Below are 56600 nucleotides of genomic sequence, written 5' to 3'. Positions count from 1 at the left end.
AGAAAGAATCGATAAGCAGCATGAAAAGGGCAAACTTACGGCAAGGGAAAGAATTGAACTTCTAGTTGATCCAGGTACTTTCATCGAGCTTAATCCTTTTATCAAACACCGTAATACCAATTTCGGCATGGAAAAGGAAGAAGGGCCGGGAGAAGGGGTTGTCACCGGTTATGGAAAGGTCAACGGCCGCGACATTTATCTGTTTTCACAGGATTTCACTGTTTTTGGCGGTGCACTTGGTGAAATGCATGCCCTGAAAATTGCCAATGTTATGGATTTGGCAGCGGAAAATGGAGCCCCTTTCATCGGTTTAAACGATTCTGGCGGGGCGCGAATTCAAGAAGGCGTAGTTTCGCTTGACGGATATGGCCAAATATTTTACCGGAATTCCATATATTCAGGGGTCATTCCACAGATTTCGGTTATTATGGGACCTTGTGCAGGCGGAGCCGTATATTCCCCAGCCATTACCGACTTTGTTTTCATGGTTGAAAAAACGAGCCAAATGTTCATAACAGGTCCTAAAGTCATTGAAACGGTTACAGGTGAAAAGATTTCATCCGAAGGATTGGGCGGAGCGGCTGTACATAATACCATAAGCGGTAATGCCCATTTCAAAGGAGCATCTGAGGAGCAAGTTTTGGCTGACGTTAGACGGCTCCTGAGCTATCTTCCACAAAATAATGAAGAGAAGCCGCCGGTTTTGGAAGCGGATGAGGGAGATGACTACCGGCCGGACTTAACGGATGTAGTCCCTTATGAAGGGATCCGGCCATATGATGTTCGGAAAGTATTGGAGCAGGTTGTCGATGAGGATTCCTTTATGGAAGTGCAAGAGGGCTTTGCGAAAAACATAGTGGTCGGCTTGGCACGGATCAAAGGGAAATCAGTGGGGCTTGTCTGTAACCAGCCAAAGGTATTGGCAGGGGGACTTGATATAGATTCATCAGATAAAGCTGCCCGTTTTATTCGTTTTTGTGACTCGTTTAACATTCCGCTTATTACGTTTGAAGACGTTTCAGGGTTTTTCCCCGGCGTTAAACAAGAACATGGCGGAATCATTCGCCACGGTGCAAAGCTGCTATATGCTTATTCGGAAGCAACAGTACCTAAATTGACGATCATTCTGCGAAAAGCATACGGAGGAGCTTATGTGGCTCTTAATAGTAAATCCATCGGTGCGGATCTTACGTTTGCATGGCCGAATGCTGAAATCGCTGTAATGGGTTCTGCTGGAGCGGCAAATATCATTTTTGCGCGTGAAATTCAAAATAGCCAAGATCCGGAAGCGACACGAGCAGCTAAAATTGAAGAATACCGTGAGAAGTTCGCCAATCCATATGTCGCCGCAAGTCTTGGGATGGTGGATGATGTTATCGATCCCCGTGAAACCAGGATTAAGATCATTCAATCTCTTGATATGCTACGCAACAAAAAAGAAACTCGACCATGGAAAAAACACGGTAATATCCCGTTGTGATCAATCTTTGCAAGGAGCCCTAACGATCTGTTTTGGGCTCTTTTCCATACGGGGGAAGATACCATTTTGAAATAAGTCATCATTCACTTTTTAAAATGGTCTTAGGACCAGCATGCCACATTATTTGCCGGGGCGCCGCTTTTAGAAGTATAATTGAAGAGGAAAACTTTTTTGGAGGTTTTATTTTATGATTAATGAAGAACGTTTAGTTAATGAATTTATGGAATTGGTGCAGATCGATTCCGAAACGAAAAATGAAGCAGCCATCGCCAAAGTGCTGAAAGAAAAATTCGGGGCACTGGGTGTAGAAGTTTTTGAAGATGATACAACAGCAGTCACCGGTCATGGTGCAGGGAATTTAGTATGTACTTTAAAAGGAACGAAAGAAGGCGTAGATACCATTTATTTCACCTCCCATATGGATACGGTTGTACCGGGTAATGGAATCAAGCCTTCCATCAAAGATGGATACATAGTGTCAGACGGAACGACCATATTAGGGGCGGATGACAAAGCTGGATTGGCAGTCATGTTAGAAACGCTTAAAGTGTTGAAAGAACAGAATATCGAACATGGTACAATTGAATTCATCATTACAGTCGGTGAAGAATCTGGCTTGGTAGGGGCAAAGGCATTGGATCGCTCCCTTGTAACGGCTAAATTCGGTTTTGCGCTTGATAGTGATGGAAAAGTGGGCAATGTGGTTGTTGCTGCACCTACTCAGGCGAAAGTGTCCGCAACCATTTTAGGCAAGACTGCTCACGCTGGTGTCGCTCCAGAGAAAGGCGTTTCGGCCATTACGATCGCAGCCAAAGCAATCTCTAGAATGCCATTAGGCAGAATCGACGAAGAAACGACAGCCAATATCGGACGTTTCCAGGGGGGACAGCAAACCAATATTGTTTGTGACCATGTTGAAATCCTTGCAGAAGCAAGATCCTTGATCCCTGAAAAAATGGAAATACAGGTAGCGAAAATGAAAGAGGCTTTCGAGACTGCAGCCATTGAAATGGGCGGACGTGCTGAAGTTGAAGTTACCGTCATGTATCCTGGTTTTAAATATGGTGCTGGTGACCATGTTGTCGAAATCGCAAGAAAGGCAGCAGAGAAAATCGGCCGTCCATGCGAGCTGGTTAAAAGCGGCGGTGGAAGCGATGCAAATGTCATTGCAGGCTTTGGCATCCCTACTGTCAATCTCGCAGTGGGCTATGAAGATATCCATACTACGAATGAAAGAATTCCAGTTGAGGAATTAACGAAACTAGCTGAAATGGTCATCACCATCATCAAAGAAGTTTCAGGGGAATAATCACCCATAATAGGTCAAGATGTTCAAAGTATTGAAGGATATATGTACAGTCATCAATGATATGATGGCTGTTTTTCTTGGAGTGGAAGCATCTTTCAGCGTGGTTACCAAAGATAAATAGGGATACTTTAATAGAAATGTTTTTTATTTTTACAAGGATGTGACGGTCAAACATGAAGGACATGTATCCCAAAAATGGCAGGGTCATTCTCCATGTAGACATGAATAGTTTCTATGCTTCAGTGGAAATGTCATATGATGTTTCATTGAAAGGCAAACCGCTTGCCATTGCAGGCAATGTTGAAGAGAGAAGGGGCATAATCGTCACCTGCAGCTATGAGGCGAGGAAGTTCGGGGTTAAAACGACCATGCCGATTTGGCAGGCGAAAAAATTATGTCCTCAATTAGTCATTCAGAAACCGAATTTCGAGCGCTATCGAAAGGCATCACTGGCTATTTTCGATGTTTTGAGGCAATATACAGAGATGGTTGAACCGGTTTCGATTGATGAGGGGTATCTGGATATCAGTGAATGCGCCGAATTGGGTTCGCCTTTAGATATAGCCAATAGCATTCAGGAAAGAATTTTTAATACGATGGATCTCCCTTGCAGTATCGGGATTGCCCCTAATAAATTTTTGGCCAAAACGGCTTCTGATATGAAGAAACCTATGGGGATCACCGTGTTAAGGAAACGGGACATTCCGGAAAAGCTCTGGCCTTTACAAGTGGGCGAAATGCATGGCATCGGGGATAAGACATCGGAAAAGCTTCAAGCTATCGGGATCATGACGATCAGGGACCTTGCACACGCCAATGATAGACAACTTAAACAGCTTCTTGGGATCAATGGCATCCGTTTGAAAGATAGGGCTAATGGAATTGACCCAAGGGTAGTGGATCCCGAAGCGATTTTTGAGCATAAGAGCATCGGGAACTCGACAACTCTTCCGCATGACTCCGCCAATCAAAAAGAATTGATCGGTGTATTGGAAAAGCTTTCCGGGAAAGTTGCCGTCCGCTTGAGAAATAAACGCCTCCTTGGTCAAAAAATAGGTGTTACGATCCGTTACAAAGACCGCCGGACAATTACGAGAAGCAGGACGGTTCCTAATCCAGTTTTTGAAAAAAAGGATATTTTGGATGAAGCTATCGATCTCTTCATGAAAAATTGGAATGGGGAAGGAATCAGGCTTCTTGGTGTCACAGCCTATGATGTCATCGAAAAAGAGTCGGCCTTCAAGCAACTGGATATTTTCTCCTTTCAAGAGGATGCAGAAAAAGAACCTCTGTATGATGCGATGGAACACTTGCAAAATAAGTACGGAGAAAATATTATTAAAAAGGGATTACCCTTGAAAAAACGTTCAATAGGAACAGACACTAGCTTCAGCAAAGATTTCTTTGAGCAATCCAGGAGGAATGATCCTTCTTTTGACAAAGAATAGCGTACAAGCTGTGTAAAGATAGAGAGAAGGGAAGATGAATCATGACAAAACAGCAGATTGGCGTTATCGGACTAGCCGTAATGGGCAAGAACCTTGCATTTAATATTGAAAGCAGGGGATATTCAATTTCCGTATATAATCGCTCAGGATCAAAAACGGACGAGATGATGAAGGAAGCGGAAGGCAAAAACGTAACAGCCGCTTATACGCTTGAAGAATTCGTCAATTCTTTGGAAACACCACGCAAAATTTTATTGATGGTTAAAGCCGGAGCTGCAACGGATGCAACAATCGAGCATTTAAAACCGTTGCTTGAAAAAGGTGATATCGTTATTGATGGAGGGAATACCTTCTTCAAGGACACTCAGCGCCGCAATGAGGAGTTAAGCAAGCTTGGCATCCATTTCATCGGTACTGGCGTGTCAGGTGGGGAAGAAGGAGCTCTAACAGGTCCTTCCATCATGCCTGGAGGTCAAAAAGAAGCATATGAACTTGTTGCACCGATTTTGAAGGATATTTCAGCTAAGGTCGATGGTGATGCTTGCTGCACGTATATCGGACCGGATGGGGCAGGTCATTATGTTAAAATGGTACATAATGGTATTGAATACGGGGACATGCAATTGATTTCCGAATCTTATTTCCTTCTGAAAAATCTCCTTGGACTATCTGCTGAAGAATTCCATGAAGTCTTTACTGAATGGAATGAAGGGGAACTTGATAGCTATTTAATTGAAATTACTGCTGATATTTTCAAAAAATATGATGAAGAAACCGGCAAGCCGATGGTCGATGTCATTTTAGATAAAGCTGGCCAAAAAGGTACAGGTAAATGGACAAGTCAAAGTGCGCTTGATCTTGGTGTTCCGCTTCCAATCATTACGGAATCCGTGTTTGCCCGGTTTATTTCAGCAATCAAGGACGAGCGTGTCGAAGCGAGTAAAATCCTTCGCGGTCCAAAAACCGATTCATTTACAGGCGACAAAAAGGCTTTGATTGAAAGTATCCGAAAAGCACTTTATATGAGCAAAATCTGTTCATATGCACAAGGATTTGCACAAATGAAAGCAGCATCAGAAGAAAATGGCTGGAACTTGCAATATGGGGAAATCGCGATGATTTTCCGTGGCGGCTGTATCATTCGAGCACAATTCCTCCAAAAAATCAAGGAAGCGTACGATCGTGAAGCGAACTTGAACAATCTTCTTCTAGATCCTTACTTCCAAGGGATCGTCGAAAGCTATCAAGGAGCTTTACGTGAAGTAGTATCAACGGCTGTGATGAACGGAATCCCGGTTCCTTGCTTGTCATCGGCACTTGCCTATTTCGACAGCTATCGTACAGAAACACTGCCAGCCAACCTGATTCAAGCTCAGCGTGACTATTTTGGAGCTCATACTTACCAACGCATTGATAAAGAAGGAACGTTCCATACCGAATGGATGGAAAAATAAAAAGTTCAAGCCAGGCTTAAAGGAGATCCCCTTTAAGCCGGCTTTTTTGTTTCATGTAAAAAGGGGGCGCTTGGCGCCCCCTTTTATTACTATCTCCGATGCTCTACAAGATCAATGACCCCTAATACAACATGTGCCAAACCGAAACCAAAAACCGTATTAGCTACCATTTTGTTTGAACCCCGGGTCTGCTTCATTGCATAACCCGCAGCTGTCACGGCTGTGCCCAACGCTGTTGGAATTAACCCTTCACGAATGTCCATCGTTTAATCCCTCCACATCGAAGTTAGCGGTACTGTCACTAAGCACCTTTTTTAGTGTATCCTCAGCAAAGGCTTACCATTCTTTATAGATAAGGGTAAAAATGGTAAAAACGAACTAGTTGTAAATAGTTCCAATTAATTTACCTTTTTTAGGGAAAACATAGTATGATGTATGACATTCATCCTTGCTTTTTTTAGGTTTAAACACCTGTGGAAAAAGGAATATAAACATTGAAAGAGATGGGCGGGCCGTAGAATACAGTAGGCAGAAAGAGAGAGAAGGAGCGGAGGACTTTATGTTCATCATCTGGTGGGCTGTAGCCATTTTTTTATTTTTCATTGCCTTAGAATCCGGTGTTTCATTTTGGCTCAATTCAGAAAAAGGGGAAGAAATGTCCAAGTCCAAGCAAATGTTTCATATTATCCGGAATAAATTGCTGAGGAAGAGTGTTTCATGAAGAAGAAGGGATGCAGATTCAAATCTGCATCCCTTTTTCATTTCAATTATTATTTTCGTTTTTCTTGACTTGCCACCAAATATGTCCATCTTCCGCCAGGAGTTCATCGGATGCAAGTGGACCTGTTGATCCCGCTTCATAGTTAGGGAAAGACTCTTCTTTAGTATTTTCCCATGCATTGGAAATGGTATCGACGAACTTCCATGAGAGGGCAACCTCGTCCCAGTGCGTAAAGTTTGTAGCATCCCCGCGCATGCTGTCAAACAATAGCTTTTCATATGCCTCGGGAGAATTGATGTGTTCGATCCCTTTGTTCGAGACGGTCAGCTTCATTGGCTTTGTATTGGATGTCGTCCCGGATTTTTTGACATTTAAGTACAATGTGATACCCTCGTCAGGCTGGATATTGATGACGAGAAGATTCGGATTCAGCGTTTCTTCCGTTTTATAATACAGATTCATTGGAATATCTTTGAATTGAACAACGATATTCGTTGATTTGACATCCATTCTCTTACCGGTACGGATATAAAAAGGAACACCGGCCCAACGGAAATTATCAATCATCAATTTACCCGCAACATAGGTCTCTGTGTTGGATTCGGGATTTACATTATGTTCATTTCGGTAGGCCGGAAGCATTTGACCGTCTATCGTTCCTTCACCATACTGGCCACGAACGAAGTATTGGTTGACTTCGTCGACCTTCATTGGTCGAAGTGAACGCAATGCCCGTACTTTTTCGCTTCGAATCTCTTCAGTCGTCAAAGCGATCGGGGGTTCCATTGCAAGCAGGGCCACCATTTGCAGCAGGTGGTTTTGGACCATATCCCTTAGGGCACCGCTGGTTTCATAATAACGCCCGCGTTCTTCAACGCCGAGTGTTTCGCTTGAAGTAACCTGGATATTGGATATATATCTGTTATTCCATAGCGGCTCGAAAAGGGCATTGGAAAAACGGATTACCTCGATATTTTGTACCATTTCTTTACCTAAATAATGATCGATGCGGTAAATTTCATCTTCAGCGAATGCAGTCCGAATCTGCTCATTCAATTGTTGTGCTGTTTCAAAACTGTGTCCAAATGGCTTCTCGATGACCAGGCGTTTATATCCATCCGTGTCACTCAGGCCTTGAGCTTTAATCTGTTCGGCAATCGTTCCGAAAAACTCAGGTGCCATCGCCAAATAGAAGATCCTGTTTCCTTCTAATTGATATTGTCCGTCTAATTGTTCGGCAATGTCTTTTAATTGCAAGTATGATTCCGAACTTGAGACGTCATGGGAGTGATAATGGAAATGGGAAATGAATTCATCGACCTTTTCTTCCGCATGTCCGAACGTAAGAATCGAGTCCTTGACACTTGTTTGGAACTCCTCGTTCGTCAATGGCCTCCTTGCCACACCGACGACCGCGAACTTATTGATTTTCTCTTTTTGAAATAGTCGATATATGGAAGGAAATAATTTCCTTTTCGCTAAATCTCCGGTAGCACCAAAAATCATGATCAATGCTGTGGGTTTATTGTTTTCTGTCATGTTAAAACCTCAACTTTCCGTTAAATCTGTCTATAAAGTTGGAATTCCCGTATGTGTACCAATTTCTAATTTTACGTTTAGCTTTCCCTCAAAGCAATCAATTTGCGCATTTTTTCTCAGATTTCATTAAAAGTTTAATTTGGTTTCGGTTTTAATGGGTCATAAATGAAAGAGCACCTTGGTTATGCTATAGTTAAGGCATAAAGTATTTGCAACGGAGGTAGTATGAGTGGATTTCGTTTTATTGGGTACAGGCGCTGGCGTTCCGGCCAAAGCGCGGAATGTGACATCAATCGCCCTTCAATTATTGGAAGAACGAGGGACTATTTGGTTATTCGATTGTGGGGAAGCAACACAGCATCAAATATTAAAAACGGCGGTCAAACCGCGAAAGGTTGAAAAGATCTTCATCACCCATTTACATGGTGACCACATCTTCGGACTGCCTGGTTTTTTAAGCAGCAGATCTTTTCAGGGCGGAGTGGATAAATTGACCGTATATGGTCCACAAGGCATAGATTCATTCATTAAGACGAGCTTACAGGTGAGTGGGACTCATTTAAAATATCCCTTGGAAATCATCGAAATAGAAGAAGGCACAGTGTTTGAGGACGAACAATTCACAGTGACGGCCAAGTCGCTTGACCATGGCATTTACAGCATCGGTTATCGGATTGTGGAAAAAGATCGTCCGGGTAGCCTGCTGGTCGACCGGCTGCGTTCCGAAGGTGTGAAGCCGGGGCCTCTTTTTAAAGCATTGAAAAATGGACAAACGGTCTGTCTCGATGATGGCCGTGTCATAAATGGGAAGGACTATATCAGTACTCCGAAAAAAGGCCGGATCATCACGATTCTTGGTGATACAAGAATGTGCAGCAATGCGCTCATTCTTGCTGAATCGGCGGATTACCTTGTTCATGAAGCTACATTTTCAGCGGAAGAAGCTGAAATGGCATCAGCCTATTATCATTCGACCACCGTTCAGGCTGCAGAAACGGCCTTGAAAGCGGGAGCTAAGCATCTAATCCTTACGCATATCAGCTCACGGTATACTCCAGAGGATGCTGGGAGGCTAAAAGAGGAAAGCAAATCAATCTTTGCAAATACGATCATGGGTGAAGATCTGATGGCGATTAAAGTTCCTTTGTATTCAGAGGAATCGGACAGCTGAAATCAAAGCCAATGTTTGATATAATTAATCAATTGTTCATTGGATATTTAAAGGAGTGTAAATATGACTGACAAAAGTGACCTACATACTAAAGCAATGGATTTTCTCCTAAAAACAAGCCGGACTTTTTTCATTCCAATCAGTTATCTCCCAAAGGGATTGCAAGAGGGTATTGGAGCTGCATACCTTTGCATGCGCGCCATCGATGAGATCGAGGACCACCCAAGTCTTCCTGCAGATAGTAAGGTTTCTTTGTTACAGGCCCTTAGTGAGCTGCCGGATGCGGATTTCAAGGAAGAGAATCTACAAAAGTTATTTGAACCATATAAGGATGAACTGCCCGAGGTGACCCTGTTTCTTTCGGACTGGGTTGAATTTTGTCCACCCGGTGCAAAAGATAAAGTCTTGGAGTCAACAAAGGAAATGGCCGAAGGCATGGCAAAATGGGTTATTAAGGACTGGCAAATCCATAATGAAGAGGAACTCGATGATTACACTTATTATGTTGCAGGTTTAGTCGGGGTCATGCTGTCTGATATGTGGAACTGGTACGATGGAACCGAAACGGACCGTGAACTTGCCATCGCATTTGGCCGTGGACTCCAAACGGTCAATATCCTGCGTAACCGCGAGGAAGATGCAGAACGTGGTGTGAACTTTTATCCGGATGGCTGGGGTTTCGACGAGATGCTTGCCCATACGGAGCGTAATCTTGCATTAGCCGATGCGTACATTGAAGAGATTGAAACGAAGGACATCATCCAATTCTGTAAAATACCTTTGGAATTGGCAAAAGCTACATTGAAAGCCCTAAAAGAAGGTAAAGAAAAAATTGATCGGGCTACCGTTACCGAAATTGTCAGCCAGGTTGTCGAACATTGATTTTTCAAAAAGCTGCTGTGAAAGTTACCATACCTTTCACAGCAGCTTTTTTCATGTTTTACATGCAGAACTCAAAAAATTCTAAAAAGTTAAAAAATATATTGGAATAATTGGGACTAAACGATTATAATTTAGGAAATAAAAGCGAAAAAAGCTGGCGTCGTTAGAAAAACATTATTTTAAATAAGGAAAAAGCGGGGGGAAAATATGAAAAAGAAATTATATTCAACTGCAGCCATGACATTGGTCGCAGGTTTATTATTGGCTGGGTGTGGAAATGAAAAGGAAAAAGATGCGGCAAAGGATGAAAGCGGAAAGGATACCTTTAACATTGGGGTAACACAAATCGTTCAGCATGATTCCTTGGATCAAGCATATGAAGGCTTCCAGGCGGCATTGAAGGATAGTGACATCAATGCTAAATATGATCTTCAAATTGCTCAGGGTGACCAAAACAACAGCCAAACGATTGCCAATAACTTCGTTGGGGATAAAGTGGATCTGATATTTGCGAATTCGACTCCTAGTGCTCTAAGTGCTTTAAATGCGACCAAGGATATTCCGATCGTCTTTACATCGGTTACCGATCCTGTAGCGGGGGAGCTTGTCACTTCTTTGGAAAAACCAGGCGGAAATGTGACGGGTACGACGGATTCCCATCCTGAAGCCATTGCCAAGTCAATGAAATTTCTAGCGGAAGAGCTTGGCGCCAAAACGATTGGAACGGTTTATAACACAGGAGAGCAAAATTCAGTCGTCCAAATAAAGAATGTTAAGGCGGAAGCGAAAAAAGCTGGATTGAAAGTCGTGGAAGCGTCCGTCTCGACTTCAGCGGATGTTAAACAGGCAACGGAATCATTAATCGGAAAAGCGGATGCTTTCTATATCATTACTGATAATACAGTTGTCTCTGCACTGGAATCGGTCATTTCCGTGGCAAATGATCAAGATATCCCCTTATTTGTCGGCGAGCTTGATTCCGTGAATGCTGGCGGTTTTGCAGCATATGGCTTCAGTTACTATGATATTGGTTATGAAGCGGGGCAAAAAGCGGTTGAAATCCTGAAGGATGGTAAAAAACCTGGAGATATCCCGGTTCAATATCCACAAAAACTGAAATTGGTCATCAATGAAAAAGCAGCAAAAGATATGGGTGTTGAAATAAAAGAAGAATGGAAAGCAGATGCTGAGTTTGTAAAATAAACTCTGCTTTTGTTCGGGGAAGGAAGAAAAACATGTTCTCAGCCTTATTCAACTCTTTTGAGTCGGGAATGATTTATGCAATCATGGCACTTGGTGTCTATTTAACATTCAGGATTCTCGATTTCCCGGATATGACTGTGGAAGGCAGTTTTGTGACAGGGGCCTCTGTTGCCGCGATTATGATCGTTAACGGTTACTCGCCGATCGTAGCCACGTTGTGTGCCATGGTGGCAGGGTTCATCGCTGGGACGATAACGGGGTTCCTTCATACAAAAGGGAAAATCAATCCTCTCTTGGCAGGTATCTTAATGATGATTGCGCTCTATTCGATCAATTTGCGGATCATGGGTGCATCCAACATTCCGTTGCTTTCCCAAACAACCATTATCACGAATATCCAGGATGCCTGGGCTGGCACTGGGCTGGACAATTTGTTGAATGGTCTTTTATCATTCGTGGGTCTCGGTGACAGCCTGCCAAAAACGTGGGCCATATTAATCGTTATGCTGGTTGTGGCTGTAGTCATCCAAGCGGGAATGTCAGCGTTTTTAAAAACGGAAATTGGTCTTGCCTTACGGGCGACTGGTGATAATGAAGCAATGGTCAAAAGTTTTTCCGCCCATACCGGCAACATGAAGATCTTAGGACTTGCAATCGGAAATGCACTTGTGGCTTTTTCGGGGTCCCTGGTTGCCCAATATAACGGTTTTAGCGATATAGGCATGGGGATTGGAATCATTGTCATCGGATTGGCATCCGTCATAATCGGTGAAGCTCTATTCGGGGCAAAAACGATTGCACGTGCTACGCTGGCTGTCATTGGAGGGGCGATCATTTACCGGATCGTCGTAACCTTGGCACTTCGCGTTGAATTCCTTGAAACGGGAGATGTTAAATTAATTACGGCACTTATTGTGGTCGGGGCACTTGTTATTCCAAAAATTTCCGATAAACAAAAGGAAAAAACCCGGAAGAAAAGGCGGCTTAAAGAAATACAGATGCGTCATGATGGCACTTTACCGAAAGGGAGGGGAGAATATGCTTCGGTTAAATCAGATTTATAAAGTGTTCAATGAGGGAACACCAGATGAAAAGCTAGCCCTTGGAAATCTGGAACTGCAGATGACAAAAGGTGAATTTGTAACAGTCATCGGTAGTAATGGAGCAGGTAAATCGACTTTGATGAATATGATTTCCGGTAAGATTCTCCCTGATGCCGGTGAAGTCATCATCGATGGTGAAAACGTATCGGCCATTGAAGAACATGCCCGTGCAAAAATGATTGGACGCGTTTTTCAGGATCCCATGCTGGGTACGGCACCGCATATGACGATTGAAGAAAATATGGCAATTGCTTATGGCAGAACCAATAGAAGAGGTTTAGGCTTTGGGGTGACAAAAAAACGGAAAGACCTTTTTAAAGAATGTTTGGGCACCCTTCATTTAGGCTTGGAAAATCGGATGACTGCAAAAGTGGGATTATTGTCAGGAGGGGAGCGTCAGGCACTATCATTGCTGATGGCGACCTTCACCGATCCTAAAATCCTGCTTCTTGATGAACATACTGCAGCGCTTGATCCTTCGCGGGCAGAACTTGTTACAAACCTGACAAAGGAAATCGTCGAAAAGAACCAATTAACGACGTTGATGGTGACTCATAATATGCAGCAGGCAATCGATCTTGGAAATTCCCTGATCATGATGGATAAGGGACAGATCATTTTTGAAGCCAGAGGCGCTGCAAAGCAGAAGTTAACCGTCGAAAAACTGCTTAACGAATTCCAACGCATCAAAGGCGAAAAAATGATCAATGACCGTGCAGTGTTGATTTAAAATGATGAAAAGGCCCGACCCAGGTGAGTTTAATCTTGGGTCAGGGCCTTTTTATTTTGGGGTAATTAATAAGATCGGGTCCTATTTTTGAAGAGATGCTTTGCCTAACAAAAATGGTTATTCGTGGGGTGCTCATGAAAGATCTTGATAATAGATGTCAATCGCTGTCGGCTGTGCTCCATGATGAACTATCATTCTTTCTGTTTCCGAAAATCATTTTTATAAATGGCCTTTTCTTCGTCTTTTTAGTGGCAGCAGCCTCTTCAGCCGCGAGGAAATAATCAAAGTGCTGGCCCGTTGGTGTTTCTAACGCTTCGATACGGGCTTCAAGCTTTTTAACGAGTTTGTGCATTTCTTCCATTTCACTTCTGTGCTGTAAAAGCTGATAGGATACAACATCGTCCGCTTTTGTTTTCAGGCCATTTTCCAGCCTGATGACCCGTTCAAGCAGTTGATCATGTTCTTTATTCGGTTCGGAGTGTTTTTGGAGGGTTGCTTTTCTAATCTTTTTCTCTGAGATGCTGACCTTTTGGAGAATGATGCCCTCGTTCAGCTGATCTTGGATTGTTCTCAATAATGCAATGTCTTCATCCGAAAACTGGTAGTGGCCAAGCTGATTCCGTTCTACTTCCATGTTCAATTGGGTGACCCAGCGTTGAATCGTACTATGGGAAACATTCAGTAACCGGGCAACTGCGCTTGTATTCATCGAGATTCCCCCTTTTGCTTGTTGAATTCGATAAGTATGGGGGAATTCCTTTACAGATGACAAAACATGTATTCATTCGGCAAAGAAAGTGGAATTCCTACGTAATTTGCATGAGGGGCAATCCAAGGTGGAATTCCCCGTTGAGCTGTTTTTTGCAAAGTGGTCTTTAAGAAGCATTTGCTATGGTGTGGGTGCTGGTCAATCAAGCTAAAAAGGGAAAAGTGATCCAGATGTCGAATTTACCCTTAAAACATGGAAAAGGAGGACTAGCATGAACAGGATCAACATTATAACTTTAGGTGTCAGGGATATTACTCAATCATTAAGGTTTTACCGGGACGGGTTGGGATTCCGTACATTGATTAAAGAGGACGATCCCGCAATCGTTTTTTTTATAATGCCGGTACGAAACTTGCTTTGTATCCTTTAGAGGAGCTAGCAAAAGACATTAATGAGATGGAACCGCCTAAGAAAAATGGTTTCCCGGGTCTTACACTCGCTTATAATGCTAAATCAATTGAAGAAGTGGATGAAATGATCAACAGGGCTGAAAATGCTGGGGGAACAATCGAGAAATCACCTCAGCATGTTTTTTGGGGAGGATACAGCGGATATTTTTCAGATCCCGATGGTTACTGTTGGGAGGTTGCTTATTCGAAGGACTGGAGTTTCGATGAAAATGATATGCTGATTATAAAGTAACGCTCACTTCAGAAGATTTACCCCTTTATAAGGCGTATGGATCATAAAAAGGGCTGTTGCCTGCCACTGCTGCAGGAGTGGCCAGGCAACAGCCGATCATCATGAGGCTTACTGCGAAACTACATATTTGGCCAGTTCTTTACTTATTTGATTGCCCATTCGCTTCGATTGCTCTGTCGCTTCTTGTACACAGGCAATGAATGCATCTTCCACTTGGTGTGCTTGTAGTGCTTTCAGACCTGCTTCAGTCGTTCCTCCTGGTGAAGTTACTTCCTTTCTTAGTACGGCAGGCGTTTTAGGTGATTTCTGTAACATGTCGGCTGCGCCCATCAATGTCTGGAGAATCAATTGCTTAGCGGTTTCGGAATCGAGCCCTATTTTTTCCGCTGATTTTTCCAATGCCTCGACCAAGTAATAAATATAAGCAGGACCGCTGCCTGATAAGCCTGTTACCGCATCTAGCTGGGATTCTTCGACCACTGCCACCGTACCCACCGTTTCAAAAAGGGTAATCGCCGTTTGTAATTGCGAGTCTTCCGTATGACAGTTAGCCGCAAGGGCCGTTGCTGATTTTCCTACAGCTGCCGATGTATTAGGCATGGCACGGACGATCGAAAACCGCTTGTTGGCGATTCCTTCCAAGCTTGTTGTATGAACCCCGGCAACAACGGAAATGAACAGCATTTCTTCACGAATGTATTCTTTTATTGATTGCATCGTTTCTAAAATATCTTTCGGTTTCACCGCCAGTACGACAAGGTCCGCATCCTGTACTAATAACTGCAGTGATCGTGTTGCAGTTACACCATATTGGTCCTTTAAATAAACGAACCGATCATCATTTGATTTATTTGTTACAAAAATATTTTCTGGTTCAATTACCTGTTGGGTCACCAGCCCCGAAATGATTGCTTCTGCCATCGATCCAGCTCCGATAAACGCGATTTTTTTCATATTTCCCGCTCCTTTTTCTTTTGAATTTTCGGCCATTTTATGAAGGCTGTTTTCACATACTTTGTTGCTATTTACCAGGTAGTGAGTTGTGGTTGATTTCCCTTCCAGATGCTCGCTTTCCGCGGGGCGGGCGGTGAGCCCCCTCGGCGTAAACGCCTGTGGGGTCTCACCTGTCCCGCTGCTCCCGCAGGAGTCTCGCACTTCCGCTCCAATCAACCTTAAATAGTTTCGTTTAAAAACAACAATCTTAACGAAAAGAGCCTTTATGAAAAACAAAAAGACCCCTCATCCAATAAAGGACGAAAGGTCTAGCTTCCGTGGTACCACCTTTGTTCAACTTTTCCATAATAAATACAGAAAAGCTGCACTTGATTCCTCTAACGCGGGAATTACGTCAGGTTTTCCTGAAGGCTCATAAGGTAGGTTCAATAATGAGGGGGCGATGAAGCCTTTCAGCACATTCCGAGCTTCACTCTCTTTACGCCATCATAAATTTACTTGGCCTTAATCAATGCCACGCCGTCTTTAATTACTTGTGATTATGAAGGATATATCAGTACTCTGTCAATGATAATATATGCATGGACGATAAAAAGTAGACATGAATTATGTGAAAATAATGACAGTGATTTAAAATACATGTAAAATGTTAATTATACATGATAGCTATACTTAGAATCCTGTTTAGCGTATAGAAAGATTTATATAAATATAATTTTCTAAGGTGGAAAAGATTATGGCGAATTGGAATGGAGATATTGCGAAAATTGCTTTGCCCACGCCGTTTGCAGTGGGTGATGTGAATGTTTATGTCGTTAAAGGGGATGCTTTAACATTAATCGATACTGGTGTGAAAACCAAACGTTCAAAGGAAGCCTTGACTAACGGTCTTGGGGATTTAGGTCTGAAACTGACTGATATCGAACAAATCATTTTAACCCATCATCATCCCGATCATGCTGGTGCACTCGATTTCTTTGAAAAGGATATCCCGGTTTATGGACACAAAAATAATCAGCGCTGGCTGACTATCAGTGATGAATTCCTTGAAACCCATAATCGTTTTTTCCTTGATTATGCCTCAAAGTTCGGAGTGGCAGAAGAGCTGAAAAATAAACTGATCCATAACCGCGACGAAATCCGTTTCCTTAGTGAACGGAAGCTGCATGGATATTTAGCTGAGGGGGATGAGCTCCCTGGTCTTCCAGGCTGGAAAGTGATCGAGACTCCAGGGCATGCGCAAAGCCATTTATCTTTTTACCGGGAAAGTGACGGGGTCATGATCGCTGGCGATCACTTGCTTGCCAAGATTTCACCTAACCCATTAATGGAACCACCTTTACTCCCTGGAGGCATGAGGCCTCGTCCGTTACTGCAATATAATGCATCACTTCAAAAATTATTGGATTTCCCCATATCCACTGTTTACTCAGGACATGGATCTGAAGTGGCAGGAGATGCAGTTGCAGACTTGATTCAATATAGATTCGATCGGCAGCATAACCGTGCCATGCAGGTGAAAAGCATGCTTCAAGATAAGCCTTTATCTGTCTTTGAAGTGTGTCAGCAGTTGTTTCCGAAAGTATACCTTCAGGAAGTGGGCCTGACACTTTCGGAAACGGTCGGTCAGCTGGACTATTTAGAAGACTTGGGTGAAGTCCAAACAGAAATCCAATCAGGGGTCATTCTGTATTCAATCGCTTAATGTTCGAAGGAGGCCGCTTTTTTTGAATAAGTTACAAGGTAAAGTTATTGTTATTACCGGTGCTTCCGGAGGGATTGGCAAGGAAGTTGCCATTCAAAGTGCAAAACAGGGAGGCCGTCTCGTCCTCTTGGCCAGAAGCATGGATAAATTACTGCTGCTAAAGAATGAACTGATCGCCCAATATGGGATTGATGCATATGCCTATAAGCTTGATGTTGCAGACACTGATCAGGTGACGAATGTTTTTAATGACATCCATGAGCAAATAGGTGAAGTGGATGTGTTGGTCAACAATGCTGGTTTCGGCACGTTTAAAGAAGCGCAGGATACGGAATTAAATGAAACGAAAGCAATGTTTGCTGTCAACGTCATTGGCTTAATGGCCTGCACAAAGCTGGTTCTGCCGTATATGAAGCAGAGAAAATCCGGGCATATCATCAATATCGCTTCACAGGCCGGTAAAATCGCCACTCCTAAATCAACATTGTACTCTTCTACCAAGTTCGCAGTTCTTGGCTATTCAAACGCACTTCGGCTCGAAGTGATGGAAGATCATGTTTTTGTGACCACAGTCAATCCTGGCCCTATAGAAACGAATTTCTTTAACATTGCGGATGAATCAGGTACATACTTAAAGAACGTTGAAAAATTCATGCTTAAGCCTGGAGATGTCGCTGCTAAAATCGTAGCGGCGATGCTGACCAACAAGAGGGAAATCAATCTCCCTGGCTGGATGAATTTAGCTGGGAAATGGTATAACATGTTTCCGAAGATCACCGAAACTTTAGGAAAAAAAGCATTTTTTAAAAAGTAGGCTAGTCTTTCGATTCCAGGTGAAAATTGGTCCAATAATAGGTAAAGGGGAATGTCGATGACATTCCCCTTTTGAATTAAGCGAAGTTATCATATGAATGGGTAACTATTTCATGGGGAATCCGTCTATTTCTATTAGGAGGGATTTTCATGAAGATGATTGTAAACCTTTATATATATTTATTCGTCGCCTTTATACTGGGCAGCTGTCAATCCCCCGATTGGAACATGGATGAATCCATTGATAAAGGGGAAGAAGGTTTCATTACGGATCTTGACGATAAGAGGATTTTGATTAAAGGGACGTACTATAAGGTGACCAATGATACATATATTCAAGATCAACATGGTAATGACCTTGATTATTCCGAACTGGAAATCGGGATGAAAGGGAAACCATGGCACCGGGGCGGGGTGAAGAAATCATTTCCTGGGAAAGCGGAAGCGGAATTGATTCTGGTTTTGACGGATGAAAACAGCTTAGCCGAACAAAGGGCGGTCATTGCTGCTCTCGATCATGTCAGCAAAGCGGAAAGTCAGCGATTCATGGTTCTCGAAGTCGTCCATTTACCCTCAGAGCATGTTTATAATATCGAAATGATGAATCGTTCCAACTTGGATTCTTCATTCATTGTGACTGTTGAGGATGTAACGGATGAAATATTATATATAAAATAAAACAACCGGACTGAATCACTTTGAAATTCTGTCCGGCTGTTTTATTTTATAAAGTTTTCGCACCTAAATATTTTGGTTTCCAATAAGAATTATCCATATCCGTGATGGTTATTCCTTTAGAAGACGTAGCACTAATGAATTGGCCATTTCCGATATAGATCCCAACATGGGATACTCCTGTTCTTCCAGAAGAAGTATCAAAGAATACAAGATCACCCTTAGCTGGTGAAGATACTTTTAAACCCGTATTGGAATAGAGCAAGGATGTTGTACGCGGTAAGGTAATTCCTTGGGATTTCTGGAATACGTAATAGACGAAGCCTGAGCAGTCAAATCCAGTTGGTGTTGTTCCGCCCCATTTGTAGGGTTTGCCTATTAAGGTTTTTGCATAGCTGATCAAGCTAGTATTATTGACTTTATAAACACCAAGCGCATTAAATGTGTTACGGCCGGCAATTCCGTCGGCAGTCAACCCTTTGGCTTTTTGGAATTTTTTTACTGCTGATACAGAATAGGTGCCGTAATATGTAGTCAGTGAACCTGAATATGTGAAATAACCTTTGGTTTTTAATAGTTGTTGTAGTTGTTTGACATCACTATGTGTCATTCCGGGTCTGAGGGTTTGGTCTCCAATATTGGCAAAGGCTTGCAGTGGGGTTAGCATCATGGCAGATGCAACAGCAGCTGAAGCGATCCATTTCTTCATAATTTTCATTTCCTCTCTATCTATCTCTCTATTATTTCTTAACAATATTATCCTACAATACCATTATGACAAATAGACATAATTTTGGTTACAGTTTCATTACAAAAAATGAGCATTAAGACTGGCTTCCAAGTAGACGAAAGTCTGTTGAAAAGGATGGAGGGATTTTAAAAAATCGAGCATATGGACCTACTTAAAATTATTCAAGCTACCAATTAATCTTTTTCAAAAAAACAATCTGGATACTCAGTTTAAATTTGGTATTTTATCCATTTTTAGTATCCATTATATTTTTCAAGGAAATTACAATAAAAAGTAGAAATTTGTATGAAAACTTCCATTGAATAAGAACGTATATTCGGTTAAAGTTATGAATATAATAAAGCGAACGTATATTCTTGTTAGGGTGAAGAAATGATGGATTATGGGACGATGCCGAAACAATCAATTATGTGTATCGATATGAAAAGTTTTTATGCAAGCTGTTCAGCGGTCATGCTTGGTCTGGACCCGCTTGATTGTTATTTGGCGGTGGTTGGTGATTTGGAGAGGACAGGGAGCATTGTGCTCGCGGCTTCTCCAAAGATGAAGAAGGAATTTGGCATCAAGACAGGTTCGCGGATGTTTGAGATCCCGAATGACCCGAGGATTGTCGTCGTTGAACCTAAAATGGCGACTTATTTAAGGGTTTCGACGGAAATCACCCGCTTGTTCAACCGTTATGTGCCAAAAGAAGCGATTCACGTATATAGTGTGGACGAAAGTTTTGTGAAAGTCGATGGTGCTGCTTCTTTATGGGGAGATGCCCGCATGATAGCTGAAAAGATAAAAGATGAAATTGAACGGGAATTACAGCTCCCCTGTGCCATTGGAATTGGACCGAATATGCTCATGGCAAAACTTTGCCTTGATTTGGAAGCCAAACATAAAGGTATTGCGGAATGGAAGTATGAGGATGTGCCAAGCAAACTTTGGCCGATTTCCCCGCTTCGTGAAATGTGGGGGATCGGCAGGCGCGTAGAAAAAACCCTTCATGGAATGGGGATATTTACGGTTGGGCAGCTTGCCAATTATGATCTTGAATTACTTGAAGCGAAGTTTGGAATTATGGGCAATCAGCTTTACCACCATGCCTGGGGAATAGATTTATCCGATATGGGGGCAGCGATCATCGAAGGGCAGGTCAGCTTCGGCAAAAGTCAAATCCTGCTGCGGGATTATAAGGATGAGCATGAGGTAAAGCAGGTCATGCTGGAAATTTGCGAAGAAGTTGGAAGAAGGGCACGCACCCATCGTAAGGCAGGAAGAACGGTGAGCCTAGGCATTGGTTACAGCAAGGATGAGTTTGGCGGAGGTTTCCATCGTTCGCGTTCGATTAACGAACCGACCAACATCACGATGGAGTTATATAAAGTTTGCCTGGAGCTTTTCCATGAGAACTATAAGCAAAAAACGGTTCGAAGCATAGAGGTCAGACTCTCGAATATTGTGGATGATAATGAAATGCAGCTGACTCTATTTGATGCTTCGCGCTGGAAGAAGCGGGAATTGAGTTACACGGTTGATCGAATCCGCCACAAATATGGAGCCAAATCGTTATTGCGTGCCGTTTCGTATACAGAAGCAGGTACAGCCGTATACCGAAGCAAGCTGCTTGGTGGGCATAAGGCGTAAGGCTGACTTTGAAAGGAGGGAAAAGAAATGATTCGTGATCGCGGCCGTATCAAATGGACATCGATGATGTTGCCGGAACATGTGAAGATGCTCCGTGATTGGGCGGTGGAGGATGGCTATGAAACGAAGCGCATCCTGGATGAACAGCAACTGGAAGAAATGAATGCGGTAATGGGGGAAGCGATGGAGGAAAGAAAGGATGTCACGATTGCTCATTATGAAGGAAACCGGTATCAGCTGTTAATCGGCAGGATCCATTATTATAATGAGCTCACCCAAAAGCTTCATATCGTTGACCGGTTTGAGCAGGCTCACTATATCAGGCTTTCCGATATAGCGGATGTAAGGATAATGGAATGATGAGCGGAAGGGCTGTTCCCCAAGGGACAGCCTTTCAAACGGCATCGTGATGAAAGGTATCACGGAGGAGTATGAGAATCGGCATTTGTTAGCACCGTCAATGAAGAAAGTGATTTTCGTGTCGGCTGACGCTTGTAAAGGAGGCAGTTTCTTTAACAGAAACGTTTTTATCGTTTATAATGGGGGAATGCAAAGACATCGGGAGGCAACAATCATGTATATTGAATGGACGGAAACAGCGGCTGGGAAAATAGCCGGTAAGGTACAGGGACAAAAAGGATATTTACAGTTGAAATATGATACTGATGGCTGCGGCTGCGTGGTAAGTGGTGTGACGGCGCTATGGTGGGTCAACGAACCTGAAGAAGGTACCGAAAAAGTGGAAACGAACGGAATTCCGCTATATGTTGAGAAATCAAAAATGATATTTCTTGATGAAGTCATGAAAATAGACTTTGTTCCGGAAGCGAACAGCTTTCAATTAAAAAGTCCGAATCAAATCTTAAATCCGAGGATGAGCTTTTTTAATAAAATCTAACTAAAGCAAAAGAGGGGATCGTAGACACCCTCTCTTTTCTTTTCAGACAAGTTTTTTTAGAAACTGATCGATTTGATCTTCGTATTCTTTTGGATTTTCATTATAAGATTGAGCGTGGGCCCCTTTTTTAGCGATGTACAGCTGTTTTGGGCCCTCTTTTGCTGCATATAATTCCGCTGTCATGGAAGCGGGAATGAAACTGTCATTTTCACTATGGATGAACAGCACGGGTTTTCGGATATTTTTCATATAATCGATTGGGGACACTTCATTGGTCCAATATCCGTCACGGAGTTTGATGAACGTACGCCCGAGCGGAAATACGGTCCAAGAAGGAAATGGGACTTCATGCTTGAGCCTGTGTTTGATCTGATCCTCGAAGTTTGAAAATGGACAGTCGGCAATGTAAAAATCAGCACCATCTTCAAGCATCCCGGCATATAAAAGCAGGGTTACGGCCCCCATGGATTCTCCATGAATGCCAATATGAAGGTCGGGCCCTTTACGTCTTTTCAATTCATCGATTACGGCCTTCAGGTCGAATTTTTCATAATGTCCATAACTGCTCGTCTTGCCACCGGAATCCCCATGCCGGCGGTGGTCATAAATGATCGCATTGAAGCCCCGCTTAAGAAAAATGTTCATGTACTTAATCGAATTGACTTTGTTCTCCGTCACACCATGAGAAATGACCACCCACTTTTTGGTGTCATGGGGTTCGATAAACAAGCATTTCAAGGAATATCCGGATGGTGACGATACCCAAATTTCCGATTTAGGCAGATTATCAAAATCCTCCGTGATCAGGCGTTTAGCCATGATTTCACGACTTTGGATAAAATCATCTTCCTTCTTTTTCATATACATGATCCGATTGGAAAAATAAAGGCCGACGCCGATGATATACGCTAGGATTCCAGCCAGTGTAAACCACCATTTCTTCATGAAAGGACCTCCTCGAATGATTTTCTTTATTTTACCATGAGGGAAATGGGAAAACACTGTTTGAAAACCATGATGAGGAAAACGGCAGTCGTGATATAATTATTTCATAAATGGCCAGGAGGTTTTAAGGATGAAAAAGAAACAGCCGCGAAAACAAAGTCAAAGCAAAAACCAAGATAAAGATTCATCTTCATTGAAACTCGGTGATATGATCAATCAAGATATCATGTCCCAGCTTCGTCAAAAGCAAAAAGAACTTAATGAGGCTGAACAAGAGAAAAGGGAAGCGGAAGAAGAAAAAAAACGTGAAGAAAGAAAGCAGCGGGAAAAGAATAAATCATTCGAAGAACTATTGGGTGAAAGCAATCTGAACTGGAAGAACTATAAATAGAACAGGGAGCAGTTAAAATTTTAAAAGGGCTGGCTCCCTTTTTCTGTTCAGGAATTCCTTTATTTTATAAAGTATAACGATTATATTAAAGATAAGTTCGATATGCTTTCATATCGGATGGACTACTATTAGCTGGTGATGGGATGCAAAATAAAATAGAAAAAGTGCTGGAAGACCAATTATGTTTCCTGCTTTATGCAAGTTCGCGGGAAATGACGAAGAAATATAAACCGTTGCTTGATAAACTTGAAGTGACATATCCTCAATATCTTGTTCTGCTTCTATTATGGGAACAGGATACACTTACAGTAAAAAAACTTGGGGAGCTCCTTGCCCTCGACTCAGGAACGCTTACCCCCATGTTGAAACGAATGGAGCAGAATGGCTTGATTGTCCGTGAACGTTCCACTGAAGATGAACGGTCTGTCATGATTAAGCTGACGGAAAAGGGACTTGGTTTACAGGCAGAGGCCTGTTTCATTCCCAATCGCATTTCGGCAATGTCGGGTGAGGATAAGAAGGTGGTCGAGGATTTAAAAGCTTCACTGCTCCAACTATTGAAAACTTTACAGCAATTTTAGCAAAGAAAAGACGCTTGGGGTTCCCCAAGCGTCTATTTGTCGGATTTAATCTACATCTATTTCAAAGGCGACGTCCACATTGCCGTTGATTGCTTTTGAATAAGGACACATTTGATGCGCTTTATGAACAAGGGTTTCGAATGTCTCCTTGTCGACCCCGGATCCCTTCACAGCCAAAGTTATAGCCAAGCTGTACTGATGCATCTCACCCATCAATAGACTGACGCTTGCGGTGACTTTTGAATCGAAAGAAACGCGTTCAATTTTACCAACTGATTGCAAAGCACTATCAAAACATGCAGCATATCCAGCTGCAAAAAGCTGTTCCGGATTAGATGCTTCAGGCATCTGTTTAGCCCTTGGTGTTCCAGGCATCGCAATATCAACCGTGAAGTTGCCGTCAGCAGAAATTGCCGTTCCTTCTCTTCCGCCATCGACTGTTACAGACGTTGTAAATAATGTTTTTGTCATCATTTTTTCTCCCTTATCTTTTTTATTTTTGATTGTGCGCAACTGAATTGTACAACATTAATTTTAGGATGTCCAATGATAAGTTTAAAACCGTTAAATGGGTTTTGGAAGGAATTAGAATGATCGCAAACTTGAAGTTGGTAAAGAAGGCGAAAAAAAGATGGAACGGAAAAAGGCTGACTATCCCGTTGATTAAACGGAGATAGAGCAGCCTAAAGGTTTGTCCTGACATTTCTTTTTTAATTCCGGTGACTTTCATATTTGTTCACTTTGGTCAACCGCTTCAGGATATCCAACTCGGTTGTGGACAGTGAAGGGCTGTTGGCAGCTTGGCAGTTATCACGTAGCTGCTGTACTGAGCTTGCTCCTGGAACAACGGTAGCTACGCTTTGATGGGACAAGACATATTGAAGTGCCGTTTCATTCAACTTCCTATCGGAAAGTTTGTCCTTTATTTGCGGAAGCAAATCTTTAAGTTCGTGATAGCTATAGTCAAGGTATCCATCCTCATTTGCCTTTTCAAGCATTTTTTCACTGAGCAGCCCTTTGGCAAGGGGCCCACGGGCGATCACGCTGATCTGTTTGTTGGCTAAAAGGGACAGCCACTCTTCTGGGCGGCGGTCGAGCAGATTAAACTGCATCATCACGGAATCAAGCTCAGACTTTTCAGTGAATTCCTTGATGACATTCGGACGAATCGAGGAAATTCCATAATATCGGATATAGCCTTCTTTTTTTAAATCTTCAAATGCTTCTACCGTTTCTTCGATATTGTCTGAAAGGGTGCCGCCATGTAACTGATATAGGTCAATATAATCAGTCCTCAATCGCTTTAAGCTATCTTTTACTGCCGTTTTAATATGAGCGCCGGATGGATCCCAGCTCCAGGAATCTTTATTTTCATTCCAGCGGTTTCCGACCTTGGTGGCTATGTATACCTTATCGCGGACCGATTTTAAATTCTTTCCGACGATTTCTTCATTCATACCGAAATCATATAAATCGGCCGTATCAAAATAATTGATTCCTTCATTTAAAGCGGCCTGTATGATTTCGGATGCCTGATTTTCAACAGTCCCCAATGACATGCATCCAAGCCCGATTTCAGAAACTAGCAAGTCAGAATTTCCTAGTCTGCGTTTTTTCATGTTATCCACTCCCTTTACATTCATTGTAAAGGAGAAATCCATTTCACTCAAAGAATTCACTTGATCCGTTTTAAAGGAGTGGGTGGCACCTGATCGTGAATGTCGGCAATCCAATCATTGACATAAACATATTGATTTTGTAATTGCTTTAGTTTTTGAATAATTTCCCAGCTCTTTCCGGATAAAGTAACGCTTTTTTCCAATACGTAAACTTTCATTAAATCGCCCTCCATCTCTATTATGGTAAAATGTATGAGGAATCATGCTGCAATTAGAACAGAGGAGTGGTCACGATGAAAAAATTTGAAGAAAAAACGCTGTCTTCGGAAAAAATCTTCACAGGAAAAGTAATCAGCCTGCAAGTGGATGATGTAGAGCTTCCTGATGGGAAAACGGGTAAACGTGAAATAATCAAGCATCCGGGAGCGGTTGCCGTCATAGCTCTCACGTCAGAAAATAAAATCATCATGGTTGAACAGTACCGTAAAGCGCTGGAGAGAAGCTTGGTGGAAATTCCTGCAGGGAAGCTTGAAAAAGGCGAAGAACCGGTCCTGTCGGCTAAACGGGAGCTGGAAGAGGAGACAGGTTATGAATGTGAAAAAATGGAGCATATCATATCCTTCTATACATCCCCAGGTTTCGCCGATGAATTGGTCCACCTGTATGTGGCCCACAATTTGAAAAAGAAAGAAAATGCGGCACCGCTGGATGAAGATGAATTTGTCGAGATGCTTGAACTCACGCTGGAGGAAGCTCAAACTTATATGGATGAAGGGAAGATCCAGGATGCCAAAACGGCATATGCAGTTCAGTATTTGCAGTTGAAAAAGGCGATGACATCATAAATGAAAGAGTATTACGCTGACCTGCATATCCATATAGGCAGAACGAGAAGCGGAAGGGCCGTGAAAATAACAGGTGCTAAAACGTTAACCTTCAGCAATGTGCTGCAAGTGGCAAGTGAAAGGAAGGGCCTTGATCTAATCGGGATAATCGATTGTCATTCTCCTGAAATTATCGAAGAGATCGAAGCGGGGATTCTTGATGGCGAAATCACGGAAAAGACTGAAGGCGGACTTCAATACAAGAATACAACCATCATTCCGGGCTCGGAGATTGAAATTTATGATCAAAATTGTAATGGACCGATCCATGTCCTCGCCTATTTTCCCACTTTAAATGCGATGAAGGAATTCGCCTCATGGATGAGCGGACATGTTAAAAATATCACCTTGAGCTCCCAAAGGATTTATTGTGATGGAAGAACGCTGCAAAAAACCGTGAAGTCACTGGGCGGCCTGTTTATCCCGGCACATGTTTTCACCCCATTTAAAAGCTTATATGGAAAAGGGGTGCGATCCAGTCTGACTGAAGTATTCGATCCGGAGCTAATTGATGCCATCGAGCTTGGTTTAAGTTCGGATACAGAAATGGTCAAGGATATCGAGGAGTTGGACTCCTATGTATTCGTAACAAATTCCGATGCGCATTCGCTTGGGAAAATCGCTCGTGAATATCAAAAAGTCCTGCTTGAAGAACCAAGTTTCAATGAGCTGGCAAAAGCCCTTAAAGAAACAGGGAATCGCAAGGTGACCGTTAATTATGGATTGAACCCCTTATTGGGAAAGTATCATCAAACCGTATGTTCAGGGTGCTTACATCAGGTATTGAGGGATAGTGAACAATGTCCTGAGTGTGGTAATAAATCCATTATTAAAGGGGTATCGGCCAGGATTGAAGAACTCTCCGTTTCCGGGATGGACAGAAGAGACGGAAAGGAAAGGCCGCCGTATATCCATCAAGTGCCACTCGACTTCATCCCGGGACTCGGACCTAAATCCATGGAAAAACTGCTGGTGGCATTTGGAACAGAGATGAATATCCTTCATGAAGTTACGCTTGAACAGCTAATGGAAATCGTTCCTGAAAAATTGGCGGTCTACATCGATTCTGCCAGAAAAGGGACGCTTTCTTTTGAAGTGGGGGGCGGAGGAAAGTACGGAAAGGTCAAAAAGGAATTAACCTGAAAAAAGTCCTGACAGATGAGATCTGTTGAAGTGAACCCAAAAAGTTAGACACTTTATTTACTTAGGCAGCCTTGAGGGCATGAACCCGGTAATCTACTGGGCTCATGCCTTTTAATTTTACCTTAATTCGTTGATGATTGTAGTAATAGATATATTCTTCTAGTTCTTGTTTGAAATGCTCCATGCTTTCAAATTCATGAAGATAGAGTAATTCGGATTTTAATAAGCCAAAGAAGTTTTCAATGACCGCATTATCAAGACAATTTCCCTTGCGGGACATGCTTTGTATAATATTATGTCTTTTCAAATCATGTGAGTATTGTTTCATCTGGTAATGCCAGCCCTGATCTGAATGGAGAACGGGGGAATCTTTCGGTTCCAATCGTATAAAGGCTTGGTCAAGCATCTTGGAGACTAAGGGATAAACAGGACGTGATTCGATATTGTAAGCAATGATCTCTCCATTATATAAGTCTAGAATGGGCGATAAATACAATTTCTCACCGTGTAAATGAAATTCAGTTACGTCCGTAACCCATTTTTGATTTGGCTTTGTTGCCTTAAAATTACGATTGAGGATATTAGGCGCAACCTTTCCAATCTTGCCTTTGTATGAACGGTATTTCTTCATACGGACCAGACACTTTAGTCCCAACTCCTTCATCAATCGAAGGACCGTTTTATGGTTCAATGAAATCCCTCTATTACGTAATTCCAATGTAATGCGACGATACCCGTATCTCCCTTTATTCGTATGAAATATCTCCTGGATAACTGGCTTTATTTCTTCGTATTTATCCTGACGCCCGAAGGCGTTTATCCAATAATAATAGGTACTCCTTGAGAGATTTGCGACTGACAGAAGTAGCTTTAAATTAAAATCTCCCCTTAGTTCATGTACTACTTTTGCTTTTTGCGTTCGGACGCTTCGCTTTCTTGAACTAAGGCTCTCAACTTTTTTAAATATGCATTCTCTGCACGTAATCTTTCATTTTCAGCCTGTAATGCCTCTAATGACCCTTCTACTGGTTTTTTCTTCGTTTCTTTTTTCATGGATGGACGCCCCTTTTTCTTCGTTTCAAGAGCGTCAACTCCGTACTCCTCCAATTGCTTTAGCCAATTAGTAATAGTAGAAGGAGAAGCAATGTTATACACAGCAGCTGCATGGGTACTAGACACTCCAAAATCGTTCATATAGTTTAGTACATCCATCTTAAAGCTAATATCATAATTTGTATAGGTGGACATTAGCCCTTCTATCCCATGTTCTTTATAATGCGCCACCCATTGCTTTAAAGGAGTCAAACTGATATTAAATTGATTGGCTACAGTTCTGAATGAGTCCATTCCTTCTAAATAAGCAAGGACAGCTTTTAATTTCAACTCTAATGAATATTTTGTCATAAAAAAAGCACCTCCAATTGTTAGATGGTGTCTAACAATTGGGGTGCAGTTCACTGTCAGGACTTTTTTAATTTGTTGTTTTTGCATAAATGGAGGTGTCCCGCACTTCCATGCCGTCTGCACTAAGGCAGTCATTACGCAAAATTCCTTCAAGGGTGAACCCCAGCTTCTCGGGAATCCGTTTGCTGGCAATATTATTAGGGTCACAGCGGATTTCGACCCGTTTTGCACCGTAATGGTAAAAGGCGAATTTAGTTAACTTTTCCACTGTCTCCGTTATGTAGCCCAGTTTACTGAATCTCGTATCAATCCAATAGCCAATTTCGAATTTAGGAATATCCCAGTTGATTCGGTGCAGACCAGTGGAGCCGATGAATTGATCGTCTTCTTTCCTATAAATATGGAGTCTGATATCCTCTTTTAAAATAAAGTCCGCAAAGGCCTTAAGGACGTTCTGTTCAGAAGTTTCCAAAGAAACATCTTGATGGGCAAACGGCAGCCACTGTTTCAATTCAGGTTTAGAATGGACAATGGCTTCGTAAAGGTCCAGGCCATCGCCAGGCTGACAAGGTCTTAGATATAATCGAGGGGTTTCAATTCTTTCGGGAAAATCCATTAATATAGCTTTCATATCCTGCCTCCATCTCATTAATGTGGAAAATTATAACATAAATTAGGTTCAATGTGTTCGGCTGAAGGGGAAAGTTTTCTTAGCATAAATGAAAGAGTGAAAACATAGATTCTAGTAAGCGGAGTTGGGAGGATGAAAGATGAAAAAAAAATCTGTCGTACAAAATGCCGTAATGAAACATATTAACGAACATTCCTCATTATATGTCTTTATCACTGTGCTTTTTTTGATGGGTGTCATTTTTGGGGCAATATTGGTGAATAGTTTGAGCTTTACCCAAAAGGAAGACTTGTTCTATTATTTATCGCAATTTTTCGGACAAGTATCCAAAGGTGAATTTGCATCTTCGCATGATATGTTCAGCCAAAGTATTATGCATAATATAAAATATATCGGGGTCATCTGGATTCTCGGAATATCGGTCATCGGTTTGCCTGTCATCCTGGTTTTGTTATTTATAAAAGGGATGGTCGTTGGATTCACGGTCGGCTTTTTAGTCAATCAAATGGGATGGAGCGGGTTCTTATTATCGTTTGTCGCTATTCTGCCCCAAAATATATTCATCGTCCCGATATTCATCGTAATAACCGTCCTTGCCGTTTCACTATCCATGAAAATGATCAGCCGGATTTTCCTTAAGCAGATTCGTGAGCCGCTGAAGCCGATAATTTCACGGTATATTTTCTCATTGGTTTTGTCAGGGTTATTCTTGATTACGGCTGCTGCATTTGAAGCGTACCTATCCCCTTCTTTAATGAAAAATGTCGTAAGTTTATTGGGTCATTGATGGAAATATACCGTTCCCGCAAATTTTTTTATCATTAACAAGAAATCTATTTTGACAGTTTTCCCTCTTTTGATATAATGGATAAGATAGCGGCGCGGGAGGGAATATTAGGTATGGAAATAGAAAACAGAATTGATAGGATAAAAAAGCAGTTACACTCGTCCAGCTACAAATTAACGCCTCAGCGAGAAGCGACCGTCCGCGTTTTACTTGAGCATGAAGAGGATCATTTAAGCGCAGAAGACGTTTACCTCCTTGTCAAAGAAAAGTCGCCGGAAATTGGATTGGCAACAGTTTACCGTACGCTAGAGTTGCTGACTGAATTGAAAATAGTAGATAAAATTAACTTTGGAGACGGGGTTTCCCGTTATGATTTAAGACAAGAAGGAGCTGCGCATTTCCATCATCATCTTGTTTGTGTTGAATGTGGTGCGGTAGATGAAATCCAGGAAGACCTACTTGAAGACGTAGAAGACATTGTGGAACGCGACTGGAACTTCAAGATAAAAGACCATAGATTAACCTTTCATGGCATTTGTCATCGATGTCATGACAAAGAAGAAAATTAAGGTGAATGAAGACGGACCTTTTCCATTTAATAATGGAGAAGGTTTTCTGCATTTTAATAGCTGGTTTTCTCAAGTAAGAGCTGTTTTTGTTTTCTCCTTTCCGAAATACGTATAAAACTTGTCCTGTTGGGCATAGATTGATACAAAGGGTCGAATGGGAGGGGAAAGGATGAAAACATCATTATCGCTTATTTTGCACACGGCTAAAGTGATGATTCTCTTTGTTAGCTTCACTGTTCTTTTTTATATAGGAATGGTATGGTTAAATCAGGAATATCAAAGTTATCATCGTTATGATGAACCGAAAGGCATGGCTGTAAAAGTATCGAAGGCTGTTGATACGGGTGATGATGCATGGCTTGAACGCCTAATGTTGTTTTATTTAAACGGGGAGTAATGAATATGGAGAATCAAATTAGGGATTTCATTCATTTTTTAACCATTGAAAAAGGACTTGCCAAGAATACGCTCGTCTCGTATGAGCGTGACTTAAGATCATATTGGAGCTTTCTGAAAGATGTTGAAACCATTGAAGATTGGAATGATTCGCGGCGGGTGAACATCCTGCATTTTCTCGTGCAGTTAAAGGATCAAGGGAAGTCATCGAAGACGGTGGCGCGTCATATAGCTTCCATTCGGTCTTTTCATCAATTTCTTCTAAGGGAAAGAGTAACAAATCAGGATCCGTCCATACATATAGAAACGCCAAAACCGGAACGAAGCCTTCCAAAGGTATTAAGCATGGAAGAGGTTGAAGCACTATTGGAAGCCCCGAAGAAAATGGATGAATTCGGCTTACGCGATAAGGCAATGCTCGAACTGATGTATGCGACGGGTATGCGTGTCAGTGAGTTGATATCCATGGATGTGAGTGATGTCCATGCATCGATGGGTTTTGTCCGTTGTGTAGGGAAAGGAAATAAAGAGAGGATCATTCCGATTGGACAAACTGCATTGGGTGCGATTGAACATTATTTGGAAAGTTCCCGGGGGAAAATGGCCAGCCCCAAGCACAGGACAGATTCGCTTTTTTTGAATCATCATGGAAACAGGCTGACAAGGCAGGGATTTTGGAAGATTCTAAAAAAACTTGTAAAATCCGCACAAATTGAAAAAGAAATTACACCACATACACTGAGACATTCTTTCGCGACACATCTATTGATGAATGGGGCTGATTTACGTGCCGTCCAAGAAATGCTTGGTCATGCGGATATTTCGACAACTCAAATTTATACACATATTACGAACGTACGGATCAAGGATGTCTATTCAAAATTCCATCCGCGAGCTTAAAGGATTAATAGAATGATAGAAAGGTTGTGAATTTAACTGCAAGGCAGTTGAAGGAGCAGCCTTTTCTGTGTCGGCGAGACGGCTATAAGGGATGCTGATGATTCTAACGCACATCTTATGGCACTTTGTTTCATTCCGAAATATATTATTTGTCTCCATCATGGTAATCGTTTACAATGTAGAGAGGTCAGACTTCTGACGTTCTTGCGATTTCATTTAAATGAAGAGTAACTGAGCAGAATAAGGGTATTATAGAGAGTATAAAAAGTGATTTACTATTTTAGGAGGAATGACTCATGAAAGGGAATTCAGCATTTAAACGAATATTTGTAATAGTTATGGATTCAGTTGGGATTGGCGAAGCACCTGATGCAGATTTATTCGGCGATAAAGGTGCGGATACACTCGGCCATATCGCAGAAAAAATGAATGGATTGAACATGCCGACTCTCGCAAAATTGGGTTTAGGCAATATCCGTGAAATCAAGGGAATTGAAAAAGCCCAGCAACCTCTCGCATACTATACGAAAATGAAGGAAGCCTCTACAGGAAAAGATACGATGACTGGACATTGGGAAATCATGGGGTTGAATATATCGACTCCATTCCGTGTATTTCCAGATGGTTTCCCGGAATTATTAGTCAATGAACTCGAGGCGAAAATGGGTCGGGGAATTATTGGGAATGTCCCGGCAAGCGGCACGGAAATCATTGAGAGGCTTGGCGAGGAACATATGAAAACGGGTGCGCTGATTGTATATACATCAGCTGATTCCGTATTACAGATTGCTGCACATGAAGATATCGTCCCGATAGACGAATTATACAAGATTTGTGAAATTGCCCGTGAAGTGACAATGGCTGATGAGTTCAAGGTTGGACGCGTTATTGCCAGACCGTTCACTGGTGAACCAGGCAACTTCAAAAGAACGCCTAACCGTCATGATTATGCATTGAAACCGTTTGACCGGACAGTAATGGATGAATTGAAAGATTCCGGATATGATGTCCTTGCAATCGGGAAGATCTCGGATATCTTTGATGGGGAAGGTGTCACTGAATCATTAAGGACCGTATCCAATATGGATGGAATGGATAAATTAATCCAAACGGTAGAACAGGATTTCAAAGGGTTAAGTTTCCTTAATCTAGTCGACTTCGATGCTTTATACGGTCACCGCCGCGACCCAGAGGGATACGGAAAGGCATTGGAAGAATTCGATGCCCGGATGCCTGAAGTCCTTGATAAACTGAAAGAGGATGATTTATTGATCATCACTGCCGATCACGGGAATGATCCGGTCCATGAAGGAACTGATCACACACGTGAATATGTACCATTGTTAGTCTATTCCAAACGATTTACAGAAGGTGCCGAACTCCCGATAAGAGATACATTTGCAGATATTGGGGCGACGGTCGCTGCTAATTTTGATGTGAAAATGCCTGCCTTCGGAAAAAGTATATTGGGCGATCTAAATTTAGGGGAGAATAAATAGATGTTTAATAAAATAGAGACAGCTGCGTCATTCATAAAAAGTAAAATTGAAGGCTCTCCGGAGATAGGACTGATTCTTGGTTCCGGACTTGGAGTATTGGCGGATGAAATTGAAAATCCGATAACGATTCCTTACCACGAAATCCCGGAATTCCCAGTATCGACTGTTGAAGGACACGCTGGACAGCTTGTCATTGGACAATTAAGTGGCAAAAAGGTTGTCGCGATGCAAGGACGTTTCCACTTTTATGAGGGTTACTCCATGGAGAAGGTCACTTTCCCTGTCCGTGTAATGAAACTTCTTGGTGTTGAACAGTTAATCGTAACGAATGCTGCCGGAAGCGTTAATGAAAGCTATCAACCAGGTGACTTGATGCTCATTACGGATCATATTAATTTAATGGGGGCAAACCCATTGATTGGTCCTAATGAAGAGCGTTTCGGCCCTAGATTCCCTGATATGTCGGAAGCTTATAATAAAGACCTTCGGGCGCAAGCAAAAAAAATAGCAGCTTCACTAGGATTGGATATTAAAGAAGGTGTCTATATCGGTAATACAGGACCGACCTATGAGACACCGGCAGAAGTGAAAATGGCAAGGATCCTTGGCGGGGATGCAGTTGGTATGTCGACAGTCCCGGAAGTTATCGTAGCAAGGCATAGCGGAATGAAGGTGCTCGGAATCTCATGCCTTACCAATATGGCCGCAGGCATTCTGGATCAGCCTTTGTCACATGAAGAGGTAATTGAAACGACTGAAAAAGTGAAAAGCAGTTTTCTTGAATTTGTTAAGCAAATCGTTAAAGACATATAAAACGAACCAAAAAAATACAAGTACACCTAAAGAAAATCGGTGTCTTTAAAAAGTGGGGATTCTAATATGAGAATGGTAGACTTAATCGAGAAAAAGCGTGATGGAAAGGCTCTTACTACAGAAGAAATACAGTTCATCATCAATGGGTTTACCGATGGATCGATTCCGGATTACCAAATGAGCGCTTGGTCAATGGCTGTTTATTTTAAAGGCATGAATGAGCAGGAACGTGCTGATCTAACCATGGCAATGGTCGAATCGGGAGATCAAATAGATTTATCGATGATTGAAGGAATTAAGGTCGATAAACATTCAACAGGCGGTGTGGGTGATACCACAACTCTAGTGCTTGGACCATTGGTTGCTGCTGTTGGGGTTCCAGTGGCAAAGATGTCAGGACGCGGTCTTGGCCATACAGGCGGGACGATCGATAAGTTGGAGTCTGTAAAAGGATTTCATGTCGAAATAGAAAATGACGAGTTCATCAGACTTGTCAATAAAAATAAGATAGCTGTCATTGGGCAAAGCGGTAACCTGACTCCGGCCGACAAAAAGTTATATGCATTGCGCGATGTTACGGGTACCGTTAACAGTATCGGTTTGATTGCTGGCTCGATCATGAGTAAGAAAATCGCCGCTGGTGCTGATGCAATCGTACTTGATGTTAAAACGGGAGCGGGCGCTTTCATGAAAACTCTCGAAGATTCCGAAGAATTGGCGCATGCAATGGTTAGCATCGGAAACAACGTGGGACGAAACACGATGGCTGTCATTTCCGATATGAGCCAACCGTTAGGTTACGCAATCGGAAATGCTTTAGAAGTGAAGGAAGCCATCGATACGCTTAAAGGAGAGGGACCGGAAGATTTAACGGAACTTTCTTTAACACTGGGAAGCCATATGGTATACCTTGCCAAAAAGGCAAACTCGCTGGAAGAAGCAAGAACCTTGCTGGAAAATGCGATCAAGGATGGTTCTGCACTTAACTCATTCAAGATTTTCCTGGAAGCGCAGGGAGGCGATGGTTCGGTTGTAGATCAGCCGGAAAAACTACCGCAGGCTGCTCATACTTTCGAGCTGGAAGCGAAAGAGGACGGATATGTATCGGAAATCATCGCTGATGAAGTAGGAACGGCAGCCATGCTGTTGGGCGCCGGGCGGGCGACAAAAGAATCAGAGATTGATTTGGCCGTCGGACTGGTACTTCGTAAAAAAATCGGGGAAACCGTGGCAAAAGGTGAATCACTTGTGACGATTTACAGCAATTTCGAAGATGTTTCAAAGGTGAAAGAAAAATTGTATGAAAGCATTGCGATTTCAAAAGAGAAAATAGAAAAACCTACATTGATCTATAAAGAGATCATGGAATAAACATTTCCCAAAAAAGGCCGCGCTTTTGAGCGGCCTTTTTACGTTTATCCCATTGAATTATTAAAAGAGGATGCCCATGCGCATCCTCTTTTAATTTGGTTCACTTTGTTACCCTATATCCAGTATATGTTCAAAATTCATCTTTATTTGTATAAAAATGGGTTTAATGGAAAAAATAAAAAATATAAAGATTGGAGGGTATGGAGATGAAGCGGATTCTTTCTGTATTTTTAACCGTTTTGGTAGCATTGGGTTTTAACATCCCGCATACAAAAGCAGCTGAAGAAAAAGGAGTCGAACTGGCGGCAAATGCTAAATCCGCTATTTTGATTGAACGGGATACAGGTACTGTTCTCTATGATAAAAATGCAGACGATCGCCTTTCACCGGCAAGCATGACGAAAATCATGACGATGCTGCTGATCATGGAAGCGATCGATAAAGGCGAACTCAGCATGAAGGAGAAAATCAGGACTAGTGAGTATGCAGCGTCGATGGGCGGTTCCCAGATCTTCCTCGAGCCAGGTGAAGAAATGACCACGGAACAAATGCTTAAAGGCATCTCGATTGGTTCGGCGAATGATGCATCGGTGGCGATGGCTGAACGTCTAGCTGGATCGGAAGAAGAGTTTGTCAGGGAAATGAACAAAAAGGCGAAAGACCTCGGTTTGAAAAATACAAAGTTCCAAAACGCAACAGGACTTCCTGTTAAAGATCATTACAGCTCAGCACATGATATGTCGATCATGGCGAAGGAATTATTGAAATACGATACGATTACAAGGTTCACGGGTACATATGAAGATTATCTCCGTGAAAATACCGAAAAGAAGTTTTGGCTTGTCAACACAAATAGGTTAGTGAAATTTTATCCTGGGGTCGATGGACTGAAAACAGGATTCACAAATGAAGCGAAATATTGTTTGACAGCGACTGCTAAAAAAGGGAATATGCGTGTCATTGCCGTCGTTTTCGGAGCCGTTTCTCCAAAGGAACGAAACGCTCAGGTTACCAAGATGTTAGATTATGCATTTTCACAATACATCACATACCCTATTTATAAACGCGGTGAGGTGTTAGGTGAAGCCAAGGTAAGTAAAGGGCAAAAGAAAACCGTGGTGGGCGTCACAAGTGAACCTATTTCAGTTTTGACAGCCAAAAACGGAACGGCAAAGGACTTTACAAAAAAAATCACGCTTGATAAAGATTTGGATGCCCCGATTAAAAAAGGTGATGAAATTGGTACGCTTGAATTGAAGAAAAACGGTAAGGTATATGTCGAATCTCCGATTGTTGCGAAGGAAACTGTTGATAATGCCAGCTGGTGGCAATTGTATAAACGGGCTTTCGGCATGTTTACCCATTCGAAATAGAATAAATTGTCGCATTGCCAGTTAATCGTACTAATTTAGGCGAAACTCCACTAGTTTTGCTAGTAAGGAGGAATCGGCAGGTGAAAAAGAGAATTTGACTCTTTATAAGACAGTGAAGGAGGCTGTATATAATGAGTCTTACGATTAATATGGAGGCGAAAAATCGCGTATTGTGCATTCGTCTCAAAGGTGATTTAGATCATCATACAGCAGAAAAATTGAAAAATCAGGCAGAGGCAGCCATTCAAAAGCATAATATCAAGCATATCATCCTTAATATGGAAGAATTGGATTTTATGGACAGTTCAGGGCTCGGAGTTATTTTGGGCCGTTATAAGCAGGTAAACAAAAAGCAAGGTGAAATGGTGGTCTGTGCAATTTCTCCAGCAGTAAAGCGGTTATTTGAGATGTCAGGGTTGTTTAAAATTGTTAAAATGGAACTATCCGAAAAAAACGCTTTGCAAAGACTGGGGGTTGCCTAATATGAAAAATAAAATGGAAACGAAATTTTCTGCACTTAGCCAAAATGAATCTTTTGCCAGGGTAACTGTTGCGGCATTCATTGCCCAATTGGACCCGACGATGGATGAATTGACAGAGATCAAGACTGTCGTGTCAGAAGCCGTTACGAATTCGATCATCCATGGGTATGAGAGTGACCCGGAAGGTTGGGTCTACATTTCAGTGGTCATCGAAGGCGATACTGTGGAATTGACCATCCGGGATGAAGGACTGGGCATTGAAGACGTCGAGGAGGCTAAACAGCCGTTATTTACGACAAAACCCGAACTTGAGCGTTCCGGTATGGGATTCACCATCATGGAAAACTTCATGGATGAAATCAATATAATTTCCCATAAGGGCGAAGGCACGATCATTCGATTAAAAAAGCACTTAACTACAAGCAGAGCTTTGTGCAATTAAGGGAGACTTGCATATGGATGTGGAGGTTAAAAACGAGAAGAGCAAGAAAGGCCAGCCCCATTTAAAAGATGAGGAATTGCGGAATTTAATCCAACGCAGCCAGAGCGGTGACCAAGATGCGAGGAATCTGATTGTCAATAGCAATCTGAGGCTTGTATGGTCAGTAGTGCAAAGATTCCTCAATCGAGGTTACGAACCGGATGACCTTTATCAAATAGGCTGTATAGGTCTGTTGAAGTCCGTGGATAAATTTGACTTATCGTTTGAAGTGAAATTCTCAACGTATGCTGTGCCTATGATCATTGGTGAAATCCAACGTTTTATCCGTGATGACGGAACGGTTAAAGTAAGCCGGTCATTAAAGGAAATGGCGAATAAAATTCGCAGGGCCAAAGAGGAACTTTCAAAGACGTATGGCCGCGTTCCGACTGTCAATGAATTGGCGGCACATCTAGAGCTTTCGCCAGAGGAAATCATCATGGCCCAAGAAGCTAGCAGGAGCCCTTCATCGATCCATGAAACGGTTTACGAAAATGATGGAGATCCGATTACTCTTCTTGACCAGATTGCCGACCATAATGAAACATCCTGGTTCGATCAAATCGCTTTGAAAGAAGCCATACATGAATTGAATGAACGTGAAAGGCTGATTGTTTTCCTGAGGTATTATAAAGATCAGACGCAATCGGAAGTGGCGGCAAGGCTTGGTATTTCCCAAGTTCAGGTATCAAGGCTGGAGAAAAAGATTCTTCAGCAAATGAAAAACCACATGAATCAGTGATTCATGTGGTTTTTTTATTGAGCTGAAAATAAATACTGATTTTAGGAAAAAGTAAAAGTGATTTAAGATGAAACTAGGGATGGGGCCGAATTTTTAGTTGAATTTAGGGATAAAAACGAATATTATAGTAAAGGTCGCGTTTCTCATTCGTTTTTTTATCTTTCTTTCAATGAATAATGAACAGGAAAAACGTCGATGCAGTACAATATTAGGACACCTTGTCTTTTCGTGCAAACGGTTGTCGGTGATTCCTTTAGATCTGGAGGTCTAAAATATGTTTATGGAAAAGTTTTTCTCCCTGAAAGAAAATGGGACGGATGTCCGTACAGAAGTCATGGCGGGTGTTACGACATTTTTGACTATGGTTTATATCCTCATTGTGAATCCGGCTTTATTGTCTTCAATCGGAATTCCATTTGAACAAGTTTTCATGGCAACGGTCATATCAGCGGTGATTGGTACCCTAATCATGGGGCTCGTTGCAAAATACCCGATAGCGATAGCACCAGGGATGGGCTTGAATGCTTATTTTGCCAGCGTGGTGGGGGCACAGGGCCTTTCATACCAGACCGTATTCGGTACGGTTTTCATTGCTGGTTTGCTATTTCTATTAATTAGCGTGACTAGCTTGCGTAAAATGATAATTGATGCGATTCCTAACTCATTAAAATATGGCATTACATCCGGAATTGGTTTATTCATTGCATTTATCGGATTGAAAAATGCTGGAATCATAGTGCCAAATGAATCAACGATGGTGACGCTTGGCGATTTACATCAGCCAGGAACCGTTTTAGCGTTAGCAGGCTTATTCATTACCTTGATTTTTATGGCCCGTAATATAAAAGGGGCCATTTTCATTGGCATGATCGTTACGGCAATCATTGCCTACTTTATCGGTTTGCTCGACTTCGATGGGGTCTTATCTGTACCTCCGACACCAGTATTTTTCGATATCGATATCGCTGGGGTCTTCACGAATTCTTTATATTCAATTGTCTTCGCCTTTTTACTTGTGACGATCTTCGATACGACAGGCACCTTGATTGGCGTGACAGAACAGGCAGGACTAACGAAGGATGGGAAAATCCCTCGTGCAAAGAAAGCCTTTTTAGGTGATGCGATTGCGACTACAGTGGGCTCGATGTTTGGTACAAGCCCATCGACTGCCTATGTGGAATCGAGTACGGGAGTGGCTGCAGGCGGACGTACGGGATTGACCGCTACTGTCGTGGCCATCTTGTTTGCTGTATCGATTTTCTTTTCTCCATTGATATCGGCAATTTCTTCCGTTCAGGCAATCACAGCACCCGTTTTGATCATCGTGGGATGTTTCATGATGGAAGGTCTGGCTAAAGTCAATTGGAAACTTTTTGATGAGGCATTTCCGGCATTTGCGATCATTTTAACGATGCCGCTTACTTCAAGTATATCTACAGGGATTGCAATTGGGTTCATTACATATCCCCTAATGAAGGTATTCAGCGGAAAAGGAAAATCGGTACATCCGCTCATATATATTTTTGGTTTGATATTTTTGGTTCAGCTGATTTTCTTCCCCACTCATTAATAGTTGAATGTAAACCAAAAAGACATCTCTGACATTGCAGGTGTCTCAGTTTGTAGGCAAAAGGGGTTCGGAATTAAAAATTCCGAACCCCTTTTAAAATTCCCTTTGAAATTTTGACCAAAGGTTAAGAGATTTGGGCTCTTCGAGTCACTATGTTACGGGATTTTAGGACCTTGCCATGTCCGCGTGGCCATCTTCTTTAAATTAATGGCAGCGAAAGTAAGCATCGCTTGCATTAACAATTTTTTAAGTCCCCTTAAAGTTACCCAACGCATACAATGCTTTCTTTTGCATCTGAGAATACATGCTCAATCGTTTCTTTACGTTTCGAATATAAAGGTTTTACATCTTGATGATGACTGGATCAATGGAAGCCTCCATTTTACGAACCAAATGGTTCGCCGGCACCAGTTGATCTAAAGTAATCATTTCAAGTTGATCTCGTTGAAGATAATGTTTCGAAAGCATCCTCATACCTCAAATTTTAATAGATCTATTTTAAAACAAAAAAGACTGTAGGCAAAAGGAGTTCAATCCAAATTTTCAAACATAGTTGATTGGAGCGGGTGTGCGAGACTCCTGCGGGAATAGCGAGTCCAAGGGAGACCCCACAGGCGCAAATGCGCCGAGGGCGGACCGCCCGCGGAAAGCGAGTGCCCTACGTTCCAATCAACGTCCAAGTTTGTACAAGCAAAAAAAACTGTAGTCAAACTCGTTTTTAATCGAATTTGTTTACAGTTTGAGACATGCTGTCATTGCAGCGTGTCTTTTTTTGGTTTCAAATTAGTAATATTTGGACATGGTTCACTTCCTGCATTTTCAAACTGCTTCCAATCCATACTACTAGCATAAGGAAATAAAAGGTCGGGATGTGATGATAATGGCAGTTGTATATATCAGGATGAGGAACCGTGTACAAGCAAAGGGAAATCAAACGGTGAGGATAAAAGATATTGCAAGGATAATCGGACCTGAAGAAGTGATTACCAAAATTGAAGAAATCATATTATTAACGGTCAAGAAGGAAGATAAGAATATTATTGTCATTGATTTAGCTCAAGTTATCATGGCCATCCGCAAGGTGGATCCGACTATTGAAGTGGAAACATTCGGCCCTTCCCAAACGATCATCGAAGTCATCCTCTCGAAAAAGAAAATGTCATACCTGACATTCGCTTTAGTTTGGTTTTTGTTATTTGTCGGCGGCGGGATGACGATCATGAATTTTCATGTGGATGTCAGCATGGGGGAAGTGCATCAAAAAATCTTTACTATAATAACGGGAAAAGTGGAAGATAAGCCGTTATTGATCCAAATCCCATATAGCTTCGGCCTTGGTATGGGCATGATTCTATTTTTTAATCATTTCTTTAAAAAACGCTTCAATGAGGAACCTAGTCCGCTCGAGGTTGAAATGTTCAATTATCAGCAGGATTTGGACCGTTATGTAATCATGAATGAAAATAAGGAAAACGTGCGCCACCTTGATGACCGGTAAAATCATCTTCGGAATCTTTGTCGGTTTAGCCGGGGGGTTTGCAACAGGTGCCGGTTTTGTAGCGTTTTTAACTGTACTTGGGGTGATTCCAAGACTGACTCAGCTGACAAAAACAATGAAAATGATACATTACTATGAAGGAGCCATCATTGCCGGAGTTGTCGCAGGGACATGGTTAGGATTACAGGAAACGGAACTTTCACTTCCGCATTTTCTTTTAATTCCGATCGGTTTGGCTGACGGGATATTTAATGGGATGCTTGCGGCTGCCTTAACTGAAGTCCTGAATGTATTTCCAGTTCTTTCAAAACGAATCGGAATTCAAGAGAAGATCATTTATTTGTTAATGGCACTCGTATTGGGGAAAATAGCCGGATCATTATTCCAATGGATTTATTTTGTCGACTTATAAGTGTAAAAGGTAACTATTCCTGATGATGAAAGGTAGGCCCAAGATGGTGACCAAACGAAAAGTGATATTGATTACGGATGGAGATGAGTATGCAAAACGGGCTGTCGAGCATGTAGCCAAGGAAATAGGGGGAAGATGTATCTCCATGTCCCAAGGTAATCCATCACGATATACGGGCTTGGAGTTAGTTGAATTAATAAAAAAGGCGAAGTATGATCCTGTATTGGTCATGTTTGATGATAGCGGTTTTATAGGAGAAGGATCAGGCGAACAGGCAATGAAGGTAGTTGCCGGACACCCTGATATTGATGTCCTTGGCGTGATAGCGGTCGCTTCAAAGACCAGAAGGGAAGAGTGGACCAAGGTGGATATCTGTATTGACCGTGATGGTAATTTGACACCGAACGGGGTTGATAAATACGGCGCCGAGGAATTTGAGCTGGGCAAGATAACAGGAGATACGGTGTATTGCATCGATCAATTACATGTTCCCATAGTAGTTGGGATAGGGGATATCGGAAAAATGTCCCATCAGGACGATTTTAAAAGAGGAGCACCGATAACGAAGCTAGCGGTGGAGATCATATTGGAAAGGAGTGGTCATGATGACTTCAGAGAAACCTCAAAACATGATGCCGATTCCGAGTAGGGTAGCGGAAGTTGACGCATACATGGAAGAGAAAGTAGGTCTAGGCGTCAGCTTTGACTTAGGAGTAAGAAAGATAAAGGTCTTAAGAAAAGATGTACATCTTTACTATATAAACGGGCTGACGGATACGGAGTACATCATTGATATCCTCGATTCTCTCATTCATAACAAAAATGCCGATATCGTGTCTACTAAAGTTTTTGATGTAGTCAAAGACTTGCTCGTACACCAATCCGTTCAGGAAATAAAGACGATGGATGAGCTTGTTGATCAGGTATTATCCGGTTTAATCGTCGTTGTTGTTGATGGTAAACCAATAGGGCTGGTCGTGGATGTCAGGAGTTATCCCGGGAGACAGCCAGTAGAACCCGATACCGAAAAAGTCGTCCGTGGATCAAGGGATGGTTTTGTCGAGAATATCATCATAAACACGGCGATAACCAGACGAAGAATCCGGGATGAAAGATTACGTTTCGAAATGCTGCATGTGGGGGAACGATCGAAATCGGATATATCCATCGGCTACATTAAAGATATTGCCGATCCGGATTTAATAGAAATCGTTCGTAAGGAATTGAATAATATTGAGGTTGATGGCATAACGATGTCTGATAAAACAATCGAAGAGTTCATCGTAAAGCAAAGGTATAACCCATACCCGCTTGTCAGATATACGGAACGGGCTGATGTGGCGGCAACGCATTTGCTTGAGGGCCATGTCCTTATTTATGTGGATACCTCACCGAGTGTCATCATTACCCCGTCCACCCTTTTCCATCACATGCAACACGCCGAGGAGTATCGGCAGGCGCCTGCCGTCGGGACCTTGGTGCGCTGGGTCCGTTTTCTCGGGATTTTCGTTTCGTTATTCTTGCTGCCGATATGGTTATTGTTCTGTTTAGAACCTTCCCTCCTGCCGGAGAAGCTCGAGTTTATCGGGCCGAATGAAAAAACACATATACCCATTGTGATCCAAATCTTCATTTCCGATATTGGGATAGAATTTTTAAGGATGGCAGCCGTTCATACCCCGACCCCGCTTTCCACGGCAATGGGCTTGGTTGCGGCAGTTTTGATAGGACAGATAGCGATAGATGTTGGCCTATTTGTTCCTGAAGTGGTTCTCTACGCTTCCGTTGCGACAATAGGTACATTTGTCACTCCGAGTTTAGAACTAGGAGTTGCAAATAAAATTACCCGTTTAGCACTGATAGTCTTGGTCGCATTATTTAAAGTGCCGGGCTTAGTCATAGGCATCACACTCTATTTGATCATGCTCACTAGTATAAAAACATTAAATACACCTTATTTATGGCCGCTTCTCCCGTTTCAGCCGAAGGCCTTGTCACATATAATATTAAGAAGACCTTATCCTGGTACTATAGAACGGCCGAGCATTGTACATCCCCAAGATCTATATAGACAGCCTAGAAAATCTAAAGGTTGATGTTGTCGAAAAGTTGTGGTAATTTATTTTTATTCGGATAAAGCGATAAAGTTGGGCTTAACAAAGAGATAAAGCTACTATGACTCTTTGGAGTTTAAACCAATATGTCTTTCCCTTCGAACTACTAAGCAGTCATAGATAACAATATTTACATGGGATAATTGATTCGGATGAGGCTGGATTATATAGAAGACCCTTTACAGCAGGTTTTCTTTATTTGAGGCTGCCTCATTTCTTATTAATAGTTTTAAGTCAGGAAGGTGAGGCTATCATGCATTTGTACGGAACCGGCGGTGTCAATGAACGTGGACATCTGGAGATTGGCGGAGTGGACACGATCGAATTGATCGAACAATTTGGTACACCATTATATGTTTATGATGTAGAGCTAATTCGCGAACGGGCGAGGGGGTTCAAGAGAACTTTTGAGGAATTGGGGGTTTCAGCACAAGTTGCTTACGCAAGTAAGGCCTTTTCTTCGATTGCCATGATCCAGTTGGCTGAGCAAGAGGGACTGTCTCTCGATGTTGTCTCAGCGGGGGAATTATATACGGCAATTAAGGCAAATTTCCCAACAGAACGGATTCACTTCCATGGAAATAACAAAAGTGAAGAAGAGCTACATATGGCTTTGGATCATGACATTGGCTGTATAGTAGTCGATAATTTTTCAGAGTTGACACTGTTGGAAGAAATTTGTACAAACCGTGAACAAAAGGTGAAAATCCTTCTTCGTGTAACACCTGGTATTGAAGCCCATACGCATGATTATATTTTGACAGGGCAAGAAGATTCGAAATTTGGTTTTGATCTTATTAACGGCCAGGCAGAAGCTGCCCTTCGACAAGCGCTTCATAGTGAGTTTCTGGAAGTTCTTGGATTACACTGCCATATCGGTTCCCAAATCTTTCAAACGACCGGTTTCCTTCTGGCAGCCCAAAAAATTATCGGCAAGCTGAGTGATTGGCACGATTCGGTAGGGTTTCAACCACAGGTATTGAATCTCGGAGGGGGATTCGGGATTCGGTATACACAAGAGGACGACCCGCTACCGGCGTCTCAATATGTTGAGGAGATCGTTAGGGAAGTGCAGAACCTGATTGCTGATTCTGATTTAGTGATGCCTGAAATCTGGATCGAACCTGGCCGTTCATTGGTCGGAGACGCCGGTGTGACACTGTATAAGGTGGGTTCTGAAAAGGAAGTTCCTAATGTCCGTAAATATATTGCCGTAGATGGGGGCATGAGTGATAATATACGTCCCGCTCTTTACGAAGCTAAATATGATGCCATTCTTGCAAACCGGCCGCTCGACCCTGTGGAAGAGACAGTGTCCATTGCCGGAAAATGCTGTGAAAGCGGAGATATGTTGATTTGGGATTTACCATTGCCGAAAGCCGGCCGCGGTGATGTCTTGGCGGTATTTTGTACAGGGGCATATGGATATTCCATGTCGAATAATTACAATCGCATTCCGAGACCGGCTGTCGTCTTTGCCGAAAAGGGAGAAGCCCGGTTGGTCATCAAACGCGAAACTTACGAAGATCTTATCCATTTGGACTTGGCCCTTCATGAAGCGGCAGTCGTCAATAAAGAATAGAAAAAAGGATGGCATTGGCCATCCTTTCAGTTTGTAAATAAAGGGCTTTGAAAACGTAACTTTGCTCAAATGATGTTCCCGAACCAAATAACCAATAGCAATACCTTCAATTAGAACGGAAGGGGACGAGACTCCTGCGGGAAAAGCGCGTCAAAGGGAGACCCCGCAGGCGCAATAGCGCCGAGGAGGCTTCCCGGACCGCCCGCGGAAAGCGAGTGCCTTCAGTGGAACTCAACGCTCAAATTGTACAGGCATAAAAATAGACAAACTCGATTTTCATCGAGTTTGTCTACGTCTGAAAGGATGGCATTGGCCATCCTTTTTTTATTTGAATCAGCTGAAAAGTGATTTGATTGCGTCTATTAAACTACTGAACACTTCTTTCAATTTATCCAGAAATGATTGACCCTCTTCGGATTCAAGAAAATTGGAAAGTTTATCTTTAGCTGCAGTCAGCTGATCACCGACAGCGTTCCAATCAATATTCAATTCTTTTAGCTTATTGAATAAATCAATTAAACTTTGTACTTGATCTTCATTTAAGGCGATTCCAAGGTCTTTTGCTGAAGACTCGACAACCTCGCGGACCTCTTCAGTATTGGCTGGTGGATTTGCAGCCATTTCCTCTTTGATTTTCGTAACAAGTGCAGAGGCTTCTTCCGTACCGATTTCGTCACCCAATTTTGCTGTTTTCACCATTTCCTCATTCGCTGCCTGTTTCACATCTTCAGGAATCTTCTTGTCGGCAGATATTTCATAGGCTTTAATGACTCCTGTCAAAGCCGCTGTACCGGAAACGGGTATAGGTGCGGTGACATAAACGGTAGCATCTTTTACTCCTGCAGTAGCCAGTGCATTGATATACATTTCATCGGAAACCCAGTTAATGTTTTTCGACTCAAGTTTAAGACCGGTACCTTTTTCCTCCAAAGTAATCGCAGAGGATGAAATCGCTTTTGTACCGATTAGACGGCTAGCGATATAGTCTCCTAAGTATTCATGTTCCTCCGCATTTGTAACGGTTAAAACCTCAACATCATTTGGTGCTTTCATTTCTGATAAAATCATACTTTTTTGTTCATTTGTCAAATTCTCACCAAGTGTGACGATCATTTCACCAACAGCTGCATCTGCAAAAGCCTTATATGGCAATAATAGACATAATAAAATGGTTACAATGACCCATTTATTCATTTTTTTCATGATAATCCTCCTTAACTTTCCTGCTGAATTGGGAATCCTTCAATAAAAGGGCGGCACTTTAAATCAGATTCATAGTATTTGACGAAACAAAGGCTAAAAAAGATACATATATTCCTGAAAAAAATTTATAGCCAAATAGCTACGTTCATTTAAACGAAGAAGTTGGGTGTATCTTTGTCTTTTATACCTAAGATGGCACTCTATGAACCTAGATCACTTTACCAATGTAGTAAAATTGAAGCAAGATTGCAAGGATATTTGTCAGATTGTGTTAAGTTATAGTAGAATGAATTCGTTATTTAAATATTTGGTCCATTCATAAAGGGAGTATGGGATGAGGAAAAGTAATAAGACTCTTTTACTTATGATGCTTATTATCGCTTTGATATGGGGAATCGTATACTGGCTGTTTATCGCTTAGCACATAGCCCATTGATAAATCAAGTGCTGAAAGTGATGTTGAAACGAACGGGATTTTTATGTATGATGTAAATGTTATATGTGAGGATTATTATTCAAAGCAAATTAATTGGAAACAGGAAGATAATAAAAACGTTATTTAGTAACGAGGGATATTATGTTGATTAAGTATAAGAAAAGTTATGAGAAGTTTGCCATGGGATTATTATCTTTCATGCCAAATGAAAAAGAGATAAAAACGCTTCGGAATACGATGAAGAATTATGAAACGGATGAAAACCTACAGCTGTTCTTATGGAAAGATGAAGAGATTACGGGCCTGATCGGTATAGAAGTCTCTCCAACCCACATTGAGATACAACATATATCTGTAAATCCATCCTTCCGGAAGCAAGGTATCGGTAAAACGATGGTCAGGGCCATCAAGGAGCAATATCCTGACAAAGAATTAAAAGCAAATGAGTTTACGGAAAGCTTTCTTGACAGGTGTGAAGATTTCTGAATATGAAAGCTTGAATGGAGGATCGCCTTTAAGGGCGGTCCTCCATTCTTGTTTTTCGAAGGGATAGCTGTCGAGCCCTTTCTGAAATGACATCCGAACGGTCACGCATTAGGTGCTTATCAACTATCGATGTATTGGTTATGTCGCTATCCGCACCCCATATGGATCCTGCTTGCGAACACATGGATTGGCATTTTTCGATCAGTCTTTGATCCGATATTGGCAGATTGATGCTTTTATATGGCTTTTGTGATAACATTCGCTCATGTGTATCCTCGAGCAATTTGAACAGTCGTTCTGGATCGAGTCCCAACTTCAGGAGCTCGGCCTTTTTTAGGTGGAGATTTGCCAAGGCTTTAGACAGGGTCCTTGCAGCCCCTTTTTTGTTTCCCCTGCGATCATGATACAGGGCAACCGCAATCTGAATGAGCCCGACCCAATGAGAGTCACGCTCTTTTGGTGCGGTTTCCTTCCAATATTCTTCAAGGATTTCATGACATTCGAAGTAATCCCTCGTTCCATGGAAATGGACAAGGAAAGAAAGGTAGTCTTCCGCGTAAGTCAATAGGAGCACCCCTTTTGTTTGATGGAATCAACTAAGTATGGCAAAAAGCCATTTTCTTATAGCTTAACATCCGCTATGTATACTCACTAAGTTTAGCATAGAATTTTTTCCTGGAAAATAAAGAAAGCTGATTGCAAGGCAATCAGCTGATTCATCAGTCTCCCATTAACACCAAGAAGCACCGACGATAACTAATAAAATGAACAATACTACAATAAACGCGAATCCGCCGCCGTTTCCAAAACCACCTGCACCCATAATGAGTACCTCCTTTGTTCTGCTATTCTTACATTTCTAGGTTATGTTGGATTTCAGAATGTGATTGGGCACCGACCCATTTGACGGTAATCCCAAATAAAAACTTTTCTATGGACAGTAAATTATTATTTGGATAAAGGGCGGCAATCCACTATACTTGATTAGTAAAAGAAATAGGTCTATATCGGCCAATTAGATTTAAATGAGGTAATTTAATGGGTTATAACATAAAAATTGACGCTTTCGAAGGTCCGATGGATTTACTCCTGCATTTGATCAATCGCCTGGAAATAGACATCTACGATATTCCGATGGCTGATATTACAGATCAATACCTAGGTTACATCCATACGATGCAGCATCTGGAATTGGATGTGGCCAGCGAATATCTGGTGATGGCTGCAACACTGCTTGCCATCAAGAGTAAAATGCTGCTTCCAAAGCATGAAGATGAGCAAATGATTGATGAAGATGGGGAAATATTTGAGGAAGATCCACGGGATGAGCTTGTGGAAAAACTATTAGAATATAAAAAGTATAAAAATGCAGCCGAAGAATTTAAAGGGATGGAAGAAGAAAGAAGCTTGATGTTCACCAAACCCCCAAGTGATCTATCTGTTTATGTTAAAGAAGCGGAAAGTGATAAACAAGAGTTGAATATAAGTCTATATGATATGTTGGGGGCTCTGCAAAAATTGCTGAGAAGGCAAAAAATTCAAAAGCCGCTTTACACGAAAGTAACGAAACAAGAGATATCGATAGAGAAACGAATGGATGAAATCAAGATGGAGTTACAGTCCATTAAAGGGAAGAAAAGTTTTTTTGAACTGTTTTCGATCCCGGTCAAGGAGCATATCGTCATCACTTTCATGGCGGTGCTGGAACTGATGAAACTTAATGAAATCATCGTTGAACAAGAAGGTAATTTTTCTGAAATCATGATTGCTGCTAAGGAAGGTGTAGAACCAGTTGGAAGTTATTAATTGGAAAGGGATTCTTGAGGCATTATTGTTTGCTGCCGGAGATGAAGGGCTCTCTGTCAAACAAATTGCCTCGGTCCTAGAAATTACGGAATATCAAGCAACGGACATCGTTGAAAGTTTAAAGGAAGAATATGTATCGGATGTACGCGGGATTCAAGTGATCGAAATAGCGGGCGTTTATCAAATGACGACAAAAAAAGAGCACTCGGATTACTTGAAAAGACTAGTCGAAACATCAAGCACTCAAGGCTTATCCCAGGCGGCATTGGAAACACTCGCAATCATTGCTTATAAGCAGCCGATTACTAGAGCTGAAATTGATGAAATACGCGGAGTGAAAACGGAACGCCCCATTCATACACTTGTCACCAAAGTCTTAATTAAAGAGGTCGGACGTGCTGAAGGCTCGGGCCGGGCTTATTTATATGGGACAACAAAAGAGTTTTTGGATTACTTCGGCCTGAATTCCATTGATGAATTACCGCCTCTCGCCGATAATTCGGATGATAGCTTTGAAAGTGGTGAAGCCGATTTGTTTTTTGAAAAATTTCAGCAAACAATCGAATAACATTTTTCTTTGAATTGTGATAATATAGAAAAAAATGAATGCGGGGGGATTGCGGGTGCGAATTGTAGCATGCAATGGATTTGGGCTTGAAAAGGAAAAGTCAAATTCACCTGAGGACTTCTTTAATCGATCCGTTATACAATACATAAAGGATGGAGAAGAAAAGACGCTGAATGTACTGTATCTTCGCTATTTTGATGAGATGGTCACTCTTTGGACCCCATATCCCGCCAACCCCCTATTCAAAAGCCCTAACAGAGATATTTATATGGCTGACATCATCGCCATGGTCTGTCTACTCAAAGACCCGGGCCTGGTTAACCGAAAACGAATATATATAAATGCAGAAAAAGAGCTGGCTGGTTATTTCGAAAATATAGATTTTGAAAAATTGGAGAAAGTGTTTATATCTATTGACCAAGCTAAACCATATGATATAGAATCACATGTTGACTATTATATTCAATCTTAATCAATTTGAGGAGGGTTCACGGTTGGGGAATACATTGGTAAAATCTCAGCTTGAGGATGTAAAGGGCTTTTTGGAAACGACAGTGGCTCAACTGGAAGAATTTATAAATGAGACGACCTATTCTAAGCTGCAAGAAGAAAAAAGCGGGGATGAAACCTATTATAAAGGAATCCTTTCAAGTTTAAGAAGAATGCTTGTAAGTTGTGAAGAGGGCTTGGAGGCTTGCCAAATCGTTCTGAAAAATGATGTTTTCAATAAAGCTGCAGCTGAAAAGACGCTTTATAGAGTTTATCATCAATGTATCGAAGAATACTTTTCCCCAAAATCAGATCGGTGGTTTGAGGACAGCAGATCTGCCTATACAGGAAAAAATTCGATTAAATTTCACCAAAGTGTACCTGACAGCATAATATCCATTCTGAAGGCCGTGGAAAGTGGATTCCAGACCATGCGTGAGGAATTGGAGTTTTATGAAACGGATTACCGGACGAAAATGTTGCAGTCAAGATAATGAAACAGCAAGGCTTAATAAGCCTTGCTGTTTTTTTAGCTATAAATGGAATCTCCGCTTAATCGATACATAAAATACTTTGATGATTTATGTGTATGGGAATAGGGGGAGGTTGCAAGATGTCAGAGGTAAAAGATTATGCTAAAGAGGTAAGTGATTGGGTTGATGGAGTGATGGAATATCTTGAGAAGATCGATATCACCGATTCGCCGTTGCTGTCAAATATTGAACGTCTTTCCGGGTTGGCAAAGAATATGGATGAGGAAGAAATGGATTATGAGGATATGGTCCTGATTGAAGAAGAGATGGCTCGGGTCTACGAGGAAATTGAAGAACTCGCTAGAGAATTCAATATACAGGAAAGGCAATCAGTGCCGATTGGGAAGCATACGTTACCGCCATTACCTTATGCCTATGAAGCGTTGGAACCGACGATCTCAAGGGAAATCATGTATCTGCACCATGATAAGCATCATCAAGCATATGTCGATGGTCTGAATAAAGCGGAATTGATGATGAAAAAAGCGAGAGAAACGAATGATTTTTCCTTGTTGAAACATTGGGAAAAGGAAGCAGCCTTTCATGGATCGGGCCATTATCTCCATACGCTGTTCTGGGAAGTGATGATTCCGGGAGGGGGCGGACAGCCAAGGGGGGATTTACTTAAACAGATTGAGAAGGATTTTGGAAGCTTTGCAGCTTTTAAAAGTCATTTTAGTGAGGCTGCCAAACAAGTAGAAGGTGTTGGCTGGGCGATATTAGTCTGGTCTCCGCGTGCGCGGCGGCTAGAAATACTTCAATCGGAATTGCACATGGTTTTGACCCAGTGGGATACGATCCCAATCCTTGTTCTTGATGTATGGGAACATGCTTATTACCTGCAATATAAAAATAATCGGGCAGGCTATGTGGACAAATGGTGGGACGTTGTAAACTGGCCGAAAATAGCCGTAAGGTTCACCGAAGCGAAAAAGCTTATTTGGAAAAAGCAATAACTGATAAAATATAGAAATGTCTTTGGAGAACCAATTACAACTAAACGGGCCGTCAAGGTTCGTTTTTTTTGATTGAAATTTTGAAACAAGAATTTTTTAGGGGAAATATGGGAAAGATATGTAGGAGACCTGAAAATTTTTATTAGAAAGCGACTTATGATTCTCATTTGGATATTATAATTAGATTGAAAAGGAGAGGAAATCATCTCACGAAATAATGAGCATGTGTCTTATTTGAAACCTAGAAATAATATTGGAAATGTGTTGAAAAAGCTAATTTGAAGTGCTATGGGATTTTAAAAATAATTAATTTATATTAATATAAAAACTGTGACCAATTTGTGAACTTAAAAATTATTAAGGTATATTTATTGACTAGTTTCTATTTAATAATTATTATAAACAGGAGCAGATAAAAAAATAGCTATTGGAGGAATTTATTATGTCATTGATCAATAAACAAGTTGAAGATTTTAAAGTACAAGCTTACCATGCAGGAGAATTCAAAGAAGTTACACTTGAAGATGTTAAAGGGAAATGGGCAGTATTCTTTTTCTACCCAGCTGACTTCTCTTTCGTTTGTCCAACTGAATTAGCCGATCTTCAAGATAACTATGAAACATTCAAGGAAATTGGTTGTGAAGTTTACTCAGTTTCAACAGATACTCATTTCAGCCACAAAGGATGGGCTGATGCTACTGATACAATCGGTAAAATCCAATATCCAATGTTAGCTGACCCAGCAAACGTTTTATCCCGTCAATTCGGTGTATTGATTGAAGAAGATGGATTGGCTCTACGTGGAACTTTCATTGTAAATCCAGAAGGACAAATTAAAGCATACGAAGTCAATGATTTAGGAATTGGCCGTAATGCAGAAGAACTTGTAAGAAAAGTTCAAGCTGCACAATTCGTAGCGGAACATGGAGATAAAGTTTGCCCTGCAAAATGGACTCCAGGTGAAGCTACTCTTGAACCAAGCCTAGACCTTGTAGGTAAACTTTAATTTTTAATGGGAGGGCCCATTTCTACAGGTAATGGACATACCCAGCATTGATTACGATTACTGGACAAATCGTCCGACATGATACAATGACAAAAGGCACTTACCTAAAATAAGTGCCTTTTGTTTTTCAAAATAATCAGTTTAGCACGTTATAATCATTCAGCAAGGAGCACAAAAGATGAAAAAAATATATGATTTATTAATTATTGGCGGCGGTCCTGCAGGCCTCTCAGCCGGTGTTTATGCAGGAAGAGCGAAGCTAAAGACGATAATTCTTGAAAAAGGCACTGGCGGCGGTCAAGCTGCAACTACGTCGGAAATAGCCAATTATCCTGGTATCCGTCATATATCGGGTCCTAGGTTAGTTGAAGAAATGAAGCTTCAAAACGAAGATTTTGGCGTTGAGTTCGCCAAAGCTGATGTAACGGGTGTGGATTTCTCCGGTGAGGTGAAAGTCGTTAAAACCCTTGGCGGGGACTACCATGCACGCGCCGTCATCATTGCAACGGGTGCTTCTCCAAGAACACTAGGATTTCCAGGTGAAGAGGAATTCACTGGCCGCGGTGTAGCTTATTGTTCAACATGTGATGGTGAATTCTTTGAAGGGTTGGAAGTTTTCGTTATCGGGGCAGGATATGCAGCCGCTGAAGAAGCGATATTCCTGACACGTTTTGCTACAAAAGTCACAATCATCGCCCGTGAATCAAGCTTCTCGTGTGCCCCGTCCATTGTTGATAAAGTAATGGCAAATGATAAGATTGTAGTGAAATTCAATACGGAAATCCTTGGGGTTCATGGAGACGGGATGATTCAAAGTGCACGTTTCATCAATAACGTTACCAAAGAAGAATTTGAATATAAGGCGAAGGAAGAAGACAATACATTTGGCGTATTCGTTTTCATAGGTTACGAGCCGAAAACAGAGATATTCAAGGGCCATATCGAAATGGATGATGCTGGTTACATTTTAACCGATGATGATATGAAGACTAATGTGAATGGTGTCTATGCGGCGGGCGACCTAAGGCCAAAATCCTTGCGCCAGATTATCACAGCTGTATCCGATGGAGCGATTGCAGCAACGGATGCCGGCAAATATATTGAGGAAGAAAAAGATCGCCTGGGAATCAAGGATGAACCTGAAGTTGAAAAACCGGCGAAAAAAGAACAGGCAGCTGTCCCAGCAGGCAAGAGCGCTTTATTAAGTGATGCGTTACGTGGCCAATTAAAGGGAATCTTCGGTAAGATGGAGAGCGACGTTACTATGGTGTCCATTGTCGATGAAAGTTTGCCAAAATCAATAGAATTGCGAGACTTCCTTTTGGATGTTGCGGAATTAGGAGATAAGCTTCATCTTGAGTTATACAACAAAGGGGAAAATGCGGAAATCGAAGAAAAAATCAATGCGGATAAGTTCCCTGTCGTTGCCCTCTTAAATTCAAATGGTGTATACAGTGGCGTCAAATTCCACGGTGTACCAGGCGGCCATGAGTTGAATTCCTTCATTTTGGCCATCTATAACCTGGCTGGACCTGGTCAAGCATTGGATTCAGCCGTATTGAATTCAATCAAGGGAATCAGTAAAAAAGCGAACATTAAGGTCATGGTTTCATTGTCATGTCACTACTGTCCAGACGTTGTTGTGGGTGCGCAGCGCATAGCGATTGAAAACCCTAACGTTGAAGCTGAAATGGTCGATATAAGCAATTTCCAGGAAATCAAGAAGAAATATAAAGTCATGAGCGTGCCGGCCATGATCATCAATGATGAACAAGTGGTATTCGGAGCTAAGAAAATTGATGAAATCGCTGCACTATTAGTATAATAGAACACTAAATCGATAGGAGTCCCTATCGATTTTTTTTTTGAAAACTTCCCTTGAAAACAGTGGATAACATCAGGGTTTAGATTCTTTTATTCATAACCCTTGTCCCTTTGCATAAACTTGTACAAAAACAAGTAAAGAGACGAGGGGGCACTCATGCGTTTTCTATATAAAGGGTTATCGAGTTTGTGTATCGTCATTCTCCTGTTGTCTTTTATGGCACCTGTACAAAGCGCCTATGCAAATGTATCCGTAAGTGCCCATAGCGCGATTTTAATGGATGAGGATAGCGGAAGGGTCATTTATGAAGTGAATGCTCATGAAAAGAATCGCATAGCAAGCATTACGAAAATAATGACGGCCATCTTGGCTATTGAATCGGGACAGATGGATGAGACAGTGAGGGTGAGCAGCAATGCCTTCGGGACGGAGGGATCTTCCCTTTACTTAAAAGTAGGAGAAAAAATTAAGCTCGAAGATTTGGTTTATGGCTTGATGCTTCGTTCAGGTAATGATGCAGCAGTGGCAATCAGCGAAAAGGTTGGCGGAAGCCTGGATGGATTCGTCTGGATGATGAATCAAAAGGCGGAAGAAATAGGGATGAAGGATACCCATTTTTCAAATCCACATGGTTTGGATAATTCGAAGAACCATTATTCAACCGCCTATGATATGGCCATTCTCACTCGTTATGCCATGCAAAATGAAACGTATGCGAAGATTGCCGGCACAAAGGAACACAGGGCACCTAATTCCACAGAACAATGGGATTATGTATGGAAGAACAAAAATCGCCTACTTACACAATTATATGAGTATTGCACAGGGGGGAAAACAGGGTATACGAAACTAGCAAAACGTACCTTGGTCACGACGGCAACAAAAAACGAGCATGACCTGATTGCTGTGACATTGAATGGTCCGGATGATTGGAATGATCATATTCATATGTACGAATCGGCCTTTAAGGATTATAAGCCAACAGAAATTTTACCCGCAGGCATGGTGGAAAACATGGAAAATAAAATATATAAAGGACATGTCTATATTAAAAATGATTTTTCATACCCACTGACAAACGAAGAGAGAGAATTGGTCAAAGTGAAAATGAAATTGTTGAAGCCCCAGAAGGCTTGGGATGATAAAAGGAAAATCCCGGAAGTTGTCGGCAGAGCATCCATCTATCTTGATGGGAAGAAAATAGGAACTCGGTCAATTTTTTATGG

The 56600-nt window shown here is 41.8% G+C and carries 61 protein-coding genes and 2 pseudogenes (2 of these 63 cut by a window edge); 47 read left to right on the top strand and 16 right to left on the bottom strand.

The genetic code is table 11. The features are described from left to right. The 4 genes from AC0VX1_RS16940 to gndA form a co-directional block, all read left to right on the top strand. Nucleotides 1-1480, top strand: the 3' portion of a protein-coding gene (locus AC0VX1_RS16940) for an acyl-CoA carboxylase subunit beta (RefSeq protein ID WP_063590658.1). Its footprint begins 71 nt before the window's first position; the window shows 1480 of its 1551 coding nt (coding positions 72-1551); the start codon falls outside the window, past its left edge; its stop codon occupies nucleotides 1478-1480. Between the two features lie 187 nt (nucleotides 1481-1667). Continuing rightward, a complete protein-coding gene (locus AC0VX1_RS16935; protein ID WP_048678525.1) occupies nucleotides 1668-2789 on the top strand; it encodes a tripeptidase T in 1122 nt (373 codons plus the stop codon). 173 nt (nucleotides 2790-2962) lie between these two features. After that, nucleotides 2963-4237: a DNA polymerase IV gene (locus AC0VX1_RS16930; protein WP_413004202.1), complete on the top strand. Its 1275-nt coding sequence runs from the start codon at nucleotides 2963-2965 to the stop codon at nucleotides 4235-4237. A gap of 41 nt (nucleotides 4238-4278) precedes the next feature. Beyond that, nucleotides 4279-5691 (top strand): NADP-dependent phosphogluconate dehydrogenase, encoded by a 1413-nt coding sequence (gndA, locus tag AC0VX1_RS16925; protein WP_475468033.1) that lies wholly within the window; start codon nucleotides 4279-4281, stop codon nucleotides 5689-5691. A gap of 89 nt (nucleotides 5692-5780) precedes the next feature. On the opposite strand, the gene AC0VX1_RS16920 is transcribed toward gndA, so the two are convergent. After that, nucleotides 5781-5954 carry a hypothetical protein gene (locus tag AC0VX1_RS16920; RefSeq protein ID WP_034308217.1) on the bottom strand — a complete coding sequence of 58 codons (174 nt, stop codon included), beginning with the start codon at nucleotides 5952-5954 and terminating at the stop codon, nucleotides 5781-5783. A 296-nt stretch (nucleotides 5955-6250) separates the two neighbouring features. Between AC0VX1_RS16920 and AC0VX1_RS16915 the strand changes: the two genes are divergently transcribed. After that, a complete protein-coding gene (locus AC0VX1_RS16915) occupies nucleotides 6251-6412 on the top strand; it encodes a hypothetical protein (RefSeq protein ID WP_268937243.1) in 162 nt (53 codons plus the stop codon). 42 nt (nucleotides 6413-6454) lie between these two features. Here the strand turns inward: AC0VX1_RS16915 and zwf are convergent, their stop codons facing one another. Then, complete coding sequence (gene zwf / locus AC0VX1_RS16910; protein ID WP_413010503.1) at nucleotides 6455-7951, bottom strand: glucose-6-phosphate dehydrogenase; 1497 nt, start codon at nucleotides 7949-7951, stop codon at nucleotides 6455-6457. Nucleotides 7952-8180: 229 nt separating this feature from the next. Between zwf and rnz the strand changes: the two genes are divergently transcribed. From rnz to AC0VX1_RS16885, 5 genes are all read left to right on the top strand, one after another. Further along, entirely contained in the window at nucleotides 8181-9122 is a 942-nt protein-coding gene (gene rnz / locus AC0VX1_RS16905) for a ribonuclease Z (RefSeq protein ID WP_413022835.1), read from the top strand. 63 nt (nucleotides 9123-9185) lie between these two features. Further along, nucleotides 9186-10004, top strand: coding sequence for a squalene/phytoene synthase family protein (locus AC0VX1_RS16900; protein WP_057278773.1), 819 nt, complete (start codon nucleotides 9186-9188; stop codon nucleotides 10002-10004). Between the two features lie 207 nt (nucleotides 10005-10211). Beyond that, a complete protein-coding gene (locus AC0VX1_RS16895; protein ID WP_053535655.1) occupies nucleotides 10212-11207 on the top strand; it encodes an ABC transporter substrate-binding protein in 996 nt (331 codons plus the stop codon). A gap of 32 nt (nucleotides 11208-11239) precedes the next feature. After that, a complete protein-coding gene (locus tag AC0VX1_RS16890) occupies nucleotides 11240-12271 on the top strand; it encodes an ABC transporter permease (protein WP_475468030.1) in 1032 nt (343 codons plus the stop codon). Beyond that, nucleotides 12246-13040 (top strand): ABC transporter ATP-binding protein, encoded by a 795-nt coding sequence (locus AC0VX1_RS16885; protein ID WP_475468028.1) that lies wholly within the window; start codon nucleotides 12246-12248, stop codon nucleotides 13038-13040. The genes AC0VX1_RS16890 and AC0VX1_RS16885 overlap by 26 nt, the downstream gene beginning before the upstream one ends. A 157-nt stretch (nucleotides 13041-13197) precedes the next feature. Here the strand turns inward: AC0VX1_RS16885 and AC0VX1_RS16880 are convergent, their stop codons facing one another. After that, entirely contained in the window at nucleotides 13198-13749 is a 552-nt protein-coding gene (locus AC0VX1_RS16880) for a MerR family transcriptional regulator (RefSeq protein WP_413010506.1), read from the bottom strand. 271 nt (nucleotides 13750-14020) lie between these two features. On the opposite strand from AC0VX1_RS16880, the pseudogene AC0VX1_RS16875 reads away from it, so the two are divergent. After that, nucleotides 14021-14451 (top strand): annotated as a pseudogene (locus AC0VX1_RS16875) (VOC family protein). Nucleotides 14452-14559: 108 nt separating this feature from the next. On the opposite strand, the gene proC reads toward AC0VX1_RS16875, so the two are convergent. Continuing rightward, complete coding sequence (gene proC / locus AC0VX1_RS16870) at nucleotides 14560-15681, bottom strand: pyrroline-5-carboxylate reductase (protein ID WP_475468026.1); 1122 nt, start codon at nucleotides 15679-15681, stop codon at nucleotides 14560-14562. A gap of 460 nt (nucleotides 15682-16141) precedes the next feature. Between proC and AC0VX1_RS16865 the strand changes: the two genes are divergently transcribed. The 3 genes from AC0VX1_RS16865 to AC0VX1_RS16855 all read left to right on the top strand — a co-directional run bounded on the left by AC0VX1_RS16865 (nucleotide 16142) and on the right by AC0VX1_RS16855 (nucleotide 18601). Beyond that, complete coding sequence (locus AC0VX1_RS16865; protein WP_328135598.1) at nucleotides 16142-17110, top strand: MBL fold metallo-hydrolase; 969 nt, start codon at nucleotides 16142-16144, stop codon at nucleotides 17108-17110. A gap of 22 nt (nucleotides 17111-17132) precedes the next feature. Further along, on the top strand, nucleotides 17133-17924 hold the full coding sequence (locus tag AC0VX1_RS16860; RefSeq protein WP_106026862.1) for an SDR family NAD(P)-dependent oxidoreductase: 792 nt from the start codon (nucleotides 17133-17135) through the stop codon (nucleotides 17922-17924). Nucleotides 17925-18073: 149 nt separating this feature from the next. Then, nucleotides 18074-18601, top strand: a complete 528-nt coding sequence (locus tag AC0VX1_RS16855) for a hypothetical protein (protein ID WP_413010509.1) — start codon at nucleotides 18074-18076, stop codon at nucleotides 18599-18601. A 46-nt stretch (nucleotides 18602-18647) separates the two neighbouring features. Here AC0VX1_RS16855 and AC0VX1_RS16850 read toward each other — a convergent pair whose 3' ends face one another. Further along, a complete protein-coding gene (locus AC0VX1_RS16850; protein ID WP_053535646.1) occupies nucleotides 18648-19307 on the bottom strand; it encodes a C40 family peptidase in 660 nt (219 codons plus the stop codon). Nucleotides 19308-19721: 414 nt separating this feature from the next. Here AC0VX1_RS16850 and AC0VX1_RS16845 point away from each other — a divergent pair, with 414 nt between their 5' ends. The 3 genes from AC0VX1_RS16845 to AC0VX1_RS16835 all read left to right on the top strand — a co-directional run bounded on the left by AC0VX1_RS16845 (nucleotide 19722) and on the right by AC0VX1_RS16835 (nucleotide 21879). Continuing rightward, nucleotides 19722-20981: a Y-family DNA polymerase gene (locus tag AC0VX1_RS16845; RefSeq protein WP_057278767.1), complete on the top strand. Its 1260-nt coding sequence runs from the start codon at nucleotides 19722-19724 to the stop codon at nucleotides 20979-20981. Nucleotides 20982-21008: 27 nt separating this feature from the next. Beyond that, the gene (locus tag AC0VX1_RS16840) at nucleotides 21009-21341 is read left to right on the top strand and encodes a YolD-like family protein (protein WP_034308183.1); all 333 of its coding nucleotides are present in this window, start codon (nucleotides 21009-21011) and stop codon (nucleotides 21339-21341) included. 214 nt (nucleotides 21342-21555) lie between these two features. After that, nucleotides 21556-21879, top strand: a complete 324-nt coding sequence (locus tag AC0VX1_RS16835) for an iron-sulfur cluster biosynthesis family protein (RefSeq protein WP_413010510.1) — start codon at nucleotides 21556-21558, stop codon at nucleotides 21877-21879. A 42-nt stretch (nucleotides 21880-21921) separates the two neighbouring features. Here the strand turns inward: AC0VX1_RS16835 and AC0VX1_RS16830 are convergent, their stop codons facing one another. Next, complete coding sequence (locus tag AC0VX1_RS16830; RefSeq protein ID WP_475468020.1) at nucleotides 21922-22824, bottom strand: alpha/beta hydrolase; 903 nt, start codon at nucleotides 22822-22824, stop codon at nucleotides 21922-21924. A 130-nt stretch (nucleotides 22825-22954) separates the two neighbouring features. Here AC0VX1_RS16830 and AC0VX1_RS16825 point away from each other — a divergent pair, with 130 nt between their 5' ends. Both AC0VX1_RS16825 and AC0VX1_RS16820 read left to right on the top strand, forming a co-directional pair. Next, nucleotides 22955-23215, top strand: a complete 261-nt coding sequence (locus AC0VX1_RS16825) for a YqkE family protein (RefSeq protein WP_063575712.1) — start codon at nucleotides 22955-22957, stop codon at nucleotides 23213-23215. 143 nt (nucleotides 23216-23358) lie between these two features. Then, complete coding sequence (locus tag AC0VX1_RS16820; RefSeq protein ID WP_475468018.1) at nucleotides 23359-23796, top strand: MarR family winged helix-turn-helix transcriptional regulator; 438 nt, start codon at nucleotides 23359-23361, stop codon at nucleotides 23794-23796. 45 nt (nucleotides 23797-23841) lie between these two features. Here the strand turns inward: AC0VX1_RS16820 and AC0VX1_RS16815 are convergent, their stop codons facing one another. From AC0VX1_RS16815 to mciZ, 3 genes are all read right to left on the bottom strand, one after another. Continuing rightward, entirely contained in the window at nucleotides 23842-24267 is a 426-nt protein-coding gene (locus tag AC0VX1_RS16815; protein WP_034308168.1) for an Ohr family peroxiredoxin, read from the bottom strand. Between the two features lie 239 nt (nucleotides 24268-24506). Then, complete coding sequence (locus AC0VX1_RS16810; protein ID WP_057278764.1) at nucleotides 24507-25415, bottom strand: aldo/keto reductase; 909 nt, start codon at nucleotides 25413-25415, stop codon at nucleotides 24507-24509. A gap of 56 nt (nucleotides 25416-25471) precedes the next feature. Beyond that, nucleotides 25472-25633, bottom strand: coding sequence for a Z-ring formation inhibitor MciZ (gene mciZ, locus AC0VX1_RS16805; RefSeq protein WP_082854579.1), 162 nt, complete (start codon nucleotides 25631-25633; stop codon nucleotides 25472-25474). A 75-nt stretch (nucleotides 25634-25708) separates the two neighbouring features. Here mciZ and AC0VX1_RS16800 point away from each other — a divergent pair, with 75 nt between their 5' ends. After that, nucleotides 25709-26260, top strand: coding sequence for an NUDIX hydrolase (locus AC0VX1_RS16800; protein ID WP_034308163.1), 552 nt, complete (start codon nucleotides 25709-25711; stop codon nucleotides 26258-26260). Further along, nucleotides 26261-27442 carry an endonuclease Q family protein gene (locus tag AC0VX1_RS16795; protein ID WP_475468014.1) on the top strand — a complete coding sequence of 394 codons (1182 nt, stop codon included), beginning with the start codon at nucleotides 26261-26263 and terminating at the stop codon, nucleotides 27440-27442. 61 nt (nucleotides 27443-27503) lie between these two features. Here AC0VX1_RS16795 and AC0VX1_RS16790 read toward each other — a convergent pair. Next, a protein-coding gene (locus AC0VX1_RS16790; RefSeq protein WP_475468012.1) for an IS3 family transposase occupies nucleotides 27504-28846 on the bottom strand; the annotation gives its coding sequence in 2 pieces (ribosomal slippage) (nucleotides 27504-28405 and nucleotides 28405-28846; 1344 coding nt in all). A gap of 67 nt (nucleotides 28847-28913) precedes the next feature. After that, on the bottom strand, nucleotides 28914-29477 hold the full coding sequence (locus AC0VX1_RS16785; RefSeq protein WP_057278762.1) for a GNAT family N-acetyltransferase: 564 nt from the start codon (nucleotides 29475-29477) through the stop codon (nucleotides 28914-28916). Between the two features lie 139 nt (nucleotides 29478-29616). On the opposite strand from AC0VX1_RS16785, the gene spoIIM reads away from it, so the two are divergent. From spoIIM to AC0VX1_RS16725, 12 genes are all read left to right on the top strand, one after another. After that, complete coding sequence (gene spoIIM / locus AC0VX1_RS16780) at nucleotides 29617-30264, top strand: stage II sporulation protein M (protein WP_057278761.1); 648 nt, start codon at nucleotides 29617-29619, stop codon at nucleotides 30262-30264. A 119-nt stretch (nucleotides 30265-30383) separates the two neighbouring features. Next, nucleotides 30384-30833 carry a ferric iron uptake transcriptional regulator gene (fur, locus tag AC0VX1_RS16775; RefSeq protein WP_034311309.1) on the top strand — a complete coding sequence of 150 codons (450 nt, stop codon included), beginning with the start codon at nucleotides 30384-30386 and terminating at the stop codon, nucleotides 30831-30833. Nucleotides 30834-31002: 169 nt separating this feature from the next. Then, entirely contained in the window at nucleotides 31003-31230 is a 228-nt protein-coding gene (locus AC0VX1_RS16770; RefSeq protein ID WP_034308153.1) for a YqzK family protein, read from the top strand. A 5-nt stretch (nucleotides 31231-31235) separates the two neighbouring features. Then, nucleotides 31236-32129, top strand: coding sequence for a site-specific tyrosine recombinase XerD (xerD, locus tag AC0VX1_RS16765; protein WP_034308151.1), 894 nt, complete (start codon nucleotides 31236-31238; stop codon nucleotides 32127-32129). A 296-nt stretch (nucleotides 32130-32425) separates the two neighbouring features. Beyond that, nucleotides 32426-33628: a phosphopentomutase gene (gene deoB, locus AC0VX1_RS16760; protein WP_063575716.1), complete on the top strand. Its 1203-nt coding sequence runs from the start codon at nucleotides 32426-32428 to the stop codon at nucleotides 33626-33628. Then, nucleotides 33629-34441 (top strand): purine-nucleoside phosphorylase, encoded by an 813-nt coding sequence (locus AC0VX1_RS16755; protein ID WP_106026856.1) that lies wholly within the window; start codon nucleotides 33629-33631, stop codon nucleotides 34439-34441. Nucleotides 34442-34507: 66 nt separating this feature from the next. Continuing rightward, on the top strand, nucleotides 34508-35812 hold the full coding sequence (locus AC0VX1_RS16750; protein WP_057278759.1) for a pyrimidine-nucleoside phosphorylase: 1305 nt from the start codon (nucleotides 34508-34510) through the stop codon (nucleotides 35810-35812). 206 nt (nucleotides 35813-36018) lie between these two features. After that, nucleotides 36019-37185 (top strand): D-alanyl-D-alanine carboxypeptidase family protein, encoded by a 1167-nt coding sequence (locus tag AC0VX1_RS16745; protein ID WP_063575718.1) that lies wholly within the window; start codon nucleotides 36019-36021, stop codon nucleotides 37183-37185. A gap of 131 nt (nucleotides 37186-37316) precedes the next feature. Beyond that, nucleotides 37317-37667 carry an anti-sigma F factor antagonist gene (gene spoIIAA, locus AC0VX1_RS16740; RefSeq protein ID WP_034308142.1) on the top strand — a complete coding sequence of 117 codons (351 nt, stop codon included), beginning with the start codon at nucleotides 37317-37319 and terminating at the stop codon, nucleotides 37665-37667. A 1-nt stretch (nucleotide 37668) separates the two neighbouring features. Continuing rightward, on the top strand, nucleotides 37669-38109 hold the full coding sequence (gene spoIIAB / locus AC0VX1_RS16735; protein WP_034308139.1) for an anti-sigma F factor: 441 nt from the start codon (nucleotides 37669-37671) through the stop codon (nucleotides 38107-38109). Nucleotides 38110-38122: 13 nt separating this feature from the next. Further along, entirely contained in the window at nucleotides 38123-38890 is a 768-nt protein-coding gene (gene sigF / locus AC0VX1_RS16730; RefSeq protein WP_413022826.1) for an RNA polymerase sporulation sigma factor SigF, read from the top strand. Between the two features lie 280 nt (nucleotides 38891-39170). Then, entirely contained in the window at nucleotides 39171-40460 is a 1290-nt protein-coding gene (locus AC0VX1_RS16725; protein ID WP_057278875.1) for an NCS2 family permease, read from the top strand. A gap of 155 nt (nucleotides 40461-40615) precedes the next feature. On the opposite strand, the pseudogene AC0VX1_RS16720 reads toward AC0VX1_RS16725, so the two are convergent. Further along, nucleotides 40616-40803, bottom strand: a pseudogene (locus AC0VX1_RS16720) (transposase); the annotation flags it as partial. Continuing rightward, the gene (locus AC0VX1_RS16715; protein WP_475468009.1) at nucleotides 40803-40928 is read right to left on the bottom strand and encodes a hypothetical protein; all 126 of its coding nucleotides are present in this window, start codon (nucleotides 40926-40928) and stop codon (nucleotides 40803-40805) included. The pseudogene AC0VX1_RS16720 and the gene AC0VX1_RS16715, both read right to left, overlap by 1 nt. 412 nt (nucleotides 40929-41340) lie before the next feature. Here AC0VX1_RS16715 and AC0VX1_RS16710 point away from each other — a divergent pair, with 412 nt between their 5' ends. The 5 genes from AC0VX1_RS16710 (at nucleotide 41341) to lysA (ending at nucleotide 46066) form a co-directional block, all read left to right on the top strand. After that, nucleotides 41341-41958, top strand: a complete 618-nt coding sequence (locus AC0VX1_RS16710; RefSeq protein ID WP_063590672.1) for a stage V sporulation protein AA — start codon at nucleotides 41341-41343, stop codon at nucleotides 41956-41958. Continuing rightward, the gene (locus AC0VX1_RS16705; RefSeq protein ID WP_034308131.1) at nucleotides 41948-42370 is read left to right on the top strand and encodes a stage V sporulation protein AB; all 423 of its coding nucleotides are present in this window, start codon (nucleotides 41948-41950) and stop codon (nucleotides 42368-42370) included. Before AC0VX1_RS16710 ends, AC0VX1_RS16705 begins: the two co-directional genes overlap by 11 nt. Before the next feature lie 43 nt (nucleotides 42371-42413). Beyond that, a complete protein-coding gene (gene spoVAEA, locus AC0VX1_RS16700) occupies nucleotides 42414-43019 on the top strand; it encodes a stage V sporulation protein SpoVABEA (RefSeq protein ID WP_241634484.1) in 606 nt (201 codons plus the stop codon). Continuing rightward, complete coding sequence (locus tag AC0VX1_RS16695) at nucleotides 43000-44466, top strand: spore germination protein (RefSeq protein ID WP_268936439.1); 1467 nt, start codon at nucleotides 43000-43002, stop codon at nucleotides 44464-44466. Before spoVAEA ends, AC0VX1_RS16695 begins: the two co-directional genes overlap by 20 nt. A 271-nt stretch (nucleotides 44467-44737) precedes the next feature. Beyond that, nucleotides 44738-46066: a diaminopimelate decarboxylase gene (lysA, locus tag AC0VX1_RS16690; RefSeq protein WP_268564120.1), complete on the top strand. Its 1329-nt coding sequence runs from the start codon at nucleotides 44738-44740 to the stop codon at nucleotides 46064-46066. A 333-nt stretch (nucleotides 46067-46399) separates the two neighbouring features. Here lysA and AC0VX1_RS16685 read toward each other — a convergent pair whose 3' ends face one another. After that, nucleotides 46400-47260, bottom strand: coding sequence for a DUF1002 domain-containing protein (locus tag AC0VX1_RS16685; RefSeq protein ID WP_057278872.1), 861 nt, complete (start codon nucleotides 47258-47260; stop codon nucleotides 46400-46402). A gap of 586 nt (nucleotides 47261-47846) precedes the next feature. Here AC0VX1_RS16685 and AC0VX1_RS16680 point away from each other — a divergent pair. Next, nucleotides 47847-48191, top strand: coding sequence for a GNAT family N-acetyltransferase (locus AC0VX1_RS16680; protein ID WP_034308124.1), 345 nt, complete (start codon nucleotides 47847-47849; stop codon nucleotides 48189-48191). Between the two features lie 28 nt (nucleotides 48192-48219). Here AC0VX1_RS16680 and AC0VX1_RS16675 read toward each other — a convergent pair whose 3' ends face one another. Then, complete coding sequence (locus AC0VX1_RS16675) at nucleotides 48220-48756, bottom strand: DUF309 domain-containing protein (protein ID WP_413022825.1); 537 nt, start codon at nucleotides 48754-48756, stop codon at nucleotides 48220-48222. 165 nt (nucleotides 48757-48921) lie between these two features. Continuing rightward, entirely contained in the window at nucleotides 48922-49014 is a 93-nt protein-coding gene (locus AC0VX1_RS16670) for a YjcZ family sporulation protein (RefSeq protein ID WP_072273196.1), read from the bottom strand. Nucleotides 49015-49229: 215 nt separating this feature from the next. On the opposite strand from AC0VX1_RS16670, the gene AC0VX1_RS16665 reads away from it, so the two are divergent. The 8 genes from AC0VX1_RS16665 to AC0VX1_RS16630 all read left to right on the top strand — a co-directional run. After that, on the top strand, nucleotides 49230-49997 hold the full coding sequence (locus tag AC0VX1_RS16665) for a segregation/condensation protein A (protein ID WP_057278754.1): 768 nt from the start codon (nucleotides 49230-49232) through the stop codon (nucleotides 49995-49997). Beyond that, a complete protein-coding gene (gene scpB / locus AC0VX1_RS16660) occupies nucleotides 49984-50565 on the top strand; it encodes an SMC-Scp complex subunit ScpB (RefSeq protein ID WP_034308120.1) in 582 nt (193 codons plus the stop codon). Before AC0VX1_RS16665 ends, scpB begins: the two co-directional genes overlap by 14 nt. A gap of 55 nt (nucleotides 50566-50620) precedes the next feature. Continuing rightward, a complete protein-coding gene (locus AC0VX1_RS16655; RefSeq protein ID WP_034308118.1) occupies nucleotides 50621-51037 on the top strand; it encodes a hypothetical protein in 417 nt (138 codons plus the stop codon). Nucleotides 51038-51059: 22 nt separating this feature from the next. Further along, nucleotides 51060-51548 carry a YpuI family protein gene (locus AC0VX1_RS16650; RefSeq protein WP_034308117.1) on the top strand — a complete coding sequence of 163 codons (489 nt, stop codon included), beginning with the start codon at nucleotides 51060-51062 and terminating at the stop codon, nucleotides 51546-51548. A gap of 119 nt (nucleotides 51549-51667) precedes the next feature. Further along, the gene (locus AC0VX1_RS16645; protein WP_057278753.1) at nucleotides 51668-52543 is read left to right on the top strand and encodes a superoxide dismutase; all 876 of its coding nucleotides are present in this window, start codon (nucleotides 51668-51670) and stop codon (nucleotides 52541-52543) included. Nucleotides 52544-52985: 442 nt separating this feature from the next. Continuing rightward, a complete protein-coding gene (gene ahpC / locus AC0VX1_RS16640) occupies nucleotides 52986-53549 on the top strand; it encodes an alkyl hydroperoxide reductase subunit C (protein WP_057217417.1) in 564 nt (187 codons plus the stop codon). Between the two features lie 178 nt (nucleotides 53550-53727). Further along, nucleotides 53728-55374, top strand: coding sequence for an FAD-dependent oxidoreductase (locus AC0VX1_RS16635; protein WP_475468006.1), 1647 nt, complete (start codon nucleotides 53728-53730; stop codon nucleotides 55372-55374). 156 nt (nucleotides 55375-55530) lie between these two features. After that, a protein-coding gene (locus tag AC0VX1_RS16630; RefSeq protein ID WP_413000863.1) for a D-alanyl-D-alanine carboxypeptidase family protein crosses the window boundary here: on the top strand, nucleotides 55531-56600 show its 5' portion. It continues 91 nt past the right edge of the window; only the first 1070 of its 1161 coding nucleotides appear in the window; it begins with the start codon at nucleotides 55531-55533; its stop codon lies off the right edge, out of view.

Source organism: Peribacillus sp. QJM3NY_7 (genome assembly GCF_056173225.1).
The sequence above is the reverse complement of the archived record's forward strand: the minus strand, read 5'-3'. Positions and strand labels throughout refer to the sequence as shown.

What these genes read in the sequence shown, in the direction of transcription:
- AC0VX1_RS16935 (WP_048678525.1), top strand. Translation starts at nt 1,668, where the DNA reads ATGATTAATGAAGAACGTTTAGTTAATGAATTTATGGAATTGGTGCAG.
- AC0VX1_RS16695 (WP_268936439.1), top strand. Translation starts at nt 43,000, where the DNA reads ATGATGCCGATTCCGAGTAGGGTAGCGGAAGTTGACGCATACATGGAA.
- AC0VX1_RS16880 (WP_413010506.1), bottom strand. Translation starts at nt 13,749, where the DNA reads ATGAATACAAGCGCAGTTGCCCGGTTACTGAATGTTTCCCATAGTACG.
- AC0VX1_RS16685 (WP_057278872.1), bottom strand. Translation starts at nt 47,260, where the DNA reads ATGAATAAATGGGTCATTGTAACCATTTTATTATGTCTATTATTGCCA.
- AC0VX1_RS16750 (WP_057278759.1), top strand. Translation starts at nt 34,508, where the DNA reads ATGAGAATGGTAGACTTAATCGAGAAAAAGCGTGATGGAAAGGCTCTT.
- AC0VX1_RS16865 (WP_328135598.1), top strand. Translation starts at nt 16,142, where the DNA reads ATGGCGAATTGGAATGGAGATATTGCGAAAATTGCTTTGCCCACGCCG.
- AC0VX1_RS16825 (WP_063575712.1), top strand. Translation starts at nt 22,955, where the DNA reads ATGAAAAAGAAACAGCCGCGAAAACAAAGTCAAAGCAAAAACCAAGAT.
- AC0VX1_RS16665 (WP_057278754.1), top strand. Translation starts at nt 49,230, where the DNA reads ATGGGTTATAACATAAAAATTGACGCTTTCGAAGGTCCGATGGATTTA.
- AC0VX1_RS16930 (WP_413004202.1), top strand. Translation starts at nt 2,963, where the DNA reads ATGAAGGACATGTATCCCAAAAATGGCAGGGTCATTCTCCATGTAGAC.
- spoIIAB (WP_034308139.1), top strand. Translation starts at nt 37,669, where the DNA reads ATGAAAAATAAAATGGAAACGAAATTTTCTGCACTTAGCCAAAATGAA.
- AC0VX1_RS16840 (WP_034308183.1), top strand. Translation starts at nt 21,009, where the DNA reads ATGATTCGTGATCGCGGCCGTATCAAATGGACATCGATGATGTTGCCG.
- AC0VX1_RS16725 (WP_057278875.1), top strand. Translation starts at nt 39,171, where the DNA reads ATGGAAAAGTTTTTCTCCCTGAAAGAAAATGGGACGGATGTCCGTACA.
- AC0VX1_RS16815 (WP_034308168.1), bottom strand. Translation starts at nt 24,267, where the DNA reads ATGACAAAAACATTATTTACAACGTCTGTAACAGTCGATGGCGGAAGA.
- AC0VX1_RS16755 (WP_106026856.1), top strand. Translation starts at nt 33,629, where the DNA reads ATGTTTAATAAAATAGAGACAGCTGCGTCATTCATAAAAAGTAAAATT.
- xerD (WP_034308151.1), top strand. Translation starts at nt 31,236, where the DNA reads ATGGAGAATCAAATTAGGGATTTCATTCATTTTTTAACCATTGAAAAA.
- spoIIM (WP_057278761.1), top strand. Translation starts at nt 29,617, where the DNA reads ATGAAAAAAAAATCTGTCGTACAAAATGCCGTAATGAAACATATTAAC.
- AC0VX1_RS16645 (WP_057278753.1), top strand. Translation starts at nt 51,668, where the DNA reads ATGTCAGAGGTAAAAGATTATGCTAAAGAGGTAAGTGATTGGGTTGAT.
- AC0VX1_RS16745 (WP_063575718.1), top strand. Translation starts at nt 36,019, where the DNA reads ATGAAGCGGATTCTTTCTGTATTTTTAACCGTTTTGGTAGCATTGGGT.
- AC0VX1_RS16820 (WP_475468018.1), top strand. Translation starts at nt 23,359, where the DNA reads ATGCAAAATAAAATAGAAAAAGTGCTGGAAGACCAATTATGTTTCCTG.
- zwf (WP_413010503.1), bottom strand. Translation starts at nt 7,951, where the DNA reads ATGACAGAAAACAATAAACCCACAGCATTGATCATGATTTTTGGTGCT.
- AC0VX1_RS16830 (WP_475468020.1), bottom strand. Translation starts at nt 22,824, where the DNA reads ATGAAGAAATGGTGGTTTACACTGGCTGGAATCCTAGCGTATATCATC.
- AC0VX1_RS16900 (WP_057278773.1), top strand. Translation starts at nt 9,186, where the DNA reads ATGACTGACAAAAGTGACCTACATACTAAAGCAATGGATTTTCTCCTA.
- gndA (WP_475468033.1), top strand. Translation starts at nt 4,279, where the DNA reads ATGACAAAACAGCAGATTGGCGTTATCGGACTAGCCGTAATGGGCAAG.
- AC0VX1_RS16850 (WP_053535646.1), bottom strand. Translation starts at nt 19,307, where the DNA reads ATGAAGAAATGGATCGCTTCAGCTGCTGTTGCATCTGCCATGATGCTA.
- ahpC (WP_057217417.1), top strand. Translation starts at nt 52,986, where the DNA reads ATGTCATTGATCAATAAACAAGTTGAAGATTTTAAAGTACAAGCTTAC.
- sigF (WP_413022826.1), top strand. Translation starts at nt 38,123, where the DNA reads ATGGATGTGGAGGTTAAAAACGAGAAGAGCAAGAAAGGCCAGCCCCAT.
- AC0VX1_RS16785 (WP_057278762.1), bottom strand. Translation starts at nt 29,477, where the DNA reads ATGAAAGCTATATTAATGGATTTTCCCGAAAGAATTGAAACCCCTCGA.
- AC0VX1_RS16920 (WP_034308217.1), bottom strand. Translation starts at nt 5,954, where the DNA reads ATGGACATTCGTGAAGGGTTAATTCCAACAGCGTTGGGCACAGCCGTG.
- mciZ (WP_082854579.1), bottom strand. Translation starts at nt 25,633, where the DNA reads ATGAAAGTTTACGTATTGGAAAAAAGCGTTACTTTATCCGGAAAGAGC.
- AC0VX1_RS16635 (WP_475468006.1), top strand. Translation starts at nt 53,728, where the DNA reads ATGAAAAAAATATATGATTTATTAATTATTGGCGGCGGTCCTGCAGGC.
- AC0VX1_RS16915 (WP_268937243.1), top strand. Translation starts at nt 6,251, where the DNA reads ATGTTCATCATCTGGTGGGCTGTAGCCATTTTTTTATTTTTCATTGCC.
- AC0VX1_RS16795 (WP_475468014.1), top strand. Translation starts at nt 26,261, where the DNA reads ATGAAAGAGTATTACGCTGACCTGCATATCCATATAGGCAGAACGAGA.
- spoVAEA (WP_241634484.1), top strand. Translation starts at nt 42,414, where the DNA reads ATGGTGACCAAACGAAAAGTGATATTGATTACGGATGGAGATGAGTAT.
- AC0VX1_RS16855 (WP_413010509.1), top strand. Translation starts at nt 18,074, where the DNA reads ATGAAGATGATTGTAAACCTTTATATATATTTATTCGTCGCCTTTATA.
- AC0VX1_RS16835 (WP_413010510.1), top strand. Translation starts at nt 21,556, where the DNA reads ATGTATATTGAATGGACGGAAACAGCGGCTGGGAAAATAGCCGGTAAG.
- AC0VX1_RS16770 (WP_034308153.1), top strand. Translation starts at nt 31,003, where the DNA reads ATGAAAACATCATTATCGCTTATTTTGCACACGGCTAAAGTGATGATT.
- AC0VX1_RS16810 (WP_057278764.1), bottom strand. Translation starts at nt 25,415, where the DNA reads ATGAAAAAACGCAGACTAGGAAATTCTGACTTGCTAGTTTCTGAAATC.
- AC0VX1_RS16715 (WP_475468009.1), bottom strand. Translation starts at nt 40,928, where the DNA reads ATGCTTTCGAAACATTATCTTCAACGAGATCAACTTGAAATGATTACT.
- AC0VX1_RS16670 (WP_072273196.1), bottom strand. Translation starts at nt 49,014, where the DNA reads ATGGGTGCAGGTGGTTTTGGAAACGGCGGCGGATTCGCGTTTATTGTA.
- AC0VX1_RS16800 (WP_034308163.1), top strand. Translation starts at nt 25,709, where the DNA reads ATGAAAAAATTTGAAGAAAAAACGCTGTCTTCGGAAAAAATCTTCACA.
- AC0VX1_RS16710 (WP_063590672.1), top strand. Translation starts at nt 41,341, where the DNA reads ATGGCAGTTGTATATATCAGGATGAGGAACCGTGTACAAGCAAAGGGA.
- spoIIAA (WP_034308142.1), top strand. Translation starts at nt 37,317, where the DNA reads ATGAGTCTTACGATTAATATGGAGGCGAAAAATCGCGTATTGTGCATT.
- lysA (WP_268564120.1), top strand. Translation starts at nt 44,738, where the DNA reads ATGCATTTGTACGGAACCGGCGGTGTCAATGAACGTGGACATCTGGAG.
- deoB (WP_063575716.1), top strand. Translation starts at nt 32,426, where the DNA reads ATGAAAGGGAATTCAGCATTTAAACGAATATTTGTAATAGTTATGGAT.
- AC0VX1_RS16890 (WP_475468030.1), top strand. Translation starts at nt 11,240, where the DNA reads ATGTTCTCAGCCTTATTCAACTCTTTTGAGTCGGGAATGATTTATGCA.
- AC0VX1_RS16845 (WP_057278767.1), top strand. Translation starts at nt 19,722, where the DNA reads ATGATGGATTATGGGACGATGCCGAAACAATCAATTATGTGTATCGAT.
- AC0VX1_RS16680 (WP_034308124.1), top strand. Translation starts at nt 47,847, where the DNA reads ATGTTGATTAAGTATAAGAAAAGTTATGAGAAGTTTGCCATGGGATTA.
- AC0VX1_RS16705 (WP_034308131.1), top strand. Translation starts at nt 41,948, where the DNA reads ATGACCGGTAAAATCATCTTCGGAATCTTTGTCGGTTTAGCCGGGGGG.
- AC0VX1_RS16895 (WP_053535655.1), top strand. Translation starts at nt 10,212, where the DNA reads ATGAAAAAGAAATTATATTCAACTGCAGCCATGACATTGGTCGCAGGT.
- AC0VX1_RS16885 (WP_475468028.1), top strand. Translation starts at nt 12,246, where the DNA reads ATGCTTCGGTTAAATCAGATTTATAAAGTGTTCAATGAGGGAACACCA.